This is a genomic window from Aquimarina spongiae (genome assembly GCF_900141785.1).
Lineage (GTDB): Bacteria > Bacteroidota > Bacteroidia > Flavobacteriales > Flavobacteriaceae > Aquimarina > Aquimarina spongiae.
On sequence record NZ_FQYP01000008.1, the window covers coordinates 115,343 to 173,013 of the forward strand.

The following is a 57,671-nucleotide window of genomic DNA, read 5'->3' on the forward strand; positions in this document are numbered from 1 at the left end:
GTATCTTCTCTGGCATCATTTGTAGCATCCAAAGCTCCTACAAATTCTGGTTCGTTGGAGTTCGCCAACTGCTCATCGGTAATTTCATTTTCGGTCATCTGCTGATCCACCTCGGACATATTATCCTGTAGTGGTTGGCTTACTTCGGCTTCACCTCGAGCTGGTGGCATAGCATTTTGTGCTCTTACACCATTAGGAGCACCACCTATAGGTGCTGGAGGTAATGCCGTAACCTCTCGTTCTGGTATTGCATCTGTATTTGGTTCCTGAGCTGTTGTAGCAGCGATATCTCCAGAGGCAGCGGTTTGTTCACTTTGTACGTCCTGAGTCGCTGCATCACGTACCTCATCAATATTATTGTTGTTTTCAAAATCGGCGGCTTCTTCTTCATTAGCTGGCAACTGCATACTCTCGATACGCTGCATTAACTGCGCTTTGAATGCTTCTGCACTAAAAGTTCCAGCTTCCTGCTCTTCCATAGAATCTACTTGAGCTGCTTGTGCTCCACCAGTACGTTCGTTTGGTGGCGATACCGCTGCTGCCTGTGCACTGCCCGCAGATGCTGTAGCCGGTTCATGATCTTGCTGCTCTTCTGCTCTATTTTCGACGCGCTGCTCTAGCTGTTGGAAATTAGGATCTTCCTCTGAGCTACGCGGTGTCGTAGGTTGCACTTCTTCGCCAGCAACTCCTGCTTCTTGAGTCCCTTGTTCCGCGGACACTTCTCCTTCTAATGGCAGTGCCTCTACAAGTTCGGTAGCTTCGGCAACTGGAATTACAGAAGGTTCTTCGGTTGCTTCGGAAGAGGCTTGACTTCCACCATTGTTCGTTGTTGTAGATTCATTTTGAGTAGCCGGACCAGATGCACCTTGCTGAATGGTGTGCGTTAACTCGTGCGCTAATAACGTTTGCCCTTCTGTAGTAGCAGGATTAAATCTGTTTTGATTAAAATGGATATCGTTTCCATTGGTAAATGCCTGTGCTCCCAATGTTTGGTTCATTGCAACAGACTCACTACCTGTATGTATTCTTACCCCACTAAAATCGGCTCCAAAACCGGATTCCATCTGGCTTTGAACTCCGCCTGGCAAAGGAGATCCTTGACCCCTAGTATTTCTAATAGAACGACCAATGCTAGAAGGAGTGTTCAGACCAGTATTTCCTGGGTTCTCTCTTGCTTGCACCTCTTCCTCTTCTTGAAGTTGTACATCTTCTTCAGACATCATTTGCACTTCTTCTTCCTCTTGCATCTGAACATCCTCTTCAGACATCATCTGCACTTCTTCTTCCTCTTGCATCTGAACATCCTCTTCAGACATCATCTGCACTTCCTCTTTTTCCTGTAACTGTACTGGCTCCTCTTCTTCCATCCGCTGAAGAGGTGAAGTCCCTGATAAATGTGTTAATGGTTGGATACGTTCTGCAATCGGTTTTTCCTGAATTTGTTCATCTTCAGACATGGTTTGCACCGAAGCTGGAGTGGCAGTTATGTTTGATGCAGCACCCTGTTGTTGTTTATTTACCACTTGATCAGCTACCTGATCTGCTTCTACTTCATATTTATCGCCGGGTTGTCCTACCTTTACCTTGGGTTGTACAAACAAGTCACTCCCGTTTTTTGGTTTAAAAACGGAAGGTGTGTTGTTGTCCTTGGCGGTATGTGCTGTTTTTGGCGAAAACATGCTTTATCTACATCTAATTTTAATGCTATGTTATAGTGTACCTAAGGTCGTTCTACCCAAAATGATCTGACCATCAATATCATCGTCGTTTTCGCAATCAATCAGGCGACCTGCAGGATATAATGTCTGTAGACTGAATAGACGATCTACAAAGGTTTCTAGCTTAGAGGTTTCCTCTCCTGTATCTGTATCGGTATATCTCATCTCTTCTTCTCCTGTATTTAATGTTTTGGCTTCCAAAAAGGCCTTATATGCTTGTTCTAATCGGTATAATCCGTTCTCCTCATCTGGAACTTCATCTTTTCTATGTCCAACCCAGCAAATTCTAGCCACTACATGGGCTGGAATTTCTTGTTTGATTACATTTTCCATATAATTTCTGAAATCTGTATCTGCAAATCGATACGTGTATCCCGGAAGTATGATACTTACGCGATACGAATATGGATCGGCGGGTTCACAATTGTCGCAAGTATCCGCACAAACGGGAATGAAACTCTTTTCGTGAGCATCAAGCTGTTTTACGTCAGGTCTTAGTAGGATATGCTCAACCAAAAACAACCCTTCTTCGGTAAAATCGTTTTCGAAGAAACTAAGGGTCTCAAAAATCCCATCTCTAAACTCCTCCTGAGTATCATAAAATCTGGAATGTATCGCTGTTATTCTCTTAGTACTTGATGGCGGAAACTCAGGATTAATGACACTGAAGGAATACACTCCCGTGTTTTCTGATTTATTAAGCTTGATATGATCTACATCAGTATCATCCTTTATCGTTTTGGTAAAAGCTTCTTCTAACTCGTATTTGCTGGTCTCAATAAGTAATAACACCGAAAAATGAAGCTCATTAATCGCCGCAGTTTTAGAATTATAGTTCTCGGTAGATCGCAATATTGGATTTCCTTTGGTATCCAATATTTCCCATCGAAATACGGTGCAATCGTCATCATCTACATCAGTTTTAATATTGATATAGGAGTTGGAGATATTTCTTCGGTTGTAGTCTTTGATTCCCAGTAAACGTGCCAGTCGTTTTTGAGTCCCAGATACATTATCGGTATTCCACAGATTTGCTGCTGGTTGTTTGTAGTAATTAAATGCATTTCCCCGCTCTTGACTGATCACTTTATAATCTCTCAAAAATGCTTCTTTATTTCGCAATACAACTTCTCCTGTTGCATCACCATAAAGTGTTTTCATTAAGAAGGTGTATTCGCTAAAGCGCTCTGCAAAACGTGCTAAAAGATGGTCGAGAATCTGATTTCTGCGTTCTACATTGTTGTCTATTTCTTTAAATAATGCATTGGTAAGCTCATCATCATTGTTGGTGCTGTAATTATTCACCAAATCCTCAAACCCTGCTACATCTTTTATCGCTTGTGTAAAATAGGTGTTTTCTGAAACTCCACTAACCGATAGCAGTTCTTTTACTTTTCCTAAATGTTGAAAGTAACTTGCTAATATCTTATCAAAAAACAACAAATACCCCTTAAGTTGTTTTGCTTGCGCTTTTCGATCTTTTGTCGCTCTTGCTGGTAATCCATCTATCCCAATACCATAAGTGTCTGGAAAATCATTTTGGATGGTAGTATAAGCCGCATTATCAAAATATTGTCCTTCCGGAAAGGATAATTCTTGATCCAAAATCAATGTTTCTTCAGGCTTAAGCTCGTCTAAGTATGCCGCTACCTGACTCTGATTGAGATTAAGTGGTAAAAATCCTTTGTTGTAATTGATCACACTTTTATCACATAACACAGGTTTTTTTCCATCATCTACACAAATAATCCACTCGTTGGATTCGGCTGTGTTACCATCACAATTTCCTACAGAGATTTCTTTTACAAATTTTACACCTTCGATATTCATGATTAATGTTATGATATCCGAAAGTCTTACCTCAGTTCTCAAATTAGCATCTTCAAGCTCTTTGGTATCAATAAATCCTCTATTAAGAACAGGACCTTCAAAAATTTGATCTGTAGTATATCCTTTATCCAACATTTGCTGAATAGAATAAAAATTTAAGGTAGGAGAAAAATAGTTATCAATGGCCAACAAAACCTTGGCATGTATCAATTCCTCATCTGCCTCATTTTCCACTTCTATACTTGCGCATACCGAAATCGGATGCAATGCCACTTCGGATAGATCGATTAAATCTTCGCATAGGTTTCGATTTTGATGATAGATAGTTCTTACCTGCTCCATCAAAATTTCTTTTTTGGCCTGTATCCGTTCTTCTTTCTTTTGCTTGGACAGCTTCTCCGTACCTTCTTCTAAGAAGTCATCATCATATTCTAGTGTAATATTATATAATCCTTTCAGTGTAAACTCCTTGATAAATTCGGAAGTAGATCTGGCATCAATTCCTGTAAGATCAATATCTGCTTTGTTGTAGGTGAGTCTATCCTTTTTGCAATCCAAAAACACCTGCTTCTCAAACTTGCTGAGCCAGCAGTTTTTTATCCCTGGGATATCTATAAAAATCTTTCTGTAGTCTAGTGCTGTAACTGCTTTGGAAGGAAAAATATCTGCAGGTTTGAAAAATTGAGTTTCTAAACTTTTATCTTTTTCTTCACCTACCAACAAGTTCTCAATGGGCATATTAATCCGCATACCAAGATCAGAAATGGCATAAGACAACATTTCTAGCATGGTAATCCCCGGATCGTGAGAATTATAATCTGTCCATAGTTTACCTCCTAGTTGCGAAATGTATTCTATTCCTTTTTCTCGAAGAAAATAGAAATCCAGATCGTCTTCTGAAGATACATTTTTTGGAATATTTATATTGAGATCTATACCTGACATGTGTCTATTGCTTTTTCTTCTTCTTGGTTACACTTGTTTATGTTCGTATCTACTGAATGCTCTTTGGCCGAAACCAAAATTGAAGCGGGGTTCGAAGGTTCGATACTCGTTAGGAATACTTCCCCGTCCTTACGCATCACTACATCCTGCAAATAATCCACATAGAATAATTTTTCTAAGTAATCAATAAGTACACTGCGATGCAATGTGACCCCAAAGTCTATACTTCTGGAAGTATCGAACGCCCAAGGGGATAAAAATTGAGTAATATCTTCACTAAGTTGTTTGATGTAAAAATTCTCATCAAACTGATCATAAAATTTGACCGATAGCGAAATTCTAACCTCTTCATAACTTGGGTTAACGACTTCAGTTTTTACATGCATAGAATTGAGTTTATTGATGTAAGCACTTACCTTATTCAAAGTTGCTCTGCTCACTCTAGGCTGAAAAATATCGAAGACGTTCTTATTTATTGTATCCGGAATCACTACAAGAGTAACATCTCCCGGAGATAAGAAGGAAGAAGTACTAGAATGATTTAAACACTTTACCTGATAGATTTCTGGAAACTCCTGCAATACCAAACTCTCATAATCCCATAAGGTGATAGCTCTATTCTTATGGCGAAGTCGTTCACTAATTCTTCGGTAATACGCATCATCAGATTCTTCTGCTTTTCCATCAAAAGAATTATATGGTTGTGTAATCCCTTTAATCTGAGGAACTCTGGTTACTAGTTTGCTGATACTACCATCTGGTAATCCCTGTTCCAAATGCGATAATTCATTACCTCGATCTTCAAACTCGGCCAAAATTGCCTGTGTGTGTATCGATTTCACTTTACTTATCGCGTCATAATTTTTATGAATTCGAGCTCGTAGCCAGATATATCCTCTAGGCAATCTTGTATTTTCAGTAGTTGCTTGTTTTGGAACTCCAAATCGAAGTATTCCCGAGTTTAATAAATTATCGGTGCTATTTTTAACGATATCGTTTTGCAGGTTTTTCCAGTGATTATCGCATAAAATCGACCATTCTACTTTTTCATTTCCTTCAAAAGAAATGGTTAATGGGTTTTCACTCCCTTCCAAAACCTGAATAAGCAATGAGATTTGTTGCCCGATCTCTACATTATCTAAACCAATAAATAAGGAACCTCCTCTACAGTGTTGTGGCACCAAATAATTGGTTAAAAAATCAGTATTATTTGTTGGGTCTTGCCCATTTTTTATCAAAACCTGTTGTTTCAAATATTCATGTTCTTCGAATTGCCCAAAAGGAGCTTCATGAAACAGGGTAACCAGGTTATCTTCGTAATTACTTTTCTGAGTTTCCTCATCGATAACCTCACCTGGCCCAGTAGCTTCTAACAATTCTAATTTCGTTTCTGTAGAAGCACTATATTTCAAAGTTATTACATCTATCAAAGGGATATAAGGTTCTTTGGGTATGGCCGGCACAACTGGAGGGTCAGTGGGCGGTGTAATAATCTCTTTGGATATCGCTAAAGCATATTGGGTTGGATATACTTCTTGTAAAAAAGAAGTGTTTAATGACAACCGTAAAGGACCATTTTTATCAATTACATATCCAGAATTGCTAAATGTATAGTTTGCATCATATACATCTCCATTTTTCTTGAATAAAGATAAGTCTCTATTATCTGGAGTAGAAGCATTATCAGAGGAATCAATATCGGTATAACTACCTCTATCTAAAATATAAGATTTGACTTTAAAATATGAATCATTGGTAACTGGATTAGGATTGTAATTTCCATAATGATCATTAAAATTAGTTTCTGGTGTATCTTTCCATAAAATATGAACAGCAATATTTGTCCATGGTTTTTTAAAGACTTCGGGGTAATCTATGGTGAAGTTCGATCTCTTGATTGGATCAGTGGTAAAAGGGTAAAAAGGTTTTTTTGCATTGATTACTCCAGTATCGTTTTCTAATACTAGAGATGCTATTTCTTCTACAGCTATGTCTACTTTGATTTTGGTTAATGTATTAAGTGCCAGTCTACGATTGATATCATATCCCGCTTCGGTAGATTGATCAATCAAAAAACGAATTACTGGTCGATCTGTACTGTAATCTTCTAAGTGAGTTTCTTTATGGTAGGCTACCACAGCAGGTTCATCCAAGGCTATTTGAAATTTCAAAATCATTTGATTTTGCAACAAAATTGACTCGCTACTCAATTCATAAGGCCCCAGCCAGCCTTTTTCTCCTGTGCAATAAATTCTAATGTTGTCATTTAAGGATTCAAAAGAAAAAGTTTCAGAAGGCAATTGTATTATTGGTTGCGGATCATCTGGTCCTGCAACAGGTGGTCGTTGATAATCGACTGTTATGGTAAGATCACGAACTCCTTCTTGGAGCTCGAACAAGGTAGATGAGAGACTGAAGCCTGTTTTTGCATCGGCCAAGGGAGGATATGTATCTATAGTCGATGGATATCCGAATGGCCACCAATCAACCTGCCCTTCAGGAAAATCACTTCCCATCCCATCAAAAGAATTGGCTATATCTGCAGCTTTCAACTCTCTTAGATTGGTAACAGCTCCATTTTCGGGATTTGTTTGTGCTTCCTGATGGTTATAAATATTTTTCAGAAACGCGATACTTGCCTTATTCGCAACAAGCTCTTCTGAAGTTTTATAAATACGCTTAACCCCATTTTGATCCTTTCCACCATCTAATTCTGTGTTTTCTTTGATCCGCTCACTTGCACTTTTTTTGGCGATTTCAAAAAGCAAATGCACCTTATCTGCTTCAGGAGATAGTTTATCTACTTGTAGGATCTCTTGAAAATAAAAGTCCAAATGCCTTTTGGTAAGTCCATTGAATCTATCTTGCGAAAACGTCAATAACCTTAAAAAACAAATAAACAAAGTGAAATGAGGAGTGACTCTATTATCTTTTTCCTGATCTGCAAGCGTGTTGGTTATTTCTTCTTTTAGTTTTTGATAAGCCGTTTCTCCTCGTCTTGGAATCGTATTTTCATTAAAATCGAAATAACGAAACAAATCCTGCCAATTTCCAGAAGGTACCTGATCATTGTCGAGGTTAAAATAGTTTACGTTTTTAGCAAAATTATAAGCAAACAAAATCCAATCTTCGATATCCAAATCATGAAGCTTCAAACTATCTGGACTCAAGGCTTTGTTGAAACGTTGTTGTTGATCTCTTCCGTTTCTTCTTAAAATACTATCTATATATTCACAGTTTTCTGACATTGTTTTGCTTTAATAATTAAATATCAGTTCCTTCTTCTAAGTAGAATGGAAACACCACATTATTTCTTGAATTGGTGGCCCTTACCGTATATTCTACTTTTATAAATAATTCGCCTTGCAGGACATCGCTTTCGGAAATATCAATTCGATTTACATCGATTCTAGGTTCGTGATAGAGAATAGCGCTTTTGATCAATTCGGAAACATAAGTGATCAATGTTCTACTTAGGTTTTCGAATAGGAGTTCATCCAAATTGCAGCCGTACTGCGGAACCATTATTCGTTCTCCTAAACGTGTAGTGAGCAAAATCTCAAGACTACTTTGAATATCCTCTTCGTCTGAGATCATTTTTACTGCAGCAGCATCTCTATTAAACTCTGGCGGAAAGCTCCAACCGACTCCTAAAAATGACTTTTTATTTTCCATATTATCCTATCAAAACTGTTGGTTCTCCTGCCACGATGGTACCTCCATGCGCAGTGGAATCTCCCATTCTGGCGGCGGGCACACCTCCGATCAATACCGTTCCTGAACCGGCTACGATACTATCTGGGGGGCCGCTACACGTAGCCATATCTCCGACTCTTGCGGCGGGCATACCGGCTATTAAAACAGTAGGTTCTCCTGGAGGAAGGATCGGACCTCCCACATGTGGAGCACCCCCTGGGTTGACCATTGGGCAAACATGCATATCATTTACTCTTGCAGCTGGTGGCATATTTTTAAATTTTTCTATTAATTAATTTGAACCAATGATCCCTTTAATACGGCAGTTGCGCCAGAGGACACTTCGGCCCCAGCAGAGCCTTCTGCCTTAAAAGCGGCACTTGCAGTAAGATTTACATTGGTCCCTTCAATATTTACATCGCCAGAGGCTTTAATTTCTATATTTCCAGCACTTTCCATCAAAATCCCTGCACTATCAATAGTAATCACATTCGAATTTTCGTCTTCTACGATAATCGTACCTTCATCTTCATCAAGTGCGATTCTTTTCCCGGCAGGAGTGGTGATATTCAAGGTCTTTTTATCATCGTCAAAAAGCACTTTCATTTCACTACGTGTTACAAAGCCTTTTTCGTGGTTATCATCACTTGCGGTAATGGGAGCTGGCTTAGCACTGCTATGCAGCATTCCCAATACGACCGCATCATTTGGATCCTGATTAATAAATCCAACGATTACTTCGTCTTCTATTTCTGGTCGAAAAAAGGCGCCTCTACTATCTCCCGCATCCAGGGATGCTATTCGACACCAAATTCCTTGTTCTTCGTTATTTACAATCGGTAGTTGCACTAAAATTCTTTCTTCTCCATCTGGGTCGTCTTGTAATTGGGAAACCACACCTATTTGAAGTCCTTGTATAGCCGGTAATAATCCAGACGCTGGTTTCATATCGATCTCATAGGTTTCAGAAAACCATTTGGGATCCAAACCAAATTGTGCATCCACAGTCCAGTTACCTTCGGTAATAGAGTGGCGTACGCCGCTCACAAATATTTTACCATTAAAACGGTCTCCTACACCCTCCAGCTTTAGAATGGTATTAGGTTTTACATCAGGTATGCCTTGAAATTTGACGCGGCCTCTAATTTTGGCTAATTGTTGAAATAACCATTTGGCATCGGCCCAGTTCTGTAGCTCAGAATCTGTAACTGCTCCACCATGCCTAAGTTCTACATTTTCAACCCCTATGGTATCAGCAAGGTCTGAAGCACTCAAATTACCATTGAGAGAAACGGCTGGATCATTAGCTTCTATTTCCAGGAGCTCCTGATCTGCATAATTCCAGGCGTAAGAAGACACCTTGCTGATTTGATGTCTGGCATCAATCTCTGCATCAAAATCCAACATACTGGCTCCAAAAGTTATCGTTTCAATTTCTTCCTGGCCCAGATCGGGTGCAACTATTTTGATTTCACCATCATCAACAATACAGATTTTGCCATTGGCTTGCGCTCTGGACATGATAAAATCCCAGTCCGAAGCATTGTACTGTACTAATTCTGTATGTGTATGTGTTGTTGCTTCAACATCATTACCAAGACCATAAGTGCCTATGATTTCTTCAAAAATATCGCTATCAGCACTATCATAGAAATATTTGCTTTTTCTGCCTACTGTAAGTTTGACCGCCTCATCTCTACATTCTATGATCAGTTGATTGCTTTTAGGACGAATCCTAAGATTATGTTTGATGATAATTCCTTTGAAAATCGTTGCTTCATCAGAATGGTACCCTGCTGTAATTTCCACTTCTTTACCCGGGATCAAAAAATCCTCGTTGCTCAGTGGAAAATCTCTTGCCGATGGGTCACCATCGTTAATCACCAGCTTTGCGGTTGGTATTCTGTTCACCTCTTTATCGACAACAATACTCTGTACCTGATATTTTTTGGAAAGCTCTTGTCCATCCATCAATATCTTGAAAGTAACAAGATCTGCACTTTGAGAAGTTTGTATGACACCGCTATTATTCATTTAAGACTGTTTTTGTAATGGAGGAAAAAACAATTCTTGTCCTACCTTCAATTTTCTAAAATTGCTAATATTGTTTACTCTTGCGACTTCGAGATAGTACTTTGGATCCCCATAGATTCGATACGTCATCAAGGGAAGCGTATCTCCTGCTTTTACAACCCGATAATGGGTAAGATCAGGAGAATTATTATTCTCTTCTGCTACTCGTTCTTCGGCTTCAATAAATCTTTTGAAGGTAGCTTTTACCATCGCTCTTAGCGGAGTACCGTCTGGCTTGAACAGTTTGTACTCTACATCCATCGAAGTAAGAAAACACCTGAATGACAGGGATCCCCAAGTTATAATTAGATAATTGGGTTTATGTTTATCTCCGTTGTAATCGTATACTGCTTTTTTGAACGCATCCAGATCATCGATAATCCCATTTCCCTGATCCTTATACACCGTATCTCCAGAACTTGATAAAGGGTCATCTCCGTAATGAATAATCACCCCTGTCCGGTCAAAAAGAAAGTCCAAAGTAAGATCTTCGGGCAGTGACCTCACAAATTTGGGATCATCACCACTGGTTCCTTGAGCCTGTTCTTCCTGATAATCGGCTTTAAAAGAAAACGAATAGGTTTCCGGATTTAAAAGCGCTGTATACTTTAGATCCAAAAGCTCTTCCTGAAAGCGTTCATCTTTGAAACAGCGGATAACTAATTTCTGTAATTTACCTTCACTCATTTGTTCACTGATTATCGTTCTTCACGCATTTCAAGAATATCCATCACTTGTTCTACACAAGATGCGATCAATGCAGATTTTTCTTCTTTTCCGAAAGTGGCTACTGATTTTTGACCTTTGCTACTTTCATCAACATTGATTTTGATATGCAACTCTTTAATTTCTATTGGCATTAGGTAATGGTTTTAAAATAGTTATAGGAAAGCTCCAAAGACTCTATCGATAGCTTGTTTTCTTCGGCATTAAAATCCTCGACAGTCCACTTTACCGGATAGGCATGTACCACATTCCATGTTAATAAAGGTTCATGCTTTTCGTTGAGCAATTTGATGGTGAGATTGATCGGTTGAATTTCAAAATCTTCAATCGCTTTTTTACACCATTCTATTAACCCTGAATCTATCAAAAGTCCTCTTTTTAGGACCAAATTGGGATATTTGGTTCGTACTGGAATTTTATGTTTAAACCTATTTTCTCCACCCTCAGCAATTTCTTCGGTTTCAAGATCTACAGAAAGACCCGAAACCGACTGAAACTGATGATCATTAGTCCTATTTTCAATGTCTTGAAATTCGACTTTAAAATGAAAACCAACCGGTGGATAGTAAGCCGCCATATTAAACTAGAGATAATTTCTCGTGAACAAATTCTGCCGTCTCGATAGCGATTTCGTTACCGTCTGCTTTTAAATCTGTGGATTGAATTTTTGTAATGTAAGCGCGTTCGGCTTTCCAGGTTACTACTGGTTCGTGTTTTTCATCAAGCAGACTGATCGTTAAGTCTCCTCTGTACTGCTCTTCTCCTTCTTGAAAATATACGGTTTTCACCCACTGCTCATAAAACTCTTTGTTGGTTTCTACAAAGGTTCCTCTTTTGATAGTGATGTTGCTATATTTTGAAAGTCCAGGTTGCTTAGTCTTATGATACTCGTTATCTGCCCCTGCTCTATATTCGATCATTTCTCTTTCAAAATCCAATCCAGAAACTTCGGTACAATTAAATTCTGAATCTCCGAAAGACACTCTAAAATGAAACTTTGGTAATGGATATGTTGTTGCCATGTTTATATACTTTATAAATTATTAAGATGATTTGTTATTTATGCCTCTTGCATTTTGTGAGAGAACTTAAGGATGATAAATTCTGCAGGACGTACTACTGCCATACCTATTTCTACAATCATATTCCCTTCAAGAATATCTTGAGCGGTCATCGTTTCACCTAATCCTACATTTACATAAAAAGCTTTATCTGGTGTTGGACCAGTTAAGGCTCCTGCTCTCCATTGTAAATTCAAGAAATTGGTGATCATTGCTTTAACTTTCACCCAAGTATTTGCATCATTAGGTTCAAAAACAAATTGTTCTGTCGCCTTTTTGATAGACTCTTCGGCCATATTGAAAAAACGACGTACAGATACATATCTCCATTCGTTATCATTTCCTGCCAAAGTTCTAGCTCCCCAAACCAAGGTTCCTTTACCGGTAAATGTTCTGATAGCATTGATTGATTTTCCTGTTCCATGAACATTCAAGTCTTCCTGATCTTCATGAGAAATATGTATAGTAGGTTTAATTACATAGTTCATCCCTACATTGGCAGGTGCTTTCCAAACTCCTCTGGCGTTATCTACTCTTGCGTATACTCCAGCCATCCCACTACTTGGTGGAAGAATTACTGGTACTTGTCCGATTTCTGCTTTAATTCTATTGTATAAGGCATTATCCGAAGCTTCTAGAGTATTCAATTTTACTGTAGTTGCAGGAATACTCGATGCTGGTAGCGCAGCGATAAGTAGTGATAGTTGTCCTGAAGCGATAAGTGCATCAATTTTGGCTTTTAAAGCATCTCCTGCAGCACTTGAAGAATGAATTCCTAATGTATCATAAAGTCCTGGTTGATTTACAGAGATCTCATTGTTAATTTTAGATTGAGTATCATCTTCATTCAATCGATCTATACTTTTATTAAGATCAAGTATCGTTTGGTCTAACTCATCGGTTATCCAGGTATCCAAATCATTAGATTCTGTAGCAGCTCCAGCGGCTCTTCCTATTGCCAAAGCAGCATTCAAATTATTTTTTAGTCCATTGATATAACTAATAACTTCATTGATTTTTGCCTGTAAACTTGGTACCAAGGCTACAGCAGCAGCGTCATCACCTGCAGCAGCAATATCCCCTTCTATAGTTCCTAAATCGGCAACCAAGGTATCTACAACCGTTGTATCTATATCATCAGAGATGTCTTGTGCAGCTTGTTGTACATCTGCAGGACCAGCAGCTGTTTGTGTCACATCTACCTGACTTTCATCATAATTATAATCCAAAATGGTTTCTACGAATGGATAGTAAGCCGCACCATATTTAATGAAATCTTTTTCTAGATTGATCCCATCTCTTAACCCTTGAATATTTGCATCTACAGGAGTACTATCATCATAAGCGTAGGTATCTATGATTGCAAAACGATCCTGTAACTTGTTACACTGTGTAAGAGCGCTATTGTATAACCCATAGAAATCACCACTACTAGAAAGTGAGGTAGCATCAGGAAAAACCAGCAATGTAGGCTCATCTTCTTTTTCTACCAATTTTAATCCTTTGGCCAAACCTGGAGTTGTTTCTGACCCCAAAGCAACAGCGGTAACTGGAGCAGAACCTTCTCCATATTGTCCTACGGACATGATATAACATGGTCCTCCACCATTAGCAAAGTACAATTGTAATGAGTAATACATAAGGAAAGGCGATTTGGTAGTTAAAGGTGGTATCGAAATAACATCATCTTTAACATCAACAGTAATACTATTTTCTAACTGCGCAAAACCAAAATATGTTTCATACTCTAACATCGAAGTAATACGTGTTGGAATTTCGTGAAGATCCCCCTCTGCTTTATTTGTCGCTTTTTGAGTATACCCAATGAAAGCAGGGATAGCAGTTTCTACTTGAGCTACAGAAGGGGGAAACTTAGCGATTTCCTCAATGTAAACTCCTGGTGTGCTGTACGTTGCCATAATTGTGAATTTTAATTTGTATTAAATTTTTAAATAAATATTTCTGAATAAAAGTCATCGTTTTCTTCGCTTACCCCGCTTTTGCCAGGATTCAGCAAAAAGACATTTCTTAATCTAGGTTGTAATTGATTGGGTCTAAGCTTTATAAACCCATTTTGCGTGAGTGGATACTCATTTTTTGTAACAAAAACTTCTTCGGTACTTACTCTGTTATATCTCCAAAAGGTCTTTCTGTTTTCGAATCGCAGTACTGGTGATATCGAAGTCTCTGGTAAACATTTGCGAACTTGGTTTGCGCTATTAGGTATTTCCACGGTTGTATCTTCCAAAAGGTCAACATTTCCATCTCCTTGAACTGCTAATCGAATGTATCCTAAAAGTCCGTTTCTTTTTTGCGTTTCTATATACGTATTTAAAACTGCAGCATTTTCGGGAACTTCAATATCCGTATCATCTATGGCCAGAATAGTTTCTAATCCCAAATCATCGATGGGAGCTACCTCTTTAGTAAGTATATGGTGTATAATTTCTCTACTACCCTCTGGTTGCAATAAAAAATCTGTATGTACTTCCTGATCAATAAAAAAATTGGGAAAGGCATTGGATTCACTATCCGGTCGCTTATTAGAGAAATAATACAGTCGATTTTCTGAAGCATCTGCACTATTGGTATAATTATTAAAATAAGTATCAGAAAACCGAAGCTCGAAAGTAAATTCTAAATCACCGCCCATCTCAATCTTGGGGCAAAATGCAGTCGTACTCTCACCGGCCTTGTTATATTCTTCTACATTTACAAAAAGGAGTAATTCTGAACCCGTATTGCGTAAAACCACTTTATGATTTTGTAATAATCTTTGCGTTATAGGTGTTGGGGTAATCTTTAAAAAGTTTAAAAAATCATAACTTGTTAATTGTGATTTCTTTTCTTCATCAGACAAGTCTACAAACTTATCAGTTCCGTCATCCAAATAGAAATCATGATGAATTGTAATCTCAGCCAGGGGTTTGTATGCTATTTGGAAACTCATTAATTCTTATTTAAAGTTGCATTAATGTTCGTGATTACAGCTCCTTGAGATTTCAGCACATCTCTTTCTATCTCTAAGAGTCTTACCTTATATAGCACAGATGGGTATTGTTTCCCTCCCAAAACACCCCAGATATAGCTTAATTGTTCAAAAGAAGGCGTATATAATTCGGTAATAAATTTAAAATCTCCCAAATCCTGCATATCTGCATCATCTCTATTAAAGTTGGTATTTAGATGTGTAAAGACATTTTTACCTTGAAAAAACTCCATGATACTGGACACATTCTTTAATGATTCGGTATACAAATCACTATTCGCACTGAATAGGATATACAGATTAACATTTACTTTTGGGTTTTTATAAGAAACTGTCGAGCCTTCAATTTTATAATTGGGAACATTTTTTAAGGTCGGTTCTTCATCTATATTAATAAGGGTTAATGCTATATCTGCATCCTCATCCCCATCTCCCGAAGAAATAGTTCCTATGTTAGCTAGTTCGACAGGATCTTCATCTGTAAAATAGCCATTCAACTCTTCTTTAATTATTTGCAATACCTGAAAAATCATTTTATATCAGTTAATATTTGAGCATAGCACTATACGCTATACTTGGACTATAATAGCTACTTCACATAAGTGCATACGACACCTACGTTAAAAAATAATCTCTGACATATAGACTCATATAAGAACTATATAAATCTTCATCTTCTCTAAAATCGATAGGAAGTTGATTTATCTTAATAGGGAAAAAATAAATCAAGTAAATTACATGCGAAAAGCACATAATTTTTTAAGGGGTAACTTGTGTGAAGATACAAAAAAAAGCGTATTAAAAATGTTATCTAAAAATTAATTTTAAGTTTTGTGGTTTTAACGTAAAGCAAGTGATAATAAGCCATAACAGAGTTTTTGCATCTAAATCTTTACTCAAAATCTTTTTGTTTTCTAGAGAAAAACAAGGCTCTTTATTTACCTGTTATCACAGCGCAAACTAGCTTTTTCCTCACCTGCTCTTCTAACCAAAAACGCAAACCATACTTTATAAAGTCCAAACGAATTCTAATTCGATCATAACGAATACTAAAAGCATCACTGGAGAGATAAATGAAGGTGCTACTTTTACATTAAATAGCCAACCTCAAAATAAAGCTGTTATGAAAAAGGTAGCCATAATAATTATCCTGTTTCAAAGTTTTCAATTCCTTCAAGCACAAAAGGGATTTGAAAAATCTGAAAAGTATTTGGTAACAACCGAAATTACTGATCAAGGACAGGAATATCCTACATACGTCGTTAATTTGGTGCGTTCTGATAATAGCTCCGAAAAAATATCTACGCTAACGATTAACGACACAGAGCTTTTTGAGGATATTTTTATTACCACTTTAGAGAACCCCGGCCTAAATGGGGTCTCTGAAGTGATAAAAATGGAAGTAGAATATCTGGCTTGCTGTGCGCATGTGGAATCCTTTTACTATATGGTACAGGAAAATGGAGAAGTAACAGCGTTGCCTGAGCTTAAAAATATATACTGTGAAGAATCTGATACTGATTTTCAATATATATTCCCGAATCAAGAATATGGAATTGATGGTAACATATTAAGTACTCAAACTTTTTATAAAAGTACATCCGATACTAAGTATGTAAGTCTAAAACAGAGTTTTACCTGGAACCAAAATGAAGGGATTACAGGAATCTCAAAAACGACAGCCATTACAGGATATTAGTAACCTTTACACAACTCAATCTGATAAACAAAAAGGGGGAAACTTTTGTTTATTATACCGACAGATCGTACGATCTGTCGGTTTTGTTTTTAATGATGCCAATGTCAAACTCAGTTTTAATTATATTTGTTACCAACCAGATCTATCTTTTATGACTCTTTTAAGACATATAAGTTTCTTTTCTTTAATCCTAATTGCTTTTACTAAGAGCACTTTTGCTCAAAATAACCAATTACGAGCCTATACCCTTGAAGATGGATTACCACAATCACAGGTTTATGATATCATTCAAGACGAGATGGGATATCTCTGGTTAGGAACCCAAGGAGGAGGATTATGCCGCTTTAATGGAGAAGAGTTCGAAATCTGGAACGAGACCGATGGTTTACAATCTAACTATATTCATGCACTACACTCTGCCAATGATAGCCTATTCATAGGAACTAAAGGAGGTCTATCCATAAAAACAAAAAATAAATTCACCAATCTAGAAGGTCCTAGAATCAATAAAATATATAGAATTAAGAACAAGACCTATCTAGCCACAAATATTGGTATCTATCGATATGACAGAAAATTAGGGTTAAAAAAGATCAACCTCAACGCCAAAATCAATACGAGTATCATTAATGATATTGCCTTTGATGGCAAACTCTATTGGATAGCAACCAATAAGGGACTATGGAAACTAAATAAAATTCAAAACAAAGCTACCATCATGGAGCGCCACAGTGCCCATGATTTTACAGCTGCAATTTATCATAAAAACAAAATATTTGCAGCAGCCGTTGATCAAGGGATTTTGATTCTTAATACCAATTCCAAATCGTATGGTAACTATTGGGTATCCAAACCACTACGAGTTACCAATGCTTCGGTTCATAATGATAGCGAACTATGGTTTGCCACCGACAACGAAGGGATCAGAATTATCGACGCCAATACCCATAAACAAAAAAGAACAATCAATAGACGTAATGGTTTATCCATATCTCATATTCGAAAAAGTATTGTAGATCGCCAATCTAATATATGGATCGCTACTTCTGGTGGAGGATTTTATAAATATTTTCAGAACAATTTTATACATTATGATCAAGATACCGGATTAAAAGGTAACCGGGTTTATGCAGTGCATCAGACCAAAGATGGTATATGGGCATCAAACTCGGAAGTAGGTTTGGTAAAAATAGATTCCTTGGGCATACACCATATACCACAGGATGATCGCCTATCCGAAGTAAAAATTAAAACAATTACAGAAGACTTAAATGGAAACATTTGGGCAGGAACGGACGGTAAAGGAATATTATTTAAGAAAACAAAACTGGTAGATAGTATCGTCATCGATTCTAGCAAAATTCAGGATTCTCAGGAAGAATATATTGTGCGAACAGATACGATCAAGAAGGTGGTTTACGAAAACCATATTATTGATAAAGACAATGGTATCCCCTCAGAATGGATAAGAACCCTGCACATCGATAAGAACAAAATATGGGCTGCTTCCTATTCTTCTGGAATTTTCAGATTTAAATATGATTCGATAAGAAACCGAATTACACAACTCAAAAAATTTGAAAGACGTAACGGAATCAAAGATCTACAAATCCGATACATGAAACAGGATTCGTTGGGTAAAATTTGGTATGCTACCCAAAATGGTCACCTAGGTTACATCTATAAAGATCGTGTTACTCATCTCGGAAACGTACTTAACCAAAAGACTGCTATAAGCACTTTACTTTTTCACAAAAACAAATTGTTTATAGGTACTGCAGGTAGAGGGATTTGGTGGTCTGAACTGGAAGGCAAAAATATTACTGTCAAGAAGCTAAAAGGAAGAAAAAGGCCCTATTCGGATAATATTTATCAAATGATATTTGATGATCAGGACAACTTATGGGTAGGAAGTGAAAGAGGAGTAGATAAAATAGAACTCAATCAATCCAACGACATTGTAGATATTTTTCACTTTGGTAGAAATGACGGTTTTTTGGGTATCGAGACTCATCTCAATGCTGTGACGAAAGATAAAGATGGAAATTTATGGTTTGGTGCCATTTATGGGCTTACCAAATACGAACCTACAGAAACTACCAAAGTTACCGTAAAACCTAGGTTGTTTTTTGAAGATGTTGAAGTTGCCTATCAAAGTGTCGATTCTATTAACTTGAATTCGTGGACCAATAGTCCCAAGGTGTTAAAACTTAAACCACATCAAACCGAATTATCCTTTAGCTACAAAACGATCGATTTGGATCATCCCAACGATATAGAGTATCGATTTCGATTGAATAATTCAGAATGGAGCCCCTGGTCTTCTGAAAGCAAACAAAACCTAGCAGGATTAGCATATGGAGCTCATTCTTTTACCGCACAATCCCGTAATTATAGATGGGAAGAAAGTGATAATGCCAGCTTCAATTTTTTTATCGATAGCCCTATTTACGAAAAGACTTGGTTTCAGTTATCTGTTTTGGCCGGAATTTTATTGGTTTTAGGAGGGTATGCGCTAACCTACATCAGACGTGTAAAGAGAAAGAATAAGGAAGAAAGAGAACGCTTACAAATGCAAAATCATCTACTTTCTCTAGAACAGAAGGCCTTACGTCTGCAAATGAATCCTCACTTTATATTTAATGCCCTGAATGGTATAAAAGCTATGGGAACCAGTAACCCACAGCGTATGAATACCACCATCAATACCTTTGCCACTTTGCTAAGAGAAACTTTGGATAACTCCAGAAAGGATTACATTACGCTGGATCAGGAAATACAGACCTTAAAACACTATATAGAAATAGAACAATTAATGGCTAATAAACCATTTACCTACGCCATTGATATAGATTCTGATCTTGATCCAGAAGAAATTCTAATTCCTCCTATGCTTATTCAACCTTTTGTTGAAAATGCAGTTAGACACGGGATTTTAAAAGGGATACGAGATGGAGAGCTGAAGATACAGTTTCATACTACCGAAGAATTCTTACATTGCACTGTAATCGACAATGGACAAGGAATTTTTCAATCCCAAAAAATTAAAACAAATACCGACCATCAATCTATGGCCTTGACGGTAACCAGAGAGCGATTAGAGTTCATATCAGGAAAAGATTCCTTGAATATTGAAGAAATAATGACCAACGGAAATACGGTAGCAGGAACACAAATTGCGTTCAAAATACCATTACAAACTGACTATTAAGACTATGCTAACAGCGATTATTGTAGACGATATGCCCGATGCCTTACAGCTTTTAAAAAGCGACATAGAGGCCAATCATCCAGAAATTAAAATCATCGATACTGCTCAAAGTGTTGTAGGAGCTGCAAAATCTCTTCGCAATAAAGAACCCGATATCCTTTTTTTGGATATCATGCTGGGTGATGGAACGGGTTTTGATGTTTTGGAAATTTTTCCGGAGCTGCAATCCAAAATCATTTTTGTGACCGCAAGTGACGAATACGCCATCCGAGCTTTCAAATTTGCTGCCATCGATTATGTATTAAAACCCTATTCTAACGAAGAGCTAGCGCAAGCTATCGCCAAAGCCAAAAAACAAATCCAACCCAACAAAGAGCGATTGAATATTTTGAAAGATACTTTGTCGGCACCAGAACAAAAACCTGATAAAATATCGCTTCATACACTCGATAAGATCATTATTGTAAATCTCGATGACATCATACGATGTGAATCGGATAGCAATAACACCATATTTTATTTACAGGATGGGCAAAAAATATTTGTGACCAAAACCCTTAAGTATTTTGCCGATATGCTCAAAAACTATCAGTTTTTGAGAGTACACCAGAGTCATTTGGTCAATTTACAGTGTATTAGTGCCTTTATCAAAACTGACGGAGGCTATTTGATGCTGAAAAACGGCGAAAACATCCCTGTTTCTGTTCGAAAAAAGAATGAGGTAATGGAAATTTTGGATCGCCTTCATCGATAGCAAACAATAGCTATCCTCCATAGATTTATTCAAATATATCTTCGCAATTTTGTGATTCGCAATTATTGCCGCGTACTGATTCTCTGGGGTTTGTAGTTAAACATGAAATATGGATCGATTCTACGGAGAAGGAATCGCTACCACCTTTAATGCTGCCCATATTAGAAATTTTGGCCACCTTTAATTTTTTCAATTGTAACCGCTTACTTTTTGCTTTCATGAGTTTGTATTTGATTGCGTCTTTCTAAAACTACTAATAATAAACTTTATAGTCTGTCTTATCGGCAAACTACCTCTACGTTTTCCGGAAAAACACTTTTCAAAATTATGATTTTCAGAGTTTTACGCAAATTAAATCAACAATTAAAAATGAGAACAATTATAACTATTCATCCTGTTTTTGAAGCTGTTTGATAAAGTAAGAAGGATGAATTCCATTTTTCTTGTAGAAAGATTTTGAAAATGCCTGGCTGGTATTAAATCCAATTTCCTTGGCGATAGCTGCCATGGTATATTGTTTAAATTTTTTGTCCTCTTTTAGCCTTGCAACCGAATAGTCAATTCTTAAATCATTAATATAGGTGCTAAAACTCTTGCTTTTATATTTATTGACTACTTTGGAAAGGTACTTGTAATTGGTGTTGAAACGTTTGGAAAGGGAATTTGTAGTTATATCTGGCTCCAAAAATCCTTTGTTTTTTTCAAATTGGGAAAGTTGATTCAAAATATCTGCTATGATATCTTCGGCGATACCAATTTCGGTATCTTGAGTATCCGCTATTGGTTCTTTTTTCTTCTCTTTATCATTCGATCCCGAAGTAGAAGCGTTGTACAATTCATTAAATTTTTTCTTATACGTTTTTCGTTTTATATAATTCTGAATCCAAAAAGCCAAAAAAAGAATACTGATAGAGATAAGACCAATAGTAATATAAGAGAACGATTTCTTCTCATTCTTGAGAGCATCAATAATTTCCTGTTTTTCGGATAGTAGTTTTGGAGTATCGTATTTCTGGACCACGTTTTTGATCAAATACTTATAATCACTATTCAAACTACTGTCGATGGCTAAGCGTCTTTCGATATATTTCAAATGTAGATCCTTATCCCCACTTTTTTTATAATGTTCGATAAGTACATCATAACTATTTCGAATCTCTGGGATCGCCATATGATTCTTGCTGTATATTTCATCAACTTTTTTATGAGCTTCAAGGGCGGTTAATGGCTCTCCCAAAGCAGACAATGTCTTACCCAAGTAAAAATAACCCATACTCAAATTTGCCGTACTTACCGGATCATCTGTATCCGAAATCAAATCAATTGACTTTGTTAAGCTATCTTTTGCAGCCTGGTAATTCTCTTTATAAAATTGATTAATTCCCTCATTAAGGATGAAGTGAGATTTCCATTCATAAGTATCTTCTAGAATTGCAGAAAACGAATATCCCGCTTTATTAAACAAAGAAGCAGAATCCAATTTTCTGTGATGGATATATGCATCGGATAACGCAAATACTGTCGTAAAATAGTCCTGAGGTTTTTTCTCTTTGAATTCTGTAAAATAGGCGACACATTTTCTTAACGTAGGAAGACTGGTCTCGTGCTCTCCTACATGGGCCTTGATCAAAACCATATCCACAAGTGCCTGATGATAGTAGAATTCTTTATTGTGTTTTTTGGCTTCTTCAGTGACTTTTAAATAATAGTCAAATGCTTTTTTGAAATTGAAAGTATTATAATAAATAGTAGCTTTATCCTGATAGGCAAGTAATGGATAGCGAGCATTATTAAGAGGTTTACTTAAGGCAATAACACTATCATTGTATTGCTGTGCTAGATCGTAATCGCTAATCTTGGAATACAAATAGTACCCATCAGCAAGCACAAGACTATCGTTATTTTGTCTTGCTTTTTTGATATATTCCTTAAGAATTTCCTTGGCTAATTGTACAGAATCACTTCTGTGTTTGTAGTACGCTCTTCTTAATACTTTATAATCTTCCTTTGTTTCGTTATCCACTTGATAAGCATGTGAAGATAGGGAAACAGTAAACATCAAAAGGATTAGACTATACAAGCGTACGTTGTAATTCATGAGGATAGGATTTCGAATATCATCTAAAGGGGTAATCATAGTATTATCTAAAACTCTAAACGAATATTTATCATAAATATTTGGACGTTATAATCCTTACTGCAAAAACAAACCCAATCTCCTGGATAGAATTACAACTTCATAAATATACTTATTTATATTTAAGAAGCAATCAAACACAAAAACCTTACAATCAATTATTTATAGAATAAATTTAACAATACGGATTCATGGAATTAGCGGTCTTTTTTCCGGAATCCGTAGAGTTATCACTTGGTATCAAGCCTATTGCACGTCTATATTTGAGTGTCAAGTGAACAAATTATGAATACAACTAAAAACACAAATACGTCTGTATTAAAAGCAGCAGCTTCATCCCCAATGAAAGTGGTACACCGCAGTGTTTCTTTTGGTAAAAAAAGAAATTCTAAGCAAAGTCCAATTGGAGGCAAAGGATCAAATATTAAGGTGGTTGCAAAAAACAAAACACCTGAAATATCGAATATCCAATTAATCCCGCAACTGAAAAAAACAAAAAGACACTCACTTTCTTTGGTCCTTCCGAATATTATGGTGCGAACAAGAGATGAAATACTTCTTCATAATATAACGAATTATATCATCGATAACATGGCCTGTCCAGATCTAAATGTGACGAAGATTATGGGAGTGGCTCATATGAGTAGGACCCAATTACATCGTAAACTCAAAAGTTTATCCGGGCTTTCTACTACGGCTTTTATAAGATGTATACGTTTGGAAAAAGCTGCTTATTTACTACAACAAAATGTGGATAATGTAACTCAAATTGCATATCGAACCGGGTTCTCTGATCATTCTTACTTTACAAAATGCTTTAAACGTAAGTATGGTGTTTCTCCTTCAGACTATATTCGAAACCATAAGGTATCTTACCTCCTTTAACCTCCTTTAACCTCCTTTATTTGTAGTACAAGCTACAGGTTAAGCCAATAAGTAACTTTCAGCACTATAGATCGGGTACGAACATCAAACGCAAACCGGTCTAAAGGATCCACCTCTCCAGTAAGGAAATTATCAGTATACACTAAAATCAAATCTGATACAGGAGCAAAACGCCATTGAATACGAGCATTTATATTGGTGTTATCGCTTTGAGAGTTGTATTGCACAAATAGTGAAGTGAATACACTTTTGGAAAACGTATAATCCACACGAGGGCTAATCAAAAAAGTTTCTCTACCTCCATCCAAATGAGGTAAGTCGAAGTAGTTTACCGCATAATTCAAGGAAAAGGAACCTCGAGGTTGGTACCTGATGGTAAAGCTACCTCTTGTGCCGTAGCGCCAACCATTAAAATACTCTCCGATATAAGGGCTTAAACTCCAACTAAACGCTTTTCTTCGATCACTCCTAAAATTACCTGTAAAACTAAAATAAGAAAAGTCCTGATCCGCATCCAATTCTAAAGAATCAGTACCTGTGGGATCAAATGGATCAAACAAATACACATAATTATGATTAAGATTGAATTGGAAAGTAGCACGCTCTGCTAGTTCTCCTCCCCACCCTATAGAAAAAAAATGGTCTGTTTTACCAAACTCAGGTCTCCAAAATACATCCGCCTCAGCCCTATAGGTATGGTTATTCATAAATTCATTCTGAGGGTAGTATCGAAGTTCTGTAACTGGATTAATCCTAAAATAATTGGTTCTTGGCACAAAACCTACTTCGGCATTGTAATCTTCATCTACATATTCATGACTCCAAAGCACACCAAATTTTCTGGTGTTATAATTTAAAGTACTTCCTTGAGCTATAGCAATATCCGTATCTGGTGTAAAGGTACCATGCACAAAGGTCTTTCCTGACCAGGTATTATCCCTTGTGGCATAATTAAAATCTATTCCCGCCATCCTGTTATAACGATTAATATCCAGGGTGTCCAATCCATCAATATCAGCTACTTGTCTGTTTACTGCGATGAATCCAATATTCGATCTTGTCCATAGTTTACGTTGTGCAACAGCTACTCCATAATTAACACTCGGAATCCCCTGTTCTTGGCTAGAAGCTGTTTGCATATTCAAAAATCCAATTCGGGTATTGGGGTCAAGCTTTCCACTTATTCGCAATCCGCCATATATCCTATTCTGAACTAGTTCTTCGGTACGTACATCCTCTCCAACACCGATTCTTCTGGAGAAAAAAGGGTTAATATTTGCGAACCCAAACTGTCCAAAAAGATCTGCATTTTCCAGAAAGAACTGTCTGCGTTCTGGGAAAAAGATTTCAAAACGATCCAGGTTGGTAATTTGCTCATCTACTTCTACCTGAGAGAAATCAGGGTTCACCGTCAAATCCAAATTAAGTCCCGGTGAAAGCGCTATTTTAGCATCTCCTCCGGCTTCAAAAAAAGTATCAGAGGGTGTATCATCTTCGAAATCTTTATTTACTCCAGAAGACACGAAGGGAATTAACGAAACTGCACTACTTTTTGTTGTCAGTTCTTCTTCCCAAATCATTTCGGCAGGATACGCTAACGTAAAAACAATCTGATTTCTTGGCACTCTAGAATGTGTACTAATTTCGTTGGATTGGGAATCGAAACGATAGCAGGAAAACCCCCATTTCTTGGATGGTGTGGGATATCTGAGGGTGCTAAATGGGATTTCTAATTCGGCGGTGTAATATCCATCGTATTTTTGGGCTTCTCCTTTCCATTTGTTATCCCAAGAAGTAGAAAAATCTCGTAAAACGTTTCCTCCATTACTAATGATTCCTTCTCTGCGAACCCCCTCAGGGTTAATTCCAAAATAAAGTGCATTGGTACCATCATCAAAAGTATCGAAAAGCAATGTGATATTATCAGCACCTCCCGCTCTGTAATCCCTACGAAGAGAATTAACTATCCAATCATTCCCCGCTGCATAACATTTGATCCCTATATAAAGATTCTTTTGATCGGTGCACATATAGATTTCGGTCTGTGCTTTTGCAGGAATAGAATCTGATGGAAAATATTGCACAAAATCTTTTGCCGGAGTTAGTTTACTCCACACTCCCTCATCCAAAACACCATCGATCTGGATACCTTCATTGGTAGTTCCTACTGTGAATGATTTCTTCTGAAAAATAGCGGTTTGTGACCAGCTTGTTGATACCGAAAGCAGTAAAAGTAGAACGATTAATAATCTCATTTCAGGATCTTCGAATGGCTATTAGTTAGGTAATATCTTGTTACAATTCCCTAAAAATAGAATACCAAAATTTAGTTTTTGTTAAAATTATGACAAACTAGAAATTAGATCCTTGAGGTCTTATTTGGTTTATTGAGAAATAAAAAGATAATCGTCTATCAAGGTATTTGGTCCTCTTCTGGTAGTAACTGTATCCTTACTAGATGAAATAACATAATGAATGGGATTTCTTTTATCGTACGTCAGTGGTGTTTCTTTTACAATTGAAGAAGTTTCTTTTTCAAACCGTACTTCTTTGAGTTTTGATTTCCCATTAAACATATAGGCAAAAAAGACCGAAACCTCATCAAAACGTTGCCAAAGATTTTCTGAATCTATTTCTACTTCAATTAATTTTGAGATCAAGTTCTGGTTCTTTACAGGAGTGGTCACGTCAAGTTCTGAACTACATTCAGCTTTTTCTTTCCAGTCAAAAATTGTCCTTTTACCTTCAATATCGATTTCGGTAATTCGATATCGCATAGGCGTATCTACATAAATAGCATAAGGAAACGAAATATGATAAGTATGCAAATCAGTATTTTTCTTCAAAAATTTCACTTCCTGTTTTACGGTTTCCGCACCATCAACACTTTGTGCTTCAATCTCTACTATTTTCATGAATAAATCAGGACGGATATTCTCTTTGAAATCATAACATTTTATTTCTAAACCTGCATAAGCTGGAGGAATTTCTTCATTAAGATCGAGTTGTTTGACTACGTCAGGATATTGTTCAACATCCACTTTGATCGGTAATGCATCAGATTGGATAATTCTATTTTCTACAATTTCTTTATCCTCCTCTTCTTTAGTATACAAATGCTCTTCTACTTCTTTTGATCCCGTAAATTCTATATCTGATTTTCCCAAAAAGTCAGCATAAAAAGAATACTGTAAGCTAAGACCTAAAGTTTTCTTTTTAAGACAATCCATAAGAATTTGAGATTCGTATTGGTTTAATCGAATAGTCAATACTCTGGTTTCCCAATACCCTCTTGAGGTGGATACACTTTCTTTACCACTTGACTCTAGGACTCCCTTTTTTACCACATCTTTTTTTGAATGGTCTGAACCCGTAGATGGTATAATTAATTGGGTTTCTATACCAGATATGGATAAAGGAATTATTTTTGATTTGGGAGGTAGTTTTACCTTCACTCGTTTCATAAAATCCTTATCCATTTTTTGCATCTCTACTCCTACCTGTAGCAAACTCATAAAACTCTTTTCTCCTCGGTCATTATAGCATTTAGAACCTGTATATCGCATATCCAAAAACTGAAAATCAGGTGTCCCATCCGATAGTATTTTAAGTTTTAATTTCCCAGGTTCATAATAAAATACATGAGGATCGACGTGATCTTTATAGAGGGAAACTCCGTCAATCATTCTTTTTGAATCATAGACTGGTTGGCCATAAACCCAACCTGTTGTAAGAGCAATTACGACCCAATGAAAAAACCTCTTAAAAAGTATCTCGACCCTCATGATTTTAGTTATTAAAATTGTTCTTGCTCTACGTTTTCTTCTTCTTCAGGCTCTTCATTTTCTTCTTCTGGCTTTTTCTTTTTAAACAAGCCTCCGATGATCTTAATCCCTTTATCGAGAATCTCTTCATCGCTTACATCACCACCCAAAATTGAATCCTTTACTTTTTTTAGGACACCATCTTTTGCTCTATCCAACAAGTCATCCTTTTTCTTATCCGGAAAAAGTCTTTTGATTTGGCTTTCTCCTAACACCAATAAATTGGTGTTTCCTTTTTCCCATCTACTGGTCATTACATCTCCATTATCCATTATTAAAATCACCTGATACTCATATGACATTTCCTTTCCTTGCGGCACAAATAACTGTATCTCATTAAAAGATTGACCATCTTCATTAACACTCAACGATGGAAACTCGATTTCATTAATTCCGTTAGGGTCTCCTTGTAAAGATTTGAGATTTAGTTTCAAAGAATTTGCTCCAGAGTATGCAATAGCATTCAGTATTTGTACTTCGATATTTGCAATCTCGCTGCCAGATGTTCCTCCTATAATCTTTCTTTTGACCTGCTGATTACACGTTCTACATTCATCATTAAGCACATAATCCAACCATATTTTAATAATGGAGTTTTGTTCAGAAATCTTGTTTAGAATTGTGGGATCGTTTTCTATATACTTTGACCCCGAAGCAACTTCTTGCCTTGGGATTTCTATGGTTTCAAAATATTGACTACGCCCTCTTTTCTTAAGCACAATAAACTTCTTCGGAATAATAGGATAATCCAAGTAATTGGTCCAACCTTCCTTTAATTCCTGTAATGAATTAAATTTGATTTTACCATAGGTAATGGGTGAATTTACTTTCAGATTAATAGGCACTTGTACTACTTTCAAACTATCACCATAAGGTTTAAAATTCAACATTACATTTCCGCTTCGATTGTTCAACATCGCACCTACGAAATTATCTACATTGCTTTCCATCTTCCAATCCAGAATGATCGGTTTTTGATAATCTGAAGGGACACTGGTACTCACACTCTCTGGCTTCACATTGAAATTAGTAAGGGTTGCGCCAAAATCTACAGATGGATTCTCACGTAAGTCGATTGATTTTAATGTAATACGCTTCCCTAATCGTGAAGACAGATAATTTTCGGCCAAATCGATATCATCAGTTGTAATATTTGAAGTCAGCTCAACATTAAGGAGTACGTTCCCCTTTTTTCTGTCTTCTGCAGACATATAGTAGACATTAAAATCGTACTTATTACTCTGCTTATCCCAATTGATAGAATAGTTTGCCGGAAAATAATACAGTACATTAGATCTTGGGTTCTGATCTTTGTATATGTCTTCAAAAAAATTAAAAGTATCTGTAAATAGCTGATATTGCTCCCCATCTATACTCCTCGAAAAATCCAAAGGCACTGATTTGGTTTCAGGCCCCAAACGATCAGTACTCCCAGGGTTTGCAGGCTTTATAAAAGGTATTGTTCTTACGATCCCTATATTGCGAAGTACATTTGTTTGGGTTGCCGGTTTGTTTTGTGCTACCCTTACACGACGTCCAGTATTTGTTGTTCCCGAAGCCACTCGTACACTACCATTAGAAGTAGATGTTCTAGGTGTTACTCTTACCGTATTGGTACTTTGTCTAGTATCTGTTCTGGGTTTTACAACGACTCTTCCTGTAACACTCGTTGTTGGTTTTTTGGCGACTACTGTAATTCTTGGTTTGGTATTTTGAGAAGCACTATAGGATAATACGTTGTAGGCTTCATTACCTTGTAAATATTTTTTGTTTTCATTGTAAATGTACCATTTGTCGCTAACAAGATATACCCCAATTGCATTATTGAAATTTTTGATACTTCCTTGTGAATTAAAGGTTACAAATACCAATGCCTGTTTTTTACCATTTGTTCTAGGGCTGTTAATCCCAGTGGTATGATTACGGCGATTATTAGATGTTACTTGATGTTTAAAAATTCCTGAATTGATCAGTACATTAAACTGTGCTCCGCTTGGCATTGATTGCCCATCCAAATTAAAAATATACCAGAATCCTCCAGAATATCGAACTCCTACATGATGAGGGTTATAGGGGCCTCCTCTCCCATAGTTTTGTGTAATCAAAAAAGTAGCATTGGGGTTATTGTTTAACGCCCTATGATTTATTTTGGTCGCAGCACCCGCTTTATTTGCTGCAGTAGTTTTATGAACAAAAGCGTTTGAAGATTTATTTGTCACCAGAACATTAAACTTTGATCCTGGTTTGATAGCGCTTTTATTTTGACTAAAGATGGTCCATTTTTTACCGTTAAGCCATACTCCTAATGACTGTGTAACATATGGCCCACGACTCCCATAATCGTGAGTAACAAATAGTAATTTGTTCTCGACATTGGTGGTTGGTATATTACCGAGAGTGGTAATGTGTCCAGAAGTATTTGCAGTGCTGGCAACATGTTTAAAAGCTTTTTGAATCGTCAATGGCTTAGCTGCAACTGCCCTAACTGTTCGTTGCGGAAAAACTAGTCCTATACATAGAAATAGTGTAAAGACCAGACTTATTTTTATATGTTTTGTTATTGTTTTCATGATGTTTTGTTTTATGATTAAGCGCTTTTACCAACTACTACTGTTGCTCCATGCGCTGCTATTCTCAAGAATGTCCTTTAAATAAACAGGCAATCGATCACGTACTCTTGGCCTTCTATCTTGAGCTGTAGTGGATGCGAAATAATACATATATCCTTGTGCAATTGCTTCTCCAGCACCTTGCGTATGGCCGCTATAATTAGTTTCTCTCAAATAACGTCTAGCTTCTTCTCGATGCCCAGAAAGAATATTATAATCTCTATCAATGAAATGCCCTAATTCATGAAGTAATGTGAAATTAACTCTTTGGTTTCTCCTTTCAGATAAGGAATAGGCAGATAACTTAATCCACTCATCCGCTCTGTTGGCCGGAGAACATCTCCAGGAAGCGCCACCCCTTCTGGGATGACTTAAAAAGTGATTTGGTCCATCTTCTGAAACTATTATTATTCTTGGAATTGAATTGAGATGTTCACTAGGTACTCTGGATAGTGTCTGTTCTATATTACGCTTTTGAGTATCATTTGCATTAAATACGGGTACAGTCACTCCGTTTACTGAGATTGACGATTCTTCTCCAAACGAGGGCCAATCCTGACAATTCTCTTCTGATGAATCAGGATCCGATGCATTGGTAACAGAACTTTCTTCTGTATTCGGTGCACTGGCTGTATCTCCAGACGCCGATGATCTTGATGATGAGTTAGGTTCAAAATTAAAATTGGTGTTTCCTAAGTCCATGCTTTGATTTACACCACATTGTATAGCAACATCTGTCAAATTATCCCATATTCTAGAATAACTACTTCTAGAGCCTCCAGAAGAGTTAGGCACTGGTTCAATAGAAACGGTTCTTACCCGATCTTTAAAATGATTCCAATACATGTCAAGTAAAGCAGGAGTAATTTGATCATTAAATATCTCCTTGAACTCTGCTTTTGAATTTAGATTAAACCCCGTAAAGAAATCAAAATAAGCCAAGGGTAATACTACATAATAGGGTTGATCCTGAACCCCATTAGATTCCAGTTGATCCTTTATTTCGGTAAGAGAATCACCCCGAGTTGTTAGTCCTAGGGCAAACTTATTGACAATCATTGCAAAAGGATCCCGTTCCTGATTTGAAACGATATTTCTATTCACTTTTTTTACGGCATACATAAATGGGTCGATATCCCGTACATGCAATGATGTAATTCCCAAAGACATCGCAAGTATCATTTCGTTATGAACGATAAATTCTGGACGCAAACTACGTATCGGATACGTTTCATAATTTGAAAGATTTGGATGTTGTTCCCCTGCACCATGGGCATCTCTGATTTGATTGTATAACCAGACATCATCAGAATATCCCATACGCTCTCTAAATGCTTGTGAAAACTGAGATGGCATTTGTGTTTCGACCATAATATTTCCGTTGTTTGCATACCAGTTTAAGTACCTTTGAAGACTTTTGCTATGAAACATCAAACTCATTGTATTTGCAACAGCTTCAACATATGCCATTCTTCTATTTGGAACGGCTTCGGTAAAAAAATGAGTGCCATCCGATCCATATCTATATTGATGATCGTTTACTTCGAATCTTTCATTAAGTGCATCAACCGCATCCTGTGTATGCATAAACTCATGTATAAAAGTGGCTTTCAGTTCTTGTAAACCGTCCTTAGGGGTTCTGTCTGGATGTAATTGAGTACCCTGATAGGTTGCATAATATTGCCCCATATGAACATATCCTCCCCAATTAGAGTCTTCTTCTCTCGAATAATGTGAAGCGCAGGGCCATACTCTATTATTAACCCCATTATCGCTGCGATCATAATCCTTAACACAAGGTTTTTTTTCGTGTGCGTACTGGTCACGTGTAAGGGATCTATCATCATTCCATAAATAGATTATTATTCTTCTATTAGTAAGTTTTAGAACAGACGCAATAGAGTGTTGTAAATCTGCGTCACCACCATTACTTGGATCCTTATATACTGCTCTTACAAAATTTTGTAAGTCTTCGATTCCTGAATCCTCCCAAAATCTCCCGTTTTCGATTTCGCTTGGTACTTCATTCTGGTTAATAGGAGATCTTCGATCTACAGTAGGGTCTGAAAAATAAGTAAACCTCAACAACCTCCTAATCGTTTCGACATCACTTTGAGTATAAGCGTTTACCCCAAAAAGTGTCACAAATACTAGTAATATTATTCTATATGTTTTCATAATTAGCTCTTCATTAATTAGGTAATTCGTCTACATGTAATACTTCAGAAGAAGTCGTTTTCTTTCCTGACTTTACTTCGTCACCTCCCCATAATCTCCAAGTGATTTCATATTCATATTCTTGTTTGTTCTTGGGAAGCATGATCTCCACTTGACCTGTAAGCGTTTCTTTTGAGGTATTGATGTTAAATTGTTTAGACAAATCATTCCCTCCTCCTAGATTATAACTAACCCTTACATCTACAGAACGTACATTTGCTTCCTCGAGCAAATCTCTTTCTGCCTCTATGGTGAGTATCTTTCTTTGTAATGGAGCACTAAGGTTAATCGTATTTTTGTTACTTGGCATCCATTCGGTTTCAAACTCGTGACCTCCAAAAAAGCTCCAGCCTACTTTATATTCAAAATCTAACCATTTGGATCTGTCATGATCTCCCTTCCAGCCATATAGTAGGGTGAATAGATTTCCTTCTTCATTAAAGTTTTTCCTTGTAACTCTTACCTCATCATATGTAAATTCTCCAGATTCATGTTCTTTCTTTAACTGTAAAGAAGCGTAGTTAATGAATTGAGAGAAGTTATCTGCATTAAATCCATCTATGGTTGCCAATAATTGCCTTTGTTTGTATACAGGATCATCGAGATTTATTTCCATAAAACAAGATGGACAATCTTTACGACTATACCCCAGATTATCTCCTATGGGCATCGGTACAACGGTTGGCAACGTTTCCTTAAAAGAAATCACTTTTTTACCCATTACTTTCACGGTTCGTTGTACGAATGATGCTACGATAGCCAATGAAGGCACCTCTTCTTCTTCTCTTGTATTGGCGGTAACCTCTTCTCGTTGTTCTGCTTCAATAGGAGTATATACTTCTCTCGATACATTATCCGGAGTAACGCCAGCCTGTGTGGGTGTTATTCTTCTTCCAGAGCTCTCGTCTGCACTTTCATCTTCGCTAGAAGCTACATCTTCTGTATCTTCATTGTCTTCTTCAGAATTTGCTGCATTTTCTCTTTCTATTCGTGCTCGATTACTTTCGTTAACTCGGTCTACACGCTCTCGCTCTCTCCGATTTTCTGCCCTTATTCGTTCGTTTTGTCTGTCTGCTCGATCTCTTTCTCTTCTATTTTCTGCACGAATATTGTTGTTCTCAGTTCTTACCTCCTGTCTTGAATTATTAAGTAACCCAGAAGCACGGTCCATAAAAGAAGGTTCTTGCCCATTGAGTCCTGCTAATTGATTTAAATTTGGTCCATCTGAACTTCCTAATGGAGTAAAAAACTCATTTGTTGCGTGTTCGATAGCTCTATCAATCGCATCCTGCATTTCAAAATTTTCACCTATTTTTTCAATTTCAATAGCTCCATTATCTATCATTTCATCCATAAAACTTCCTATTTCTGCAGATAACCAAGGTGTGGCAACTCCGGCTTGCATTCTTTGATGATTATGAATTTGTTCTCTATTAATTGTGATTTTTGCTTCAAGCGGAGAATTGTATCCAGCCAGTTCCATATTAAAGTTGAACGTCACCTGAGGATTAGGAGTATCGAATGTTTCCCATAAAAATGTTGCAGAACGTTTATCCAACTGAAGATTTACTGCTATGTTAGCTCCTTGAATTGTTGGTGCAGGAGCAACCGCAACCACCTGCTTTTTTTCAGGATCAGCAAGTTTAGGAATCGATACTGTTACCGTTCCACTTTTGAAAATAACTGGCCCTACAATTTTCCCTTTACCATTAATTCTTTTAAGCGCTTTTTCAGCATCTTTAATTTCCTCAGGTGTAGGACCATATCCAAACACGCAGTGAAAGACTGCTCCTCCTAGACCTTCATCTTTTCCATCATCTTGATTGTAAGCCCATTTGATTAATGAAAATTTTGGAGTGCCATCGTCATTCAAAGCCACACGTACTTTTTTAGACATAAACCAATAAGAATCGGTGTCTTTTACTCCTGGAAACAAAACCAAACTCCCTGCTTCTACAGGTTTATCTACTGTTATTTGCATTGTAAAATCTCTCTGGGAGAAAAGTTTATTTGGCATGATCAATACCAGCAAAACAATGCATACTATATATTTCATAATTATCTTCATCGTTCTTATTTTTTATTTACTATCCGTCTTTACCACCTTCAAAACATCTTTGAATCTATCCAGAATCTTAGCTGTTTTGCTTACTTTACCATCTTTACCAGGTTTTAGCAGCACTTCTCCTGCACTGATTATTTTTTCCAGATAATCCGGATCTTCATCCTTTAATTCCTGAGGAATTGTGGCATAGACATAATCATCATTAATTTTTGTTTCCCAATCCAGCACCATTTTGCCTCGTTCTTTATGGGTAAGTATATATCTGTAGGCATATCCCTGAGTATCTCTATCTGTAAAAATGGTACGCTCTACCAAGGGTTCTCCTTTGGATACTGTAATGGGGATATTGCTCTCGGTTTCGTTACCAAATTTCATATACCGAAGCTGAAGGGTAGCACGAACTACTCCGAGTGCTTTGAGCTCTTCTAAATCTGATTCGAATTCTATTGTTCTTGGTACTATAGGAGGAGCCAAAGTAATATCATTATGCATCCAATCTCCTTCTACCCACTCTGGTTCTGCTGGGAATTTGTTACCACCTTTCAGGCTCCATTGTGCCGAATATTTATAATTATCGGTATTCTCATCATCTCCTCTGGCATAAGAAATCACGGTTTTAAGCCCTTTATTCTTCATATAATCATAATCGATGATCACATTATCATTGAAGTCGTTACCCGAACTGCGTTCTTTTTTTACAGTAATAGTTGCATAATTGGCCTCTCCTTCTTCGAATAATAATTTGGATTCATTATCCAATAAAAAGTTGATATCTCGGTGTTGAAAGAACCGGTCATTAAGCAGTACAGAAGAGACACATTTTTTGTTGTTTTTCACCCCGTTATACCAACTGGCAAGGTTTGCCGTAACCGTAAACGGTTTCTCTATAGCTAATCTAAGATTCAGATAATAGGTCTCACGTCCCTTCTTAACGGCAGTTTTAAGAAACTCCCTATTATAAGTATACTTTCTACTATATTTTATATCAGGCATTGCCTCTTTCTCCTTTTCGGTAGGAGGTGCAAGTTGTTGAGACTCTACAGAGTTGGTCATTTTTTGTAAGAAAAAATCAAAAAATGCCTCCCTTACTTTTTCAATTCGATCATCTTTTACATTATCATCCCAATCGATTTTGATGTACTCTCTTTTATACATTTCATCAACCACATTTCGTACCTCATCATAAGTAATACTATCCGTAGAAGATCTTTTCCCAAAAAGTCCATCAACAAGACCTCCAAACAGTCCACCTCTCTTTTTTTTACTTCTGTACTGCCTATATTGAGCCGAATCCTTTTCAAAATGCTTCATCATTTCTCTCCAACGTACTTCTACACGTCCTTTGGCTGCTGGTACTCTGGTAGTATATTTATAGCTTAATTCTACTGTAAGATCTGTTATAGCCATATCTTTTTCGAAAGTAGCTGCTAATAGTTGTGCTCCATTAGGTGTAAGCGAAGAAGCTACTGCTGCTCTCCCTCCAGGAAGAACCGGAGCATTAAACGATTGAACCACTGACCTTGCCAATTTCTCATCCCCTAGGGTAGCGGAAATGATTTTCAAGGATTTTTCTCCGTCAGGTTTTAGCTCTAAAGCTCCTTTTAATTTACTTCCCTTTTTGGCGCCTTGCTCTCCGTTTTTGAGAATCATTTCTAACTCGGCCTGCTGCTCTGGAGTTGGTCCCCAATGCATTAACATATGTAACAATGCTCCGCCAATTCCACCTTCTGCTTCCTTTTCTTCGGTAATGTACTTCAGAAACAGAAACTCTGGTGTATTTTCTGTATTTGTAGCCAATCGCAATGAAAAAGGCAAGTAATAATAGTCCTTACTTTTTGCATCAGATAAACTAATTGCTTTTCCTAAAAGCGTTACTGCAGTACCATCTCCCAACGTAACAGACAATCTATTTTCGTTGTCCACAATTTGAGCTTTGACAGCCATTATCCCCACCACAAAACAGCATACTACTGTCATGATGTAATGTTTCATTTTTGTTTTCATAATGAATGATTTAAGAGTTCATAAAAATTTTTCGTCAGTTTGTATGTACGATAAGGTTCCGGGGGATAATTGAGGTAAAATACTAGTGTGAGATATGTGTTTTTTAAGTCTTTTTGATTATTCTTTATAGCGTTGCTCAAAAACTGAGTATCTTCTTGATTAAGTTGAAAAGAGGCTGCTATTTTGGTATTTGCCATGGGAGTAGCTTTACCAATATGTACCATGGATCTATTGAGTATATCGACAAGTTTGGAGGTACCTTCGATCACAAATCCATCATCATTTTTCACTTCAGGGATAACAGCCCCCATCAATTTTGCATGTATTCCTTTGCTATCTATTAATTGTTCCTGTGCTTTCTGAAATTGCGAACCTGTTAACCCCCATGTAATTAGAAAATGAAGGATACTCCCTGAAGTTTCTTTATCCTGAAACTTCAAGAATGTAAACGAGATATCATGCCGTTGGGTTTCTGCAAACCGAAGGTTTGTAGGCAAGTAATAATATTCGCTATTCCCAATACTTTTACATACGGTAACCTCAACATTGGCAGCGATCATAATAGATTCGCAATCACTTGCATCCAATCGTTGTGCTATTATTTGGTCCGAAAAGAACAGAAGCTTTATCACTAATGCTATATGTATACTACGCAAAATCATGTTTATAGTTTTGGTAACTCATCAATAAAAATGAGTCCATATTTGTCAACTCCTTCATATTTCTTTATCGATCCATCTTTCAAGAACCAGGTGACACTATATTGTACCTCTTCTGTATCTTTGGGCAGGGTGATTTCAAAAAAATCGCCATTTGTTTTTCTATCAGGATAAATGGTTTTCATATCGGTACGTTGATCTTCAAAAAAATCGTAGACTATTTTTACGGATACAGCTCTTACCTGCTCCCTTACCAATACCGAATAGTCTCCAGAGAGTTCTATTTTCCGTCTTTTAAAAGGGGTGTATAAATTGATCATTGCTGCAGATTCTTTCTTCCAGTTTTCTGAATATGAACCTCCTCCTATAAATTTCCATATGGTTTGATACTCATAATCCAACCATTTTTCCCGTTCTATATCATCGTGGTTGAGATACTTCATAGAGATTTTTCCGTTGGCATCTGCATAGGTGTTCTTAGTTAGCAATACCTCTTTTGAAGTCTGATCCCCGTTTTGATGGTTTTTTCTGAGTTTTACCGTTACACTATTCAGCATTCTGTCGAACTCTTTCTCCAGATTTCCATCTACTCCCACATGCACATCTCGCTGCTGAAATACGGGGTCCCAAAGCGGAACATCTTTAAATACTCTTTTGTTCTTACCAAATTTTTTGTAGAGATCTCCGGCATTAAAAGTGATGTAGTGATTACGGCTTACTGCACTGCGACCATTAAAGGTCATATTGCTTTTTCCGGTAGTACGGTGTTCTTTGTATTGATACCCAACATTGATTCCAAAACCTGTGGTATTCGAGCTTCCCATCGTTCCGTTTTGCCCAATTAACGATCCCAAGGCGTCTTGTAATCCTCCTCTTTGATCTTCAGGTACTTCTGAAGCCTCTACCGGTTCGAACATCAATTCCAAAAGCTTAGAGTATACCGTTTCTACCAGGCTTTCCATGGATTCGTCGCTACCAGTAGATGTTAGCTTTATGGCTTGGTCTTTTCTTAGTTTGTCAAACCCCAGACTTACATCTACACCAACAAAATAGATCGATCCACCTGCATCAAAAGCATGGCTTTTTTTAACCTCGGACCAATCTACTTCTAACTCTGCTTCATAATTATCGGTAAGTCCAGAAAATGACAACTCAAACAATAATGAGATGTCTGGTGTAGACATCTTAAAACTTTCTAAGAGTAGTTTTGACTTTACCGGATCTAACTGAAAGGATAGTGGAATCTTACTATTTTCCAAAATTGGAGCGGAACCACTACCGATTATCTTTTTTTCGTTTTTACCTGATTTTGAATTTACAATAGAAGAAACCAGTGTATATTTTCCTCTTTCAAAAATCACAGGCCCTTGAAGCTTGATAGAATCATTCTCCATTTTCTGTTTCAACACACGTTCTGCTTTGCGTATAGCATCTTCTGGTGTATCATACAGCACCAAAAAATTTAGGATCCCTCCACCATCAGCTTCAGTGATAGATTTTGAAGAATTTTCTGTAGGTTTCTCCAAGACATACCTTAGGAAGGAAAACTCAGGAATCGAATCATTTTGTAAGGACAGTCTCGCCCTTTGAGGGAGGTAGAGATATGTATTTTCTTTGTTGTGAATCGGAAAACACATCAATCCATTAGCAGAAACTCCCTGATCAATCAATACTTGCTGAGCTTCTGCGCTAAGCGCACCTACAACCAATAGGATGTAGAACATTATGGTTTTTAAAGTTCTCATTTTGTGAAGTTTTTTAAGTTGTATTAAAGCTCTTGAGGTGGTAATAAAAACACGTAGTCACTCTCCAGGGGTTTAGCTTCTAGCTCTGTAGGACCATTTGTACTATACCAACTTACTTGATAGATGATCGGTTCATCTTTATCGTGATACAGATTGATCTTTGTGGTATTTTCTGTATCGTTTTTGCGAAGTACAATTGCTTTTTGCGGTGTTGGATTCCCGTTAAGTATCGTGAAAAAGCGCACTGAACACGCCTGGATATTTTTCTCTTTAAAGAAAGTACGATCTGCATCGATCTGAACTACTCTTTTTTTGAAAGGTGGAGTAAGTGCAATAGAAGCATCATTGCCTGTCATCCACTTTCCTTTTCCTTTGGGAATGTAAATGGTTTTATCATCTCCTTTTAGATTCCAACTGATCTTATAGTCAAAATCCAGCCAACTGGCGTCTTCGATACCTAATCTGGGATAAAATACATTTTGGTAATCTGCTCCTTTTTCGAGATCGTTCCTGCTTATCACGATATCTCTGGTAACATCTTCCTGCCCTTCTCCATATGTTTTTTTGAAACTCACCGATACGGAGTTTAAAATCTCTTTGAAGGAATCTATATATTCTCCATCCAATTGAAATATCACCTGCCTTTTCAGGAAGTCTTTATCCTCTAGATTGACTACTCTGAAGTATTTATCCACACTCTTAGGATCCTCACTAAACGTTTGATACAAACCACTAATATTTCCTGAAGAATATACAGGGACCTTGATGGTTGTAGATTTGCTCAGGTTTAAGTAAAATTTATTGGTTCTTACATCTTTTCGTTTTTTTAATACAAACTGATCATCGGTTACATATTTCTCGTTACGAGCTCCACCAAATACCTTACTAAAAAATCCTCTTTCACGTCTTCCTTTGATTTGACCTTGTTCTACTACCGTTTCTTTTTCGGGTTGTTTGGCCCATCCCATTTCGGCATCAAACATGAGTTCGATCAACTTATCGGTAACGATATTTAAAATTCCATCAATATCATCCGTTTTGATCCCAAGTCCTGCAGATCGATCAAATACATCGATTTTCAATACCTGATCCTGTAACATATCATCATTAATCTTTCGGATTTGTCGTTTGGTAAACTCCTTCTGTTGGCTTAAAATCTTACTATAATGCTCATAGATGTTCGACATCTCTGCAGAAACCACTGCATTATACCCTTTCACTTTAGCTTCATAATAGCCATTTACAACCACAGATACATCAGATGTTTGTCCTTGTAGTGATTCCCACAAAAGTGTTGCTCCCTCTTGATTGAGCTTAGCAGCTATAGCAGCTTTAGAATTTTTGTATAAAGGAGCATGACCAGAAGTAATAATATTGGCAGTAAAAGCCTCTTCTCCATCTGTATTGTTGAGAATTGAAGAAACAATTTTAAAACTTGCCAAACCATCTTCTCCGTCTTTTATGGCTTGTTTCATCGGTACAACTCCAGCTATTTCACCATTTCCTGTGCGATTTTTCAGTTCTTTTTCCAAACCAGCTACTACTTCTTCAGGTAAATCAAACTGTATCAAAGCATGAAAAAGTCCTCCGCTTGCTTTTCCTCCCTGGCCAATGTATTTCATACACATTAACTCAAAATCTCCATCATCTTTTAATGCTAACCTAGGATAATCAGGTAAATAATAATACTTACTACTGTCATTACTATCCTGTAAAAGTTGTACTCCATTAATGATCATCCTGCCCTCATCCAGATTTACCTGAGCAGACATGTCGGTGATTCCAAAAAGGAATAAGCTCCCTATTAATACTACTACTGTTTTCATTGGTTTTTATTTTTTGTTATTCAAATAATGTTAAATCCGATTGGTGGGGTTTAAAAATGTTATTACCTTGACTGCTACAAAGCGTTATTTGTTTTCTTAATACAGAAAATCAAAAAGGTTAACATTCTTTATACTTTTTTTGTGTTAACCTTTATCTTTAAAAAACAATAATGAATAGAAGCAAAGACGATATTCTACTCGAAGAGCTTAAAAAGGGGAATGATAGAGCCTTTAAACAGGTGTATCAGGACAACCGGAATAAGTTTTTAAGTTTTGCCAAAAAATATGGGTTAGAACAGCAAGATTTGCTCGACATTTATCAGGATTCGTATATCACCTTATTTGAAAATGTAGTAGAAGGGAAACTGGTCAAGTTGTCTAGTACCTTATCAACCTACCTCATCAGTATTGGTAAGTACAAAATTCTGGATCGATTAAGAAAGAACAAACAACACGTAAACAGTGAATTGGTTTTGGAGCTAACCAAACAAAAAGATGAGTATCTAGAATCATTTGACTTAGAGACCGAAGAACTGACCCCCGAAGAGGTTTTGTTGGAGAAATACTTGGATCAATTAGGCGAAAAGTGCAAGAACATATTGATCTTATTTTACTACAAGAAATACAGCATCCGGGAGATCATGAAAGCTGGCAAATACAACTCAGAAAATGTAGTTAAGAGCCAGAAATCAAGGTGTTTAAAAACACTTAAGCAACTATTCAACAACACCCCAAAACGATTATGAAGAAGGAGGAATTGCTACATAAATATTTTTTAGAGGAGCTTTCCCAAGAAGAGCACTCTGAATTTACAACTCTTTTAGAAAAGGATGCTGAGTTCAAGGAGCAATTCGATTTTGAACGCAGTGTACAACGTGCTATCAAGAGTAAGAAACGAAAAGAATTACAGGAAAAAATTCAAGGATTTGAAAATGAATCGAATATCTCTCCTAAAGGTAAAGTGATTATCTGGAGACCCTTATTAATTGCAGCTTCAATTGCACTTTTGTTCTCTTTAGGAATCTATGTTTTTAATCCTTTTAAAAATGATGATCCATTACGCTTGTATGCTGAAAGTTATCAGAAATATCCGAACACTGTCTTTCCTATCACCCGCGGAAGTGACCAAAATAAATCAACTGAATTCCAGGCTTTTGAAGCCTATGAAATGAATAATGATGCAAAGGCGATTGAATTGTTTAAGACACTTCAAAAAGAGCAAAGTGCTGATTATATCGATTTTTATTTGGGGCAATCGTATCTAAACAATGATCAAGCCTTGGAAGCCATCACTCAATTTCAAGAAATCATTTCAAACCAGCAGCAATTCTCTGAAGAAGCACAATGGTACTTAGCCCTTGCGTATCTCAAAAATGAAGATGCAGAAAACGCCATCAAAGCATTAGAATTGATTCATTCTAAAAAAGGGTATAAAGCGGAAGAGGCCGAGAAATTGTTGGAAGTACTTAAGTCTTAGTTCTTTTGGCATAAAACATAACAAGACCCAACAGAAATATTCCTAAAATTAACCAAACTCCATATTTCAGAAACATATTTGTGTTTTGTACAGGAGCATTATCTCCAATGATGATTAAAGATCCCCAATATGAGGGAGGTATTGTATTTCTATACTGATTTATGATATTTAGTTTTGCCTTTTGCAACGCAGCAGATTTGGTAAGCCCTTGATCCAGTCCCTGATAAAAATCTACCATCAAATCCTTGCTTGTTTTATCATTAATCGTCCAAAGCGAGGAAACCACACTTTTTGCTCCAGAATGAAAAAAGCCTCTGGCCAAACTCATTACTCCTTCTCCTTTTTTAAGTTCCCCTATAGAAGTATTACATGCGCTAAGTACTACCATCTCAGCCTGATTTTTCATTGCGTAGATCTCATTAGCAAACATTTTTTGATCTCTAAATGCTATCCAATGGTTGCCAGTAGTTCCAATATCTGCATGTGTAGATAAGTGAATAATTCTATAATCATTAACCCTATTTTGCCAATCTGTCTTTTTTGCCTGCTCTTCTAGTAATACATCTCCGTTATATATTTTACTAATTTCCTTTATTTCTGTATCACTAAAGTTTAATCGCGACAATTCCATTGGGTCAAATTGCATAGGAGCAATCCCCATAAAGTTCTTTTTGGGGGCAATCGTAATTTTCTCTTTAGCATTCAAATAGGACATAGAGTATGCATAGTTCACCTCAACATTTTCGATCAAATATTCAGATTTTTGAGGATCTACCACCAAGGTTTCAAAAGGAATCTGTTGCAAGATATAATCAGGAATAACGGTTAATTCTGTTCCTCTAATTCTCGTGTATCCGTCTTTAGGGAGAATAGAATTAAATACTTTATTTGATAGCACCGTAAATGTGTCTAATTCGTCTCGAGAGCGAGCCAAATTGGTCAATAGTTGATACATTTCAATACCATTTTTATTTACCAAAGTAGGTTGCTGAATTTTATAGAATAAAACATCATCTCCTGTGTTTAATAATCCATATCCCTGATCTTCATTAAGAATATATTGCAACACCGATTTTGTTTGGGAAATGTACTTTTTCTTAAAGTCAGTATAAGGCAATACAATGACATTCTTTTTTAAACGGGCATAGTCAGGAAAAGCGACTGTAACCGAATCCATAAAACGATTATATCTGTCTTTTTGTACATACACTTCATTTCGTGAAAGATCGTCTTTTTTCTCACGATTGTTCTCGGCTATTGCAATTGCCCTTTTTAGTTCAAATTCCCGTTTGGCAATGTGCTCCGGCAGTTTAGAAATCTCCTTGGCTTGCTCGTGCGTTATATTTTCTAACAATAACAAGGCTTTATTTCTTTCCATAAAATAATAGGCCTCTTCTGGTTGATGCAACAAATAACAAACCTCGACTGCTTTCATATATAATTTGGCTCCTTGTTCTCTCCAAAAAAGTTTGGACTGATATTCTGTACTTTCCAACCTAATAATATCTACAAGCCGATCGGCTAATCTAAAAGTAAGTAGTGCTTGCTCTAAGTATTTGGAGTCTTGTTGATGTTTATAATACGATATCCAACCATTTCCTTTGGTTACGATATGATTGAGCAAGGTGATTTTATCTAATGCAAGTTCCAGTTCTTCTTTTGACGGCAACTTGTATAATGCTATCTCTTGAGTAATATCTATTTGGTAAGTAATCGCTTTCTGATAGTATAATATTCCTTTTTCAAACTCCTTTTTGGCAACATAAAAATCCCCTAAATTTTCATAGGGATCTGTATAACTGCTATCTATTGCGATCGCTTTCTGTAAGTTGGTATACGCCCTATCATAATCAGATAGTTTTAATTGACAAAGCCCTAAACTATTAAATACTTTTGCCAGATTTTGCTGTTTTAAATTTGAAGAATCCTTTAATATGATTTCGTATTGTGGAATTGCATTTTTGTATTCACCAAGCTTTAGTAAACGATTACCTTCTAGTTGTTTTATTCTTCGACTATAACTATCAGTATTTCTTAAGTTGCTCTTATCAATAAAAGAGTTTGCAATATTTAATTTTTCATATATCAAATCAGAATTTTCCCTATATCCCATTAGTGCATAAATATTGGCCAATTGAATATTACTATGAATAATCTTTTTATAATCGGAAATTTTTAAATCGCTTTTATTGGTATAAAAACTAATTAGATACTCAAAGTTTTCAACTGACTTATAAAAATCGCCAATGGCCATATACGAACTACCTAGTTCTTGGTAAGAGAACAAAATTTTATCTTTCTTGGGAAGGGCTGCATCGCAATATCTTTTTCCTTTTTCAACTATCTCTTCATAATAGTTAATCGCATCATAAAAGTTTTGAATTCTTGAATTAAAATAACCTAAATTGTAGAGTGTTTTGTTCAAAGAACAATTTTCTATATCCGGAAGTGTTCTTTTTATTTGCAACGATTTTTCTGTATAGTAAATTGCTTGTTTTATGTCTTCTTTTTTTCTTCCCTTTGTCCAATTTTTGAAATACCATTTACTACCTAGATCATGAAAACAATCTGCTAGTATATTTGAAGCCAAACTCTTTTTGTGTACATTAAAAAAAGAATCAATCTTTTGTTCTTTAACTTCACGTTTAAGTTTTAGCCCAATTATCTTGTCAAATTCTTCTTTCTCCTGAGAATAACTAAAAATCACAAAGAAGAAAAAGATAAAAGATAAAGAATAGGTATTCATTCTTCTAAATATTAAGCTTATTCTATTGGGTTTTTAGGAATAATTTTTCCACCCTTAAAAAAACTTTTAAGTTCGTCTGAGATATATGAAGTACTTAACAAAAGTTCTTTTAAAGTCTCAGGGATCTGAAATTCACCGCGTTCTCTCGATTCCTGAAGGATTTCTGCAACATTTGCTGTAACTAAAGCAGCAGAATAAGAAGTTCCAGACACGTTAACATTTAGTAAAGGTCTATCCTCTCTTGTTTTAAATTCTAGAGCATAATCATAGAATGGAGCCGCAACGTCTATATTAATTGGACCAAAGTTAGATCCACTTGCTCTTTCAACATTAGTAATCTTATTACCTTCTATTATTTCGGGAATACCTGAAAATCCTCCTGTACTAAGAATATTAACCTCGGGATATCCAGATGGATAATGAAAATACCTTTCTTGATCTGTATTCCATCCTCTATTTCCTGAAGATGAAACTATTAACGTATTCTGAGACATTTCTTGTATTAAACCTTTTAATATATCCTGTTTTACATCTAGATAATGACCAAAACTTGCATTAACGATACTAATCTGAGGTATCTTTTTAACATAATTCATTGAACAAACTAAGTTCCAATAAGATCCTTTACCTAAACTATCAAAAGCTTTAATTGGTAGTATCCGAAACCCTATTCCTCTCTTATTCAATTCATTGGTAATAATTTTAGTAACATACGTACCATGATTATGATCATCAAACACATCATTATCTCCATTAACAAAATCCCATCCGGATACTTCACCATCGCAATAGCTAATTGAATTAGAGGTTCTAAAAAAAAACAAATCTGGTTCCCATTTCCTATAATAATCTATACCGGTATCTATGATAGCAATATCTACTTTTGATTCACTATTATCTACAACAGTTATATCATTTTGAGTAAAGTTGTCATTTAATATTTGTCCGTTGGGGTTCCCTGCATTAGGTATTTCAAAATGAAACTGCCTGTCTCCTTCAACCCCTTCAGCCCCCTCTTCTTCGCTCAAACTACTTACGGCATCTTCTATATTAGTCGAACCGGGATCTATGGTCCATAATTCTAAGGTCTCATCTCCACAAGAACATCTTGACACTTCAGTTACATGAAGTACTCTAAAAATAGAATCAAGATTGATGGAGTCTTTCGGTATTTTGTATCTTACTACTATTTGATTGTCACTTAGATATTCATTAGGAGGTACCTGTTGCGAACTTTCATCTATACTTGAATCGCAACAAACTAAAATCGTGGATAATACTACAAGTAAGAAAAAATTTAATTTCATAAATTTTAGATTTACATGGATCAAAAAATATTAGAATTAACTCAATGCCTATATGTAATCCTTCATTTACTCTACATCTGCTGCACTTTCTTCTTCCCTTTCTAAACTGCTAACTGCTTCACTATACGTTTCGAGTTCTTCTGGTTCTCCTATTTGTATATTTGATAAAATCAGTTCTTCTTTACTTGTAAAGATTTCCTCGTCAGCATCGCTTGAAGAACAGTTTGTAAATAAAAATGATTGTAATACAATTAGTAACAAAAAAGATTTTTTCATGAATAAAAATTTTGACATTTGTGTGTTTTCTTTTTAAAAATAGTTAATTGTTACTAATTTAACGTTTTTTAAATCAATTATTTACGGATTACAACTTTATAAATTCTACCCTGCGGTTTTTGGCTTTACCTTCTAGCAAAGAATTATCGGCTACAGGTTCTGCCTCTCCTCTGCCTTCGATACTCAACAAGGTTTCATCAATATTGAACTGAGATACCAGTATATCTTTTACTGCCTCAGCTCTTTGTTCTGAAAGTATGAGATTCGATTCCTCATCACCCTCATCATCGGTATGACCAATAATATGAATAGTAAAATTATCTTGCTGTAAAGCATTTGCGATCCTTTTTAAAATTCCGAAAGACTCTGGTTTAAGCACTGCAGATCCTGAATCAAACTGGATGGCATTGGTAGAAAATTTTCCTTCTTCGATGAGCTGCCCACGTATATCTTGTCCTCCAACTGCAAATTTAAAGTCGGAGATCAAAAAATCATCTGCATAGCCTTTCATATGCAATTTTATCTTTGATAATTGCACATTGGGAACTAGTCTCGGTACATCCACAATTTTTACTTTGTTTACCCACATTCTAAACCTCGTCTTATTAACCGCTATCGAAATATGGGCGGGCTGATAAAACTCCTCATGAATCACGTGATCAATGTTGTTTCCTATGAGATGTTTGCCATTAACTCTATTATTAATCCATACCTGGTTCTTCAAAGCCGTCCAAAAACCAACTGAAACCTCAACACGATTCTTACCTCTAAACTTGTAAGATTCGTCCTCATCTAAACAAACCCAAAAACGCGATCCTACCCCACCGTTGTTTGCAGGGTAATTGGTAAGCATCATATCAAACTCAATCGTATATTCTTTGGGTAGTTTTTGATCCAAAAGTGGCAAATAGTTGGATTTATCACTCATTTTTAACCATTTTCTGCCCAACACTTCTACCAACTCGCCAGTACCATCGGTATCCCATTTTGAAGGAAAATCTCCTAAGTTATCCAAAGAAAAATCATCATAAAACAGAATATCATTCCCTGCTACAAAGTCGAACTTGGTATACATGGTAATGTTTCCATATTCCTTTTCTGAAACCGTTTCTGTTTCTGACTCCATAGTTCCTTGATTCCCATTTTCATTGGATGTTCCTCTAGGGTTTTTCTCTAAGGTTTTATCAATGGTTTTACTTGTTTTTTGAGCTACTTTTTCACCAGTTTTTTGGATGACTACTTCTTTGGCCTTTTCTTCAGCCTTTTTTGCTATTTTTTTCCAAAACTGTGCTTCCGCATTTTGTGATATACACAATGCTATTCCTACGAGTATTATTGTTAATCCCCTCATGATTTCTTGTTTTTATGTTTAATATGTGTTTTGTACTGATGTGCTATCGATCTATAGCTTTATGTTTTGATGATCATATACTATCTGGTAAGTGAATATCCCTTCTGGATGATTTTGCAGTTTCACTTCAACAATATTCCCATATTCATCATATTGATGTTCTGAAACGAGTTGGTATCCATCATACAAGATTGAGGTAACTTCCCTTGTTTGATAAAACAACATGCCGATCGAATTGGTGGTTTGCAGTTGATCTTGTATCAATGTTAAAGCTGTTGGGACCATTATATCTTTGCACAATCCCAAATTGGAATTAGTATTGATTTCTAAAGCTTTGATGTCGTCGACAAGAATGGTTTTCAAGTCGTTATTCTCTCCCAGAAAGAAATGCGATTTATTGGTGTCATTGGTAACCAAATAACTATGATGCTGCAGATTATACTGAGCCTGCATTTTGGAAAACTTCTCACCTTTATGCATCTGTATCTCAATAAGGTTTCCCTCATCGTATACAAATCGAAAGTTTGATTTTGGAATTGCCGGATTCGTAGAAGTTTCAGTAATTTCTGCAATACGGTCCCGATCATTATACTTGATAAACGAAGTAGCTATATGATGATCATACGAATTGGATCTGATAATGGATAGTAAACGATAATGTTCATCATATCCAAAAGTTGTGGTCGTTTGTTGCTCTGGATGTTCCTCATTGATTTCGATTATTTTTTTGGGAAGCCAATAAGTAAAACCTGGTTTTGGTTTGCAAAAAGCTCCAAAAGAACAATTCAAAATGAATAAGAGTGTGAAAAATCTGGTCATAATTTTAGTCTTTACACTCCTTTATGAGGAATTCCTCAAAAGGTTAACATGTAATGACTAGTTGACCGAAGTTTAATATGTAAAAATTACATTTTCTCCCAGATTTTGTCGGCATTTAATCGAAAACTGCCCAGGTGATCAAAAGTACATTCATCTGGAGAAATGATGGATAAAAAAGTGTTCTGATCCTTATTGCGATACAAGTGATACATCTCTCCTACAATGGGTTCAAAAGTAAATTTGGCACTATATACCAAATTGTTATACTCGTATTCTTCTAGCAAGGCATCATATGCTGCTTTGAGCTCATCGTATCGAGCTTTAATTTGTTTATTTACCTTATGAATATTGGTGTTTTTCCAGGCAACAGTATCATTTGTAGTAATCACTGGCGCTCCCAAATCTGTTGCATAGGGCTTGAGGGCTGCATCATAACTTTCGCTTTCCTCATTATATACGATATGGTCTGGTTTTTTCTTTTTCATCTATCTTGGCTATATAATACTCCTTTGATTACAAAATAATAATTATTGATCGTATGCACCAATTATCGCTTTGAAATCTTATTATGTGTTATTTGTTTTTGTCTTGTGCACTTAAAACGTCCTTCTTCAAAAGAGCGCTTCTTCAGGTGTTTGGTTTTTCTACCCTGTACACGTTTTCGCCACATTCTAAAACTGGAAGGTTTCATCTGTCGACGCATTAATTGTATTACTTCCTGCTCTTTGAGCCCAAATTGTAATAAAATGGCATCAAAAGGAGTTCGATCTTCCCATGCCATTTCTATAATTCTGTCAATATCTCTTATGGATAACTCTTTCATTTATTCTATTTTTTTCCTTCCGGGAAGGGTATGTTTTTTCAAAATTCGTAATGCTTCTCGCTGTACCAAAGGATCATCTTTCATATCCCATAAAGCTTTACTTGCCGTTTTCCGAGTAGAATGAATATCCACTACTGGAGATGGATAGTCTTCTCCCAAAACAAAGTTGTTAAACTTTTGATCCAAGGTGGTCATCTTATAAGGCTCATGGATAAATTCTAATGGAACATTACGCAGTTCCGGCACCCATTTTTTTATGAATTCGCCCTCTGGATCATGTGTGATACTATTTTTTACCGGATTGTATACTCGTAGCATATTGATTCCCGTTTCTCCTGCTTGCATCTGTAGTTGCGGAAAATGAATTCCCGGCTCGAAGTCCAGAAATAAGCTGGATAAATAGGCGCTCGCTTCTTGCCAGGGTTGCCATAGGTTATGTGTAAAAAAAGACACCACCATCGCCCGCATTCTAAAATTGAGATATCCGGTTTCCTTCAGACAGCGCATACAAGCATCGATCAAAGGATAGCCCGTTTTCCCTTCTCGCCAAGCCTTTTGATATTCTGCCGAAACTTTCTTTTTAAGTCTGTGATATCCCTTGTTTATACTTTCGAACTCCATAACATCTTCCATCTCGAATTTTTGTATGAAATGGACCTGCCAATGCAACCTAGAGGTAAAAGCATCAATTTGCTTTTTGTTTTCAGATACTTTTCGAAATTCCATCGCATATTGAAATACTTGCCGTATCGACAAGTTTCCCCATGCTAGATATGGGGATAAACGACTACATCCTTTTCTAGATAGTTCGGGTTTTGAAATATGAAAGCTATAATTTTTATACCGTCCTTTATAGAAGAAAGATTTCAAATATTTCATGGCAGTTTCGATACCTCCCCGTTGAAACTTGGAGGTTTCATCTACTTCCAAAGATTCAATATTAAATACTTTTTCCAGGTTTTTTATTTTATCTAATGAGATAAAATTATCCTTGGTAGCCTTACATTCAAATTGGGGTTCCATCAAGTATTTTTCAAAATCCTCTCTCCAAGTGCTTCTGTTTTTTAATCCTCTAATGATCCCATTATTACCATTTTCGTTCCAGGTGATCAAATTGTTTTTACAGAATATCCTGAACACTTTGTCTCGGTCATAGGTTTTACGTATTCCTGTTTCCTGATGAGAAAACACAGTATCAATTTTCCAAAATTGTTGGAGTGTACTAAAAACCTGAATCACCTCGGAAGAAACGGCCAATACTTTGGTATTATAAGCCGTTAACTCGTGATTCAAATCAATTAGGGATTGTCTGATAAAGTTCCAGTGCCGCTCACTGTAATGGTGATCTTCCTTTAATGATTTTTCAAAAACATACAATAGTAAAGTAGGTTTACCCGAAGACATTGCGTTATGGATTGCTTCATTATCCTCTAAGCGCAAATCTCTTTTAAACCAAACTACATTCACCTGCTCTTTTGCATTAGTACTCATCTGCATTCTGTATTATATCGTTTGCTCTTTTCTTTAAACTCATTAGTTGATCCTTGTCCATTTTGTCCAATAGATTCAACATCATTCGCATTCGTTGATTGGATGAAAAGTAAGCTCTTTTTTCATTCAAAAAATTCCAATACAAGGCATTAAAAGGACATGCATCTTCTTCTACTTTTTTAGACACTTTGTAATGGCAATTTTTACAATAATCACTCATCTTATTGATGTAACTACCGCTAGACACATAGGGTTTTGTGGCCACCAATCCCCCATCTGCAAATTGACTCATACCTCTCGTATTTGTGATTTCTACCCACTCTATAGCGTCGATGTAAATCCCCAAATACCATTCGTCTACTGCATCAGGATGGATTTGCGTAAGCAATGCATAATTCCCTGTAATCATTAGCCGTTGGATGTGATGGGCATAAGCCTCGTCCAGGCTTTGTTTGATCGCATGGTGCACGCAATTCATCTTTGTATCGGCGGTCCAGAAAAAATCTGGGAGCGTATTGTGATTATCTAAAGCATTTAAACCTTTGTAATCCGGCATTTTTGCCCAATACATTCCGCGCATGTATTCTCTCCATCCTAAAATTTGACGTACAAAACCTTCAACCTGAGATATATTAATGTCGTCCTGATGTTCTCTCCAATAGGTTACCACCGTACCAATTACTTCTTTTGGGCTCAACATCTTGCTATTCATAGCAAAGGAAAGTCGACTGTGAAAAAGAAACTTTTGCTCTTCGTGCATCGCATCTTGATAGTCCCCAAAAAACTGTAATAAGTGTTTACAGAAGTAGTTCAATAGATCCAATGATTCTTCTCTACTTATTGGCCAATTAAACCGTTTGGAGTCGATATTACCTATCGTCTGTACACCTTGATCTCTAATCAAACTGACAATAGATGCAACATCGTGATTATAGGTTTTCTCATTTGGAATTTCAGGAGACCCTGTCCATTTCTTTCGATTGCTTTGATCAAAGTTCCATTTTCCTCCTTCCGGGTTTTTGGAGTCCAACATCATGATATCGTACCTTTTGCGCATATAGCGATAAAAGTATTCCATCACATACTGCTTTTTCCCATCAAAAAAGTTTTCAAAATCAGTACGAGAGGTCAAAAAATGTTCAGTATCAAAGGCATTGGTATCTATATCAATAGTATCACAAAAACCTTTCAATTGTTGATCCAAACGGTATTCGTCTGGTAATTGATACTCGAATCTGGTAATGTTTTTTTCTTTGATAATTTGCGAAAGGTTCTTTACCAAATCTTGTTGATTTCTAGGATCATCAAGCGTATAATAAACGACATCGAATCCTTGATTTTTTAACCCTTCAGAAAAATTACGCATCGACAAAAAGAAAGCAGTTACCTTTTGGATATGATGCTTTACATAATCTGTTTCCTGACGCATCTCGGCCATGAAATAACATACTTCTTCATCAATATCCTGAAACCAGGAATGCTGCTGATTGAGTTGATCACCAAGAATTAATCGTAATACCATATTAAAATAATGTAGGTTGCAGCCAAATGCTTTGATATTTTTGTTGGGGGTCGTAGCGCTCTGCCTGTAGTTTTATATTAAATTTTCGATCTCTGGGGTCGTTGCCTACTCCAGCTACATACATCCAATTGCCGTAATTACTATGTACATCATAATCGATCAAAAGCGATTCGAAATATGCCGCACCAACTCTCCAATCTAACTCCAATTCTTTAGCAAAGAATGAGGCTACATTCTGACGACCTCGATTACTCATCCATCCTGTATACTTCAACTCCAGCATATTGGCATTTACAAAAGGTTCAAACGTCTCTCCATCTATCCATTTTTGTATAGCTTCCTTATTATCACTCCAATCATACGAACGTTCTAATATTCCTTTTTGCCAGAAAATTGCATTTCCATATTGCAGAGAAATGTATTTAAAGAAATCTCGCCATATTAGTTCAAAAATTAACCAGTAGGTCGAATCATTTTTTGCGATTTGTTGCTCATACTTTTTTACCTCATGGTAAATAGTTCGTGGCGAAATACAACCATTTGCCAGCCATGCAGATAATTTTGAGCTATAGTTAGTACCAATCAATCCGTTTCTGGTTTTTTTGTAATACGACAATTTTTTTGTGTCCCAGAAATACGAGGTGACTCGTTGTAAGGCTTCATTCTCCCCCCCTTTGAAAGGAAATGCTGATCTATGGTCTGGTTGAAACGCTTCAAAACCCAAATCAAATAAGGAGGGAAGTGCTGTATCATTTGTAATCATATTAGACTCCGGAAGTCTTTCGATATCCACTTCGGGTCTCACCTTACTATATTTCTCACACTTCTTTCTGAAATTGGTAAACACCTTTGGGATATCTGTTATCTCAAAAGGAATATCTTCTGGATGAAACAAAAACTGATCGTAGTTTTCAAACCAATCAACAGTATAATGTTTCAATGAACTTTTGACTGCAGCTAGGGCATCACTTTCTTCTTGAGTCCATTCTTTTTGCAGATATACTGCAGCTATGTCTCTATCTTCAAAAAACTGTGGCAATACGTCCTCGGGGAATTGTCGATAAACAAACAATGGTATATTAAGTTGCGCTAAGTTCTCCTTTAACTCCGAAACAGATTCTAGTAGAAATTTGGCTCTAAACTTTCCGGTTTTCCTAAACCCAAATCTATCAGTTTCAAAAAGTCTGGGATCAAAGAAATAAATCCCAATCACATTCGTGTTTTCTGGCACCGCTTTTTGTAACGAAGTATTATCCTTTGTGCGTAGATCATTTCTAAACCAAACCAGTCCCGTCTTACTCATACCTCCATTTTTTTGTTTCTTCTACACCTTTCACTACAATATTTTACCTCATCCCATACTTTTTCCCATTTTTTCCTCCAGGTAAAAGGTCTTTTACAAACAATGCAGGTTTTTTGGGGAAGGTTACTTTTTTTCATCAGCAAAACATTGTTTAACAAATTTAATAAATAGTTAAACAAAAAAGAAATGATTGATTCATCTTTAACAGAATAAATAACTATTGTATACGTATTACCTCATCATCGGTAACTGCAAAAATCTGATCTCCCTCTTCAACATCCATGATATGTTTACCCGTAAAACTCCCAAAAGAAGGCAAGATCAATTGGTTGGACTTCTTTACAAAACAGGATACCGTAAGGGATTGTTTTGCAATACCTCTTAAACGAATTCCAGGATGGATATGCCCTGCGATATTAAATAACCCATCACGGATCTCGGGATGATGTGTAAGAAATAGGGTATTTACCATTAATTCATCGACGACCTCTATCTTTAATTCTTCATATTTTAAAGGCGATATTACATCGTGATTCCCTTCAATTAATATGATTTTTGCCGACATCGACTTTACCCATTCTGAAAACAATATCCATTCATTATTCAAATAACTATGAAACAAATCCCCTAAAAAGCAGATCGTTTTGGGTTGAAAATAGGCGTTGACCTCATTTAATTGATCAAAATTCTCAGCAATCACAGATTGAGGTACTGCACTACCGTGTTTTCTGAAATGAGTAACCTTTCCTAAATGCACATCAGCAATTAAAAGCAAGTTTTGCTCACGCCAATACATAGCACCACTGGGGTGAAGTTCAAAATTCTGGGTATCAATATATAGGTTTGCGGTTTCCATTACACATCCAAAACTACTATTTTTCGAGTTGTACTCGCATTTTTTTGATACGATCCGCTAACTTCTCTGAAGACAATTTCTCACGCAGACGATCCGTAATAATTGGAAACGAAAAAGGAGTTGGCTTCTTGCAATCTTTCCAAATGATATTTTGAGTTGCAATACGTTCCATCGCTTGCTGTAATCGCCCTTCTTCCAATTGATGGGCAAAAGTTTCTGTAAAAGCCCGTTGAAACAGCAAGTTATCCGGCTCATAATCTCTAAATACATTAAAAAACAACTGTGAACTGGATTGAAGGTGTTTGCTTTTCAACATTTTATCAGGATAACCCGTAAATACCAATCCCGAAATCACCGCTATATCTCTGAATTTCCTTCTAGCCATCTCGGTCGCATTCAAACTCTTTCTCAGATCACTATGCAAAAAGCGGGTAGTAAAAAGATCATTATCCAACACCTGTTGCATGTCTATTTGCTGATCAGATAACAACTCAAAGCCATAATCATTAAATGCAATGGAAAAACTAATTGGGGATAATAAACTGATACGATAGGCCAACAAACTCCCCAGCGCTTCATGTACAAAACGCCCCTCAAAAGGATAGAAAATCGCATGGTAACCTTCTCGGGTTTTAAAGGTTTCTATTAAAAACTGATCTGGACCAGGAATAATACTTTCTCTTTGTTGCCTTTCAAAAATATGGGATAAGGCTTTTAGCTCTTTTGATTTCCCTGAGCTTGCGTTAGCCAGGTACAGCTCTTCTCTCAACAATTCACTCATTTCTGAAGAAAAACTCATTCGTCCACCCATCCAACTAGGTACTTTGGCGGTCTTTTGGCTAGATTTTTTTACTAAAACCTGCATGTTTTTCACCTTAAAGAGTTCCAAATTACGACCTGCAAAAGTAAATACATCTCCTGGCTTTAATTTTGAGATAAACCATTCCTCTATGGATCCCAGATACCCTCCTTTTAAATATTTTACCGTCATAATCGCGTCGCTCACAATGGTGCCTATCTGAAGACGATGTCTCATCGCTACTCCTCTGCTGTTTACCTTAAATTTTCCATCAGCTTCAATCTCTACTGTCTTGTACTCGTCATAAGCCTGTAGGCTCTGAGCACCTATCGTAATAAAATTGAGTACCCATTGATATTCCTCTTCGGTTAAGGTTTGGAAACAAAAAGTACTCTTTATTTCGGGAAATATATCTTTTGGGTAAAAGCCATTGGATACGGCTAAGGTGGTAAGAAACTGTACCAAAACATCAAAGCAATTTAGATATGGAATACGATCTTCAATCTCTTTTTTCACCACTGCTTTTTGTAAGGCAGAGGCTTCAATAAGTTCGATCGCATGGGTAGGCAAAAAGTAAATCACACTTTCTTTACCTGGTTGATGTCCACTACGCCCAGCTCTTTGCATAAATCTCGCTACTCCTTTTGGTCCACCGATCTGGATAATGGTTTCTACCGGAGCAAAATCTACTCCCAAATCCAGACTTGAAGTGCATACCACTGCCTTCAATACTTCATCTCGAATCGCATGCTCTACCCAAATTCGGGTTTCTTTGTTAATACTCCCATGATGCATCGCGATCTCGCCTGCGAATTCGGGATACCGTTCCAGGATTTTTTGAAACCAAATCTCGCATTGGGCTCTGGTATTGGTAAAAAGCAAGGTCGTTCTGCTATTCTTAATAATTGGAACCACCTCATCCAGAAGATGTAACCCCAAATGCCCTCGCCACGGAAAAGTTTCCATCTTTTTGGGAATAATGGATTTTACCTTGATTTTTTTGGCAATATTTGCCTTGATTAATACCGAATTCTTAAACGCTTCAGATTGCGGCCCCAAGAGCACTTCTTTGGCCTGATCCAAATTACCAATAGTCGCCGAAATTCCCCAAATACGAAGTTTTGGTGCAACAGTCTTTAAGCGAGAAATCCCCAATTCCATTTGCACTCCTCGTTTGCTGCCTAATAACTCATGCCACTCATCCACCACAATGGCAGTGACATCTTTAAACATTTTATCATAGTCTTTTGAGGCTAGCAAAAGATGTAAACTTTCTGGAGTCGTAATCAATAAATCCGGCATGGACCTTTTCTGAGCGGTTCTCACTTTTTGTTCGGTATCTCCTGTGCGGATTCCTACGGTCAATGGGACATCAATCCCTTCTACAAAACGTTCTGCAGCCTGTTTGATTTCTATAGACAATGCTTTTAAGGGGGTAATCCAAATCGCTTTCAGACCCTTTTTATGCTTGGAAGCGTAATTTGGATTTCTCTTTATATAATCCAATACAATCCCCACCCAAAGTGCATAGGTTTTACCACTACCCGTAGGAGCATTGAGCAATCCATGTTTTCCTTGCAGAAAGGCAGTCCATGTTTGTTTTTGAAACGCAAAAGGAGTCCAACCTTGCGTCTCAAACCAATCCGCTGCTATATGTTGTAATTCTTTTCTATTCATGGCTACTCCTTGGATGGGATCATTGCTTTTAAGTCCTCTAGGCTATTGGCCTCTTCTATTTTTTTGTCTTGCCTCCATCGTAGAATACGAGGAAATCGAGTAGCAATCCCACTTTTATGTCTTTTGGATAGTGCAATGCCTTCAAAAGCAATTTCAAAAACCAATTCTGGGGTAACACTACGTACAGGGCCAAAACGCTCTACGGTATTTTTTTTGATCCATGCATCTACTTGTCTGAATTCTGCATCGGTCAATCCAGAATACGCCTTTGCAAAAGTGACCAACTCTTTCTGTTCCTGATCCCAAAGGGCAAATGTATAATCGGTAAATAGATTAGACCTTCGACCATGACCTCTCATGGCGTAAGTAAGCACTGCATCTATGGTTAAAGGATCTACTTTCCATTTCCACCAATCTCCCTTTTTACGACCTACTTGATAGGGAGAATCTTTTCGCTTTAACATCAGTCCTTCACTGTGTTTCTCTCTGGATTTGGCTCTTTCCTTTTCTACTGATGCCCAGGAATCAAAATACATTTTTTCTGAAAGTTG

Annotated in this window: 43 protein-coding genes (2 of these 43 running past the window's edge); 6 read left to right on the forward strand and 37 right to left on the reverse strand. The window is 36.7% G+C overall.

Translation table 11 applies throughout. The features are described from left to right. The 13 genes in view from BUE24_RS17955 to BUE24_RS18010 are tightly spaced (at most 38 nt apart) and all read right to left on the reverse strand, a layout consistent with a single transcriptional unit that may run on beyond the window. On the reverse strand, positions 1-1,679 hold the 5' portion of the coding sequence (locus BUE24_RS17955) for an eCIS core domain-containing protein (protein ID WP_073318993.1). 2,950 nt of this gene lie to the left of the window's left edge; only the first 1,679 of its 4,629 coding nucleotides appear in the window; it begins with the start codon at positions 1,677-1,679; its stop codon lies off the left edge, out of view. Positions 1,680-1,709: 30 nt separating this feature from the next. After that, positions 1,710-4,493, reverse strand: coding sequence for a hypothetical protein (locus tag BUE24_RS17960; protein WP_073318996.1), 2,784 nt, complete (start codon positions 4,491-4,493; stop codon positions 1,710-1,712). Further along, positions 4,481-7,741, reverse strand: coding sequence for a baseplate J/gp47 family protein (locus BUE24_RS17965; RefSeq protein ID WP_073318998.1), 3,261 nt, complete (start codon positions 7,739-7,741; stop codon positions 4,481-4,483). Before BUE24_RS17965 ends, BUE24_RS17960 begins: the two co-directional genes overlap by 13 nt. 16 nt (positions 7,742-7,757) lie before the next feature. Further along, positions 7,758-8,168, reverse strand: coding sequence for a GPW/gp25 family protein (locus BUE24_RS17970; RefSeq protein ID WP_073319001.1), 411 nt, complete (start codon positions 8,166-8,168; stop codon positions 7,758-7,760). 1 nt (position 8,169) lies between these two features. Beyond that, positions 8,170-8,460: a PAAR domain-containing protein gene (locus tag BUE24_RS17975; RefSeq protein WP_073319004.1), complete on the reverse strand. Its 291-nt coding sequence runs from the start codon at positions 8,458-8,460 to the stop codon at positions 8,170-8,172. Positions 8,461-8,477: 17 nt separating this feature from the next. Next, positions 8,478-10,223, reverse strand: coding sequence for a type VI secretion system tip protein VgrG (gene vgrG / locus BUE24_RS17980; protein ID WP_073319007.1), 1,746 nt, complete (start codon positions 10,221-10,223; stop codon positions 8,478-8,480). After that, positions 10,224-10,949, reverse strand: coding sequence for a CIS tube protein (locus BUE24_RS17985; protein ID WP_073319010.1), 726 nt, complete (start codon positions 10,947-10,949; stop codon positions 10,224-10,226). It lies immediately after the preceding gene. Between the two features lie 11 nt (positions 10,950-10,960). After that, a complete protein-coding gene (locus BUE24_RS24015; RefSeq protein WP_170864626.1) occupies positions 10,961-11,122 on the reverse strand; it encodes a DUF5908 family protein in 162 nt (53 codons plus the stop codon). Next, the gene (locus BUE24_RS17990; RefSeq protein ID WP_073319012.1) at positions 11,122-11,565 is read right to left on the reverse strand and encodes a phage tail protein; all 444 of its coding nucleotides are present in this window, start codon (positions 11,563-11,565) and stop codon (positions 11,122-11,124) included. The genes BUE24_RS24015 and BUE24_RS17990 overlap by 1 nt, the downstream gene beginning before the upstream one ends. A gap of 1 nt (position 11,566) precedes the next feature. Continuing rightward, complete coding sequence (locus BUE24_RS17995; RefSeq protein WP_073319015.1) at positions 11,567-12,010, reverse strand: phage tail protein; 444 nt, start codon at positions 12,008-12,010, stop codon at positions 11,567-11,569. A 38-nt stretch (positions 12,011-12,048) separates the two neighbouring features. Continuing rightward, a complete protein-coding gene (locus BUE24_RS18000; protein ID WP_073319018.1) occupies positions 12,049-13,968 on the reverse strand; it encodes a phage tail sheath family protein in 1,920 nt (639 codons plus the stop codon). 29 nt (positions 13,969-13,997) lie between these two features. Continuing rightward, positions 13,998-14,999: a hypothetical protein gene (locus BUE24_RS18005; RefSeq protein ID WP_073319021.1), complete on the reverse strand. Its 1,002-nt coding sequence runs from the start codon at positions 14,997-14,999 to the stop codon at positions 13,998-14,000. After that, positions 14,999-15,571, reverse strand: a complete 573-nt coding sequence (locus BUE24_RS18010; RefSeq protein ID WP_073319024.1) for a Pvc16 family protein — start codon at positions 15,569-15,571, stop codon at positions 14,999-15,001. Before BUE24_RS18010 ends, BUE24_RS18005 begins: the two co-directional genes overlap by 1 nt. Positions 15,572-16,161: 590 nt before the next feature. On the opposite strand from BUE24_RS18010, the gene BUE24_RS18015 reads away from it, so the two are divergent. The 3 genes from BUE24_RS18015 to BUE24_RS18025 all read left to right on the forward strand — a co-directional run bounded on the left by BUE24_RS18015 (position 16,162) and on the right by BUE24_RS18025 (position 20,702). Beyond that, on the forward strand, positions 16,162-16,737 hold the full coding sequence (locus tag BUE24_RS18015) for a hypothetical protein (protein ID WP_073319027.1): 576 nt from the start codon (positions 16,162-16,164) through the stop codon (positions 16,735-16,737). A 151-nt stretch (positions 16,738-16,888) separates the two neighbouring features. Beyond that, complete coding sequence (locus BUE24_RS18020) at positions 16,889-19,948, forward strand: ligand-binding sensor domain-containing protein (RefSeq protein WP_170864627.1); 3,060 nt, start codon at positions 16,889-16,891, stop codon at positions 19,946-19,948. Positions 19,949-19,952: 4 nt separating this feature from the next. Further along, complete coding sequence (locus BUE24_RS18025) at positions 19,953-20,702, forward strand: LytR/AlgR family response regulator transcription factor (protein ID WP_084549604.1); 750 nt, start codon at positions 19,953-19,955, stop codon at positions 20,700-20,702. A 385-nt stretch (positions 20,703-21,087) separates the two neighbouring features. On the opposite strand, the gene BUE24_RS18030 is transcribed toward BUE24_RS18025, so the two are convergent. Beyond that, positions 21,088-22,800, reverse strand: a complete 1,713-nt coding sequence (locus tag BUE24_RS18030; RefSeq protein WP_170864628.1) for a helix-turn-helix domain-containing protein — start codon at positions 22,798-22,800, stop codon at positions 21,088-21,090. 324 nt (positions 22,801-23,124) lie between these two features. Between BUE24_RS18030 and BUE24_RS18035 the strand changes: the two genes are divergently transcribed. Next, positions 23,125-23,724 (forward strand): helix-turn-helix domain-containing protein, encoded by a 600-nt coding sequence (locus BUE24_RS18035; protein ID WP_073319036.1) that lies wholly within the window; start codon positions 23,125-23,127, stop codon positions 23,722-23,724. 32 nt (positions 23,725-23,756) lie between these two features. Here the strand turns inward: BUE24_RS18035 and BUE24_RS18040 are convergent, their stop codons facing one another. The 9 genes from BUE24_RS18040 to BUE24_RS18080 all read right to left on the reverse strand — a co-directional run bounded on the left by BUE24_RS18040 (position 23,757) and on the right by BUE24_RS18080 (position 40,673). Next, positions 23,757-25,979, reverse strand: coding sequence for a DUF5916 domain-containing protein (locus BUE24_RS18040; RefSeq protein ID WP_073319039.1), 2,223 nt, complete (start codon positions 25,977-25,979; stop codon positions 23,757-23,759). Positions 25,980-26,108: 129 nt separating this feature from the next. Then, a complete protein-coding gene (locus tag BUE24_RS18045) occupies positions 26,109-27,509 on the reverse strand; it encodes a hypothetical protein (protein WP_139242043.1) in 1,401 nt (466 codons plus the stop codon). 11 nt (positions 27,510-27,520) lie between these two features. Next, positions 27,521-30,118 (reverse strand): DUF7452 domain-containing protein, encoded by a 2,598-nt coding sequence (locus BUE24_RS18050; RefSeq protein ID WP_073319045.1) that lies wholly within the window; start codon positions 30,116-30,118, stop codon positions 27,521-27,523. Positions 30,119-30,145: 27 nt separating this feature from the next. Beyond that, the gene (locus tag BUE24_RS18055; RefSeq protein ID WP_139242044.1) at positions 30,146-32,335 is read right to left on the reverse strand and encodes a hypothetical protein; all 2,190 of its coding nucleotides are present in this window, start codon (positions 32,333-32,335) and stop codon (positions 30,146-30,148) included. A gap of 13 nt (positions 32,336-32,348) precedes the next feature. Continuing rightward, on the reverse strand, positions 32,349-34,430 hold the full coding sequence (locus tag BUE24_RS18060; protein WP_211483326.1) for a hypothetical protein: 2,082 nt from the start codon (positions 34,428-34,430) through the stop codon (positions 32,349-32,351). Between the two features lie 24 nt (positions 34,431-34,454). Continuing rightward, positions 34,455-36,443, reverse strand: a complete 1,989-nt coding sequence (locus BUE24_RS18065) for a hypothetical protein (protein WP_073319054.1) — start codon at positions 36,441-36,443, stop codon at positions 34,455-34,457. Beyond that, complete coding sequence (locus BUE24_RS18070; RefSeq protein ID WP_073319057.1) at positions 36,440-37,105, reverse strand: hypothetical protein; 666 nt, start codon at positions 37,103-37,105, stop codon at positions 36,440-36,442. Before BUE24_RS18070 ends, BUE24_RS18065 begins: the two co-directional genes overlap by 4 nt. 2 nt (positions 37,106-37,107) lie before the next feature. After that, the gene (locus BUE24_RS18075) at positions 37,108-38,847 is read right to left on the reverse strand and encodes a hypothetical protein (RefSeq protein WP_073319060.1); all 1,740 of its coding nucleotides are present in this window, start codon (positions 38,845-38,847) and stop codon (positions 37,108-37,110) included. Positions 38,848-38,870: 23 nt separating this feature from the next. Further along, positions 38,871-40,673: a hypothetical protein gene (locus tag BUE24_RS18080; protein WP_073319063.1), complete on the reverse strand. Its 1,803-nt coding sequence runs from the start codon at positions 40,671-40,673 to the stop codon at positions 38,871-38,873. A 170-nt stretch (positions 40,674-40,843) separates the two neighbouring features. Here BUE24_RS18080 and BUE24_RS18085 point away from each other — a divergent pair, with 170 nt between their 5' ends. After that, positions 40,844-41,419 (forward strand): RNA polymerase sigma factor, encoded by a 576-nt coding sequence (locus tag BUE24_RS18085; RefSeq protein WP_073319066.1) that lies wholly within the window; start codon positions 40,844-40,846, stop codon positions 41,417-41,419. Further along, entirely contained in the window at positions 41,416-42,150 is a 735-nt protein-coding gene (locus tag BUE24_RS18090; protein WP_073319068.1) for a hypothetical protein, read from the forward strand. The genes BUE24_RS18085 and BUE24_RS18090 overlap by 4 nt, the downstream gene beginning before the upstream one ends. Here the strand turns inward: BUE24_RS18090 and BUE24_RS18095 are convergent. The 14 genes from BUE24_RS18095 to BUE24_RS18160 all read right to left on the reverse strand — a co-directional run. Beyond that, positions 42,140-44,896: a CHAT domain-containing protein gene (locus tag BUE24_RS18095; protein WP_073319071.1), complete on the reverse strand. Its 2,757-nt coding sequence runs from the start codon at positions 44,894-44,896 to the stop codon at positions 42,140-42,142. The genes BUE24_RS18090 and BUE24_RS18095 overlap by 11 nt on opposite strands. 17 nt (positions 44,897-44,913) lie before the next feature. Next, positions 44,914-46,203 (reverse strand): S8 family peptidase, encoded by a 1,290-nt coding sequence (locus BUE24_RS18100; protein WP_073319074.1) that lies wholly within the window; start codon positions 46,201-46,203, stop codon positions 44,914-44,916. A 66-nt stretch (positions 46,204-46,269) separates the two neighbouring features. Further along, a complete protein-coding gene (locus tag BUE24_RS18105) occupies positions 46,270-46,479 on the reverse strand; it encodes a hypothetical protein (RefSeq protein WP_073319077.1) in 210 nt (69 codons plus the stop codon). Positions 46,480-46,567: 88 nt separating this feature from the next. Then, positions 46,568-47,830: an OmpA family protein gene (locus BUE24_RS18110; protein WP_073319080.1), complete on the reverse strand. Its 1,263-nt coding sequence runs from the start codon at positions 47,828-47,830 to the stop codon at positions 46,568-46,570. 51 nt (positions 47,831-47,881) lie between these two features. Continuing rightward, a complete protein-coding gene (locus BUE24_RS18115; RefSeq protein WP_073319083.1) occupies positions 47,882-48,649 on the reverse strand; it encodes a hypothetical protein in 768 nt (255 codons plus the stop codon). A gap of 86 nt (positions 48,650-48,735) precedes the next feature. Further along, a complete protein-coding gene (locus BUE24_RS18120) occupies positions 48,736-49,134 on the reverse strand; it encodes a DUF2452 domain-containing protein (protein ID WP_073319087.1) in 399 nt (132 codons plus the stop codon). 62 nt (positions 49,135-49,196) lie between these two features. Continuing rightward, positions 49,197-49,472, reverse strand: coding sequence for a TIGR03643 family protein (locus BUE24_RS18125; protein ID WP_073319090.1), 276 nt, complete (start codon positions 49,470-49,472; stop codon positions 49,197-49,199). Further along, positions 49,473-50,963, reverse strand: coding sequence for a cryptochrome/deoxyribodipyrimidine photo-lyase family protein (locus BUE24_RS18130; protein WP_073319093.1), 1,491 nt, complete (start codon positions 50,961-50,963; stop codon positions 49,473-49,475). Then, a complete protein-coding gene (locus BUE24_RS18135) occupies positions 50,953-52,485 on the reverse strand; it encodes a cryptochrome/photolyase family protein (RefSeq protein ID WP_073319096.1) in 1,533 nt (510 codons plus the stop codon). The genes BUE24_RS18130 and BUE24_RS18135 overlap by 11 nt, the downstream gene beginning before the upstream one ends. Before the next feature lies 1 nt (position 52,486). Beyond that, complete coding sequence (locus BUE24_RS18140; protein WP_073319099.1) at positions 52,487-53,788, reverse strand: DASH family cryptochrome; 1,302 nt, start codon at positions 53,786-53,788, stop codon at positions 52,487-52,489. Next, positions 53,785-53,925, reverse strand: coding sequence for a DUF2256 domain-containing protein (locus BUE24_RS18145; protein ID WP_073319102.1), 141 nt, complete (start codon positions 53,923-53,925; stop codon positions 53,785-53,787). Before BUE24_RS18145 ends, BUE24_RS18140 begins: the two co-directional genes overlap by 4 nt. Positions 53,926-54,005: 80 nt before the next feature. Continuing rightward, entirely contained in the window at positions 54,006-54,644 is a 639-nt protein-coding gene (pdeM, locus tag BUE24_RS18150; protein ID WP_073319105.1) for a ligase-associated DNA damage response endonuclease PdeM, read from the reverse strand. A gap of 16 nt (positions 54,645-54,660) precedes the next feature. Next, complete coding sequence (locus BUE24_RS18155; RefSeq protein WP_073319108.1) at positions 54,661-57,120, reverse strand: ligase-associated DNA damage response DEXH box helicase; 2,460 nt, start codon at positions 57,118-57,120, stop codon at positions 54,661-54,663. Positions 57,121-57,122: 2 nt separating this feature from the next. Beyond that, positions 57,123-57,671, reverse strand: partial view of an ATP-dependent DNA ligase gene (locus BUE24_RS18160; RefSeq protein ID WP_073319111.1) — the 3' end only. The gene runs 1,068 nt beyond the window's last position; only the last 549 of its 1,617 coding nucleotides appear in the window; its start codon lies beyond the right edge, outside the window; its stop codon occupies positions 57,123-57,125.

What these genes read in the sequence shown, in the direction of transcription:
- BUE24_RS17960 (WP_073318996.1), bottom strand. Translation starts at nt 4,493, where the DNA reads ATGTCAGGTATAGATCTCAATATAAATATTCCAAAAAATGTATCTTCA.
- BUE24_RS17965 (WP_073318998.1), bottom strand. Translation starts at nt 7,741, where the DNA reads ATGTCAGAAAACTGTGAATATATAGATAGTATTTTAAGAAGAAACGGA.
- BUE24_RS17970 (WP_073319001.1), bottom strand. Translation starts at nt 8,168, where the DNA reads ATGGAAAATAAAAAGTCATTTTTAGGAGTCGGTTGGAGCTTTCCGCCA.
- BUE24_RS17975 (WP_073319004.1), bottom strand. Translation starts at nt 8,460, where the DNA reads ATGCCACCAGCTGCAAGAGTAAATGATATGCATGTTTGCCCAATGGTC.
- vgrG (WP_073319007.1), bottom strand. Translation starts at nt 10,223, where the DNA reads ATGAATAATAGCGGTGTCATACAAACTTCTCAAAGTGCAGATCTTGTT.
- BUE24_RS17985 (WP_073319010.1), bottom strand. Translation starts at nt 10,949, where the DNA reads ATGAGTGAAGGTAAATTACAGAAATTAGTTATCCGCTGTTTCAAAGAT.
- BUE24_RS24015 (WP_170864626.1), bottom strand. Translation starts at nt 11,122, where the DNA reads ATGCCAATAGAAATTAAAGAGTTGCATATCAAAATCAATGTTGATGAA.
- BUE24_RS17990 (WP_073319012.1), bottom strand. Translation starts at nt 11,565, where the DNA reads ATGGCGGCTTACTATCCACCGGTTGGTTTTCATTTTAAAGTCGAATTT.
- BUE24_RS17995 (WP_073319015.1), bottom strand. Translation starts at nt 12,010, where the DNA reads ATGGCAACAACATATCCATTACCAAAGTTTCATTTTAGAGTGTCTTTC.
- BUE24_RS18000 (WP_073319018.1), bottom strand. Translation starts at nt 13,968, where the DNA reads ATGGCAACGTACAGCACACCAGGAGTTTACATTGAGGAAATCGCTAAG.
- BUE24_RS18005 (WP_073319021.1), bottom strand. Translation starts at nt 14,999, where the DNA reads ATGAGTTTCCAAATAGCATACAAACCCCTGGCTGAGATTACAATTCAT.
- BUE24_RS18010 (WP_073319024.1), bottom strand. Translation starts at nt 15,571, where the DNA reads ATGATTTTTCAGGTATTGCAAATAATTAAAGAAGAGTTGAATGGCTAT.
- BUE24_RS18015 (WP_073319027.1), top strand. Translation starts at nt 16,162, where the DNA reads ATGAAAAAGGTAGCCATAATAATTATCCTGTTTCAAAGTTTTCAATTC.
- BUE24_RS18020 (WP_170864627.1), top strand. Translation starts at nt 16,889, where the DNA reads ATGACTCTTTTAAGACATATAAGTTTCTTTTCTTTAATCCTAATTGCT.
- BUE24_RS18025 (WP_084549604.1), top strand. Translation starts at nt 19,953, where the DNA reads ATGCTAACAGCGATTATTGTAGACGATATGCCCGATGCCTTACAGCTT.
- BUE24_RS18030 (WP_170864628.1), bottom strand. Translation starts at nt 22,800, where the DNA reads ATGAATTACAACGTACGCTTGTATAGTCTAATCCTTTTGATGTTTACT.
- BUE24_RS18035 (WP_073319036.1), top strand. Translation starts at nt 23,125, where the DNA reads ATGAATACAACTAAAAACACAAATACGTCTGTATTAAAAGCAGCAGCT.
- BUE24_RS18040 (WP_073319039.1), bottom strand. Translation starts at nt 25,979, where the DNA reads ATGAGATTATTAATCGTTCTACTTTTACTGCTTTCGGTATCAACAAGC.
- BUE24_RS18045 (WP_139242043.1), bottom strand. Translation starts at nt 27,509, where the DNA reads ATGAGGGTCGAGATACTTTTTAAGAGGTTTTTTCATTGGGTCGTAATT.
- BUE24_RS18050 (WP_073319045.1), bottom strand. Translation starts at nt 30,118, where the DNA reads ATGAAAACAATAACAAAACATATAAAAATAAGTCTGGTCTTTACACTA.
- BUE24_RS18055 (WP_139242044.1), bottom strand. Translation starts at nt 32,335, where the DNA reads ATGAAAACATATAGAATAATATTACTAGTATTTGTGACACTTTTTGGG.
- BUE24_RS18060 (WP_211483326.1), bottom strand. Translation starts at nt 34,430, where the DNA reads ATGAAATATATAGTATGCATTGTTTTGCTGGTATTGATCATGCCAAAT.
- BUE24_RS18065 (WP_073319054.1), bottom strand. Translation starts at nt 36,443, where the DNA reads ATGAAAACAAAAATGAAACATTACATCATGACAGTAGTATGCTGTTTT.
- BUE24_RS18070 (WP_073319057.1), bottom strand. Translation starts at nt 37,105, where the DNA reads ATGATTTTGCGTAGTATACATATAGCATTAGTGATAAAGCTTCTGTTC.
- BUE24_RS18075 (WP_073319060.1), bottom strand. Translation starts at nt 38,847, where the DNA reads ATGAGAACTTTAAAAACCATAATGTTCTACATCCTATTGGTTGTAGGT.
- BUE24_RS18080 (WP_073319063.1), bottom strand. Translation starts at nt 40,673, where the DNA reads ATGAAAACAGTAGTAGTATTAATAGGGAGCTTATTCCTTTTTGGAATC.
- BUE24_RS18085 (WP_073319066.1), top strand. Translation starts at nt 40,844, where the DNA reads ATGAATAGAAGCAAAGACGATATTCTACTCGAAGAGCTTAAAAAGGGG.
- BUE24_RS18090 (WP_073319068.1), top strand. Translation starts at nt 41,416, where the DNA reads ATGAAGAAGGAGGAATTGCTACATAAATATTTTTTAGAGGAGCTTTCC.
- BUE24_RS18095 (WP_073319071.1), bottom strand. Translation starts at nt 44,896, where the DNA reads ATGAATACCTATTCTTTATCTTTTATCTTTTTCTTCTTTGTGATTTTT.
- BUE24_RS18100 (WP_073319074.1), bottom strand. Translation starts at nt 46,203, where the DNA reads ATGAAATTAAATTTTTTCTTACTTGTAGTATTATCCACGATTTTAGTT.
- BUE24_RS18105 (WP_073319077.1), bottom strand. Translation starts at nt 46,479, where the DNA reads ATGAAAAAATCTTTTTTGTTACTAATTGTATTACAATCATTTTTATTT.
- BUE24_RS18110 (WP_073319080.1), bottom strand. Translation starts at nt 47,830, where the DNA reads ATGAGGGGATTAACAATAATACTCGTAGGAATAGCATTGTGTATATCA.
- BUE24_RS18115 (WP_073319083.1), bottom strand. Translation starts at nt 48,649, where the DNA reads ATGACCAGATTTTTCACACTCTTATTCATTTTGAATTGTTCTTTTGGA.
- BUE24_RS18120 (WP_073319087.1), bottom strand. Translation starts at nt 49,134, where the DNA reads ATGAAAAAGAAAAAACCAGACCATATCGTATATAATGAGGAAAGCGAA.
- BUE24_RS18125 (WP_073319090.1), bottom strand. Translation starts at nt 49,472, where the DNA reads ATGAAAGAGTTATCCATAAGAGATATTGACAGAATTATAGAAATGGCA.
- BUE24_RS18130 (WP_073319093.1), bottom strand. Translation starts at nt 50,963, where the DNA reads ATGAGTACTAATGCAAAAGAGCAGGTGAATGTAGTTTGGTTTAAAAGA.
- BUE24_RS18135 (WP_073319096.1), bottom strand. Translation starts at nt 52,485, where the DNA reads ATGGTATTACGATTAATTCTTGGTGATCAACTCAATCAGCAGCATTCC.
- BUE24_RS18140 (WP_073319099.1), bottom strand. Translation starts at nt 53,788, where the DNA reads ATGAGTAAGACGGGACTGGTTTGGTTTAGAAATGATCTACGCACAAAG.
- BUE24_RS18145 (WP_073319102.1), bottom strand. Translation starts at nt 53,925, where the DNA reads ATGAAAAAAAGTAACCTTCCCCAAAAAACCTGCATTGTTTGTAAAAGA.
- pdeM (WP_073319105.1), bottom strand. Translation starts at nt 54,644, where the DNA reads ATGGAAACCGCAAACCTATATATTGATACCCAGAATTTTGAACTTCAC.
- BUE24_RS18155 (WP_073319108.1), bottom strand. Translation starts at nt 57,120, where the DNA reads ATGAATAGAAAAGAATTACAACATATAGCAGCGGATTGGTTTGAGACG.